48 protein-coding genes, 1 tRNA gene and 1 pseudogene (2 of these 50 only partly in view) are annotated in these 57671 nt (G+C 66.4%); 31 read left to right on the forward strand and 19 right to left on the reverse strand.

Going from position 1 to position 57671, the window contains the following annotated elements:
• From AC3WMA_RS01580 to AC3WMA_RS01635, 12 genes and pseudogenes are all read left to right on the forward strand, one after another.
• Window positions 1-775 carry the 3' portion of a TonB-dependent receptor gene (locus tag AC3WMA_RS01580; protein ID WP_492283663.1) on the forward strand. The gene continues 1496 nt to the left of window position 1, outside the view, so only the last 775 of its 2271 coding nucleotides appear in the window; its start codon lies off the left edge, out of view; it ends in the stop codon at window positions 773-775.
• A gap of 15 nt (window positions 776-790) precedes the next feature.
• Complete coding sequence (locus AC3WMA_RS01585; protein WP_492283664.1) at window positions 791-1168, forward strand: hypothetical protein; 378 nt, start codon at window positions 791-793, stop codon at window positions 1166-1168.
• Window positions 1165-2436, forward strand: a complete 1272-nt coding sequence (locus AC3WMA_RS01590) for an MFS transporter (RefSeq protein WP_492283665.1) — start codon at window positions 1165-1167, stop codon at window positions 2434-2436. Before AC3WMA_RS01585 ends, AC3WMA_RS01590 begins: the two co-directional genes overlap by 4 nt.
• 39 nt (window positions 2437-2475) lie before the next feature.
• The gene (locus AC3WMA_RS01595; RefSeq protein ID WP_492283666.1) at window positions 2476-3921 is read left to right on the forward strand and encodes a phospholipase D-like domain-containing protein; all 1446 of its coding nucleotides are present in this window, start codon (window positions 2476-2478) and stop codon (window positions 3919-3921) included.
• Between the two features lie 88 nt (window positions 3922-4009).
• Window positions 4010-4807: pseudogene (locus AC3WMA_RS01600) on the forward strand (endonuclease/exonuclease/phosphatase family protein); the annotation flags it as partial.
• A 312-nt stretch (window positions 4808-5119) separates the two neighbouring features.
• Window positions 5120-5668: a chromate transporter gene (locus tag AC3WMA_RS01605; RefSeq protein ID WP_492283667.1), complete on the forward strand. Its 549-nt coding sequence runs from the start codon at window positions 5120-5122 to the stop codon at window positions 5666-5668.
• An 8-nt stretch (window positions 5669-5676) separates the two neighbouring features.
• A complete protein-coding gene (locus tag AC3WMA_RS01610; RefSeq protein WP_492283668.1) occupies window positions 5677-6213 on the forward strand; it encodes a chromate transporter in 537 nt (178 codons plus the stop codon).
• Window positions 6214-6454: 241 nt separating this feature from the next.
• Complete coding sequence (locus tag AC3WMA_RS01615) at window positions 6455-8710, forward strand: TonB-dependent hemoglobin/transferrin/lactoferrin family receptor (protein WP_492283669.1); 2256 nt, start codon at window positions 6455-6457, stop codon at window positions 8708-8710.
• Window positions 8711-8800: 90 nt separating this feature from the next.
• Window positions 8801-9553, forward strand: coding sequence for a hypothetical protein (locus tag AC3WMA_RS01620; protein WP_492283670.1), 753 nt, complete (start codon window positions 8801-8803; stop codon window positions 9551-9553).
• Window positions 9537-10430 (forward strand): ChaN family lipoprotein, encoded by an 894-nt coding sequence (locus AC3WMA_RS01625; protein WP_492283671.1) that lies wholly within the window; start codon window positions 9537-9539, stop codon window positions 10428-10430. The genes AC3WMA_RS01620 and AC3WMA_RS01625 overlap by 17 nt, the downstream gene beginning before the upstream one ends.
• Window positions 10427-12169 (forward strand): ABC transporter ATP-binding protein/permease, encoded by a 1743-nt coding sequence (locus AC3WMA_RS01630; protein ID WP_492283672.1) that lies wholly within the window; start codon window positions 10427-10429, stop codon window positions 12167-12169. Before AC3WMA_RS01625 ends, AC3WMA_RS01630 begins: the two co-directional genes overlap by 4 nt.
• Before the next feature lie 38 nt (window positions 12170-12207).
• Window positions 12208-14067: an ABC transporter ATP-binding protein gene (locus AC3WMA_RS01635; protein WP_492283673.1), complete on the forward strand. Its 1860-nt coding sequence runs from the start codon at window positions 12208-12210 to the stop codon at window positions 14065-14067.
• 24 nt (window positions 14068-14091) lie between these two features.
• Here the strand turns inward: AC3WMA_RS01635 and AC3WMA_RS01640 are convergent, their stop codons facing one another.
• The 3 genes from AC3WMA_RS01640 to AC3WMA_RS01650 all read right to left on the reverse strand — a co-directional run bounded on the left by AC3WMA_RS01640 (window position 14092) and on the right by AC3WMA_RS01650 (window position 19012).
• The gene (locus tag AC3WMA_RS01640) at window positions 14092-15369 is read right to left on the reverse strand and encodes an NAD(P)/FAD-dependent oxidoreductase (protein ID WP_492283674.1); all 1278 of its coding nucleotides are present in this window, start codon (window positions 15367-15369) and stop codon (window positions 14092-14094) included.
• A gap of 95 nt (window positions 15370-15464) precedes the next feature.
• Window positions 15465-17813, reverse strand: a complete 2349-nt coding sequence (locus AC3WMA_RS01645; RefSeq protein ID WP_492283675.1) for a molybdopterin guanine dinucleotide-containing S/N-oxide reductase — start codon at window positions 17811-17813, stop codon at window positions 15465-15467.
• Between the two features lie 182 nt (window positions 17814-17995).
• On the reverse strand, window positions 17996-19012 hold the full coding sequence (locus tag AC3WMA_RS01650) for an amino acid ABC transporter substrate-binding protein (RefSeq protein WP_492284723.1): 1017 nt from the start codon (window positions 19010-19012) through the stop codon (window positions 17996-17998).
• A gap of 564 nt (window positions 19013-19576) precedes the next feature.
• On the opposite strand from AC3WMA_RS01650, the gene AC3WMA_RS01655 reads away from it, so the two are divergent.
• The 9 genes from AC3WMA_RS01655 to AC3WMA_RS01695 all read left to right on the forward strand — a co-directional run bounded on the left by AC3WMA_RS01655 (window position 19577) and on the right by AC3WMA_RS01695 (window position 29868).
• Window positions 19577-21430, forward strand: a complete 1854-nt coding sequence (locus AC3WMA_RS01655; protein WP_492283676.1) for an ABC transporter permease — start codon at window positions 19577-19579, stop codon at window positions 21428-21430.
• Window positions 21431-21433: 3 nt separating this feature from the next.
• On the forward strand, window positions 21434-22558 hold the full coding sequence (locus tag AC3WMA_RS01660) for an ABC transporter ATP-binding protein (RefSeq protein WP_492283677.1): 1125 nt from the start codon (window positions 21434-21436) through the stop codon (window positions 22556-22558).
• A 21-nt stretch (window positions 22559-22579) separates the two neighbouring features.
• Window positions 22580-23713, forward strand: a complete 1134-nt coding sequence (locus tag AC3WMA_RS01665) for an ABC transporter substrate-binding protein (RefSeq protein WP_492283678.1) — start codon at window positions 22580-22582, stop codon at window positions 23711-23713.
• A gap of 47 nt (window positions 23714-23760) precedes the next feature.
• Window positions 23761-24903, forward strand: a complete 1143-nt coding sequence (locus AC3WMA_RS01670) for an ABC transporter substrate-binding protein (protein WP_492283679.1) — start codon at window positions 23761-23763, stop codon at window positions 24901-24903.
• Between the two features lie 67 nt (window positions 24904-24970).
• On the forward strand, window positions 24971-25777 hold the full coding sequence (locus AC3WMA_RS01675; RefSeq protein ID WP_492283680.1) for an HAD family hydrolase: 807 nt from the start codon (window positions 24971-24973) through the stop codon (window positions 25775-25777).
• Window positions 25764-26630: an inositol monophosphatase family protein gene (locus AC3WMA_RS01680; protein WP_492283681.1), complete on the forward strand. Its 867-nt coding sequence runs from the start codon at window positions 25764-25766 to the stop codon at window positions 26628-26630. The genes AC3WMA_RS01675 and AC3WMA_RS01680 overlap by 14 nt, the downstream gene beginning before the upstream one ends.
• Before the next feature lie 93 nt (window positions 26631-26723).
• Window positions 26724-27557 carry an inositol monophosphatase family protein gene (locus AC3WMA_RS01685; protein ID WP_492283682.1) on the forward strand — a complete coding sequence of 278 codons (834 nt, stop codon included), beginning with the start codon at window positions 26724-26726 and terminating at the stop codon, window positions 27555-27557.
• Window positions 27557-28192 (forward strand): dual specificity protein phosphatase family protein, encoded by a 636-nt coding sequence (locus AC3WMA_RS01690; protein ID WP_492283683.1) that lies wholly within the window; start codon window positions 27557-27559, stop codon window positions 28190-28192. The genes AC3WMA_RS01685 and AC3WMA_RS01690 overlap by 1 nt, the downstream gene beginning before the upstream one ends.
• The gene (locus AC3WMA_RS01695) at window positions 28189-29868 is read left to right on the forward strand and encodes a metallophosphoesterase family protein (protein ID WP_492283684.1); all 1680 of its coding nucleotides are present in this window, start codon (window positions 28189-28191) and stop codon (window positions 29866-29868) included. Before AC3WMA_RS01690 ends, AC3WMA_RS01695 begins: the two co-directional genes overlap by 4 nt.
• Here AC3WMA_RS01695 and AC3WMA_RS01700 read toward each other — a convergent pair.
• A complete protein-coding gene (locus tag AC3WMA_RS01700; RefSeq protein WP_492283685.1) occupies window positions 29855-30874 on the reverse strand; it encodes a LacI family DNA-binding transcriptional regulator in 1020 nt (339 codons plus the stop codon). The two genes, AC3WMA_RS01695 and AC3WMA_RS01700, sit on opposite strands and share 14 nt — an antisense overlap.
• A 162-nt stretch (window positions 30875-31036) precedes the next feature.
• Window positions 31037-32221 (reverse strand): MalY/PatB family protein, encoded by a 1185-nt coding sequence (locus AC3WMA_RS01705; protein WP_492283686.1) that lies wholly within the window; start codon window positions 32219-32221, stop codon window positions 31037-31039.
• A gap of 555 nt (window positions 32222-32776) precedes the next feature.
• Here AC3WMA_RS01705 and AC3WMA_RS01710 point away from each other — a divergent pair.
• The gene (locus tag AC3WMA_RS01710) at window positions 32777-33436 is read left to right on the forward strand and encodes a Crp/Fnr family transcriptional regulator (protein ID WP_492283687.1); all 660 of its coding nucleotides are present in this window, start codon (window positions 32777-32779) and stop codon (window positions 33434-33436) included.
• A 47-nt stretch (window positions 33437-33483) separates the two neighbouring features.
• Here AC3WMA_RS01710 and AC3WMA_RS01715 read toward each other — a convergent pair whose 3' ends face one another.
• The 4 genes from AC3WMA_RS01715 to AC3WMA_RS01730 all read right to left on the reverse strand — a co-directional run bounded on the left by AC3WMA_RS01715 (window position 33484) and on the right by AC3WMA_RS01730 (window position 38228).
• Window positions 33484-35262, reverse strand: coding sequence for a cache domain-containing protein (locus tag AC3WMA_RS01715; protein WP_492283688.1), 1779 nt, complete (start codon window positions 35260-35262; stop codon window positions 33484-33486).
• A gap of 32 nt (window positions 35263-35294) precedes the next feature.
• Window positions 35295-36305 (reverse strand): ABC transporter substrate-binding protein, encoded by a 1011-nt coding sequence (locus AC3WMA_RS01720; protein WP_492284724.1) that lies wholly within the window; start codon window positions 36303-36305, stop codon window positions 35295-35297.
• Window positions 36306-36591: 286 nt separating this feature from the next.
• On the reverse strand, window positions 36592-37434 hold the full coding sequence (locus tag AC3WMA_RS01725) for a class I SAM-dependent methyltransferase (protein ID WP_492283689.1): 843 nt from the start codon (window positions 37432-37434) through the stop codon (window positions 36592-36594).
• Window positions 37435-37526: 92 nt separating this feature from the next.
• The gene (locus AC3WMA_RS01730) at window positions 37527-38228 is read right to left on the reverse strand and encodes a DUF1127 domain-containing protein (RefSeq protein ID WP_492283690.1); all 702 of its coding nucleotides are present in this window, start codon (window positions 38226-38228) and stop codon (window positions 37527-37529) included.
• A 166-nt stretch (window positions 38229-38394) separates the two neighbouring features.
• Here AC3WMA_RS01730 and AC3WMA_RS01735 point away from each other — a divergent pair, with 166 nt between their 5' ends.
• The 4 genes from AC3WMA_RS01735 (at window position 38395) to AC3WMA_RS01750 (ending at window position 40865) form a co-directional block, all read left to right on the forward strand.
• A complete protein-coding gene (locus tag AC3WMA_RS01735) occupies window positions 38395-38583 on the forward strand; it encodes a hypothetical protein (RefSeq protein ID WP_492283691.1) in 189 nt (62 codons plus the stop codon).
• Window positions 38584-38586: 3 nt separating this feature from the next.
• Window positions 38587-38763, forward strand: a complete 177-nt coding sequence (locus AC3WMA_RS01740) for a hypothetical protein (protein WP_492283692.1) — start codon at window positions 38587-38589, stop codon at window positions 38761-38763.
• Between the two features lie 100 nt (window positions 38764-38863).
• Window positions 38864-40453 carry an ABC transporter substrate-binding protein gene (locus tag AC3WMA_RS01745; RefSeq protein WP_492284725.1) on the forward strand — a complete coding sequence of 530 codons (1590 nt, stop codon included), beginning with the start codon at window positions 38864-38866 and terminating at the stop codon, window positions 40451-40453.
• A gap of 232 nt (window positions 40454-40685) precedes the next feature.
• Window positions 40686-40865, forward strand: a complete 180-nt coding sequence (locus AC3WMA_RS01750; protein WP_206734954.1) for a hypothetical protein — start codon at window positions 40686-40688, stop codon at window positions 40863-40865.
• 194 nt (window positions 40866-41059) lie between these two features.
• Here the strand turns inward: AC3WMA_RS01750 and AC3WMA_RS01755 are convergent, their stop codons facing one another.
• The gene (locus AC3WMA_RS01755; protein WP_492283693.1) at window positions 41060-42463 is read right to left on the reverse strand and encodes an L-lactate permease; all 1404 of its coding nucleotides are present in this window, start codon (window positions 42461-42463) and stop codon (window positions 41060-41062) included.
• A gap of 71 nt (window positions 42464-42534) precedes the next feature.
• Between AC3WMA_RS01755 and AC3WMA_RS01760 the strand changes: the two genes are divergently transcribed.
• Complete coding sequence (locus AC3WMA_RS01760; RefSeq protein WP_492283694.1) at window positions 42535-43089, forward strand: helix-turn-helix domain-containing protein; 555 nt, start codon at window positions 42535-42537, stop codon at window positions 43087-43089.
• A 661-nt stretch (window positions 43090-43750) separates the two neighbouring features.
• Window positions 43751-44203: a hypothetical protein gene (locus AC3WMA_RS01765; RefSeq protein WP_492283695.1), complete on the forward strand. Its 453-nt coding sequence runs from the start codon at window positions 43751-43753 to the stop codon at window positions 44201-44203.
• Between the two features lie 167 nt (window positions 44204-44370).
• On the opposite strand, the gene AC3WMA_RS01770 is transcribed toward AC3WMA_RS01765, so the two are convergent.
• Together AC3WMA_RS01770 and recJ are read right to left on the reverse strand one after the other, a co-directional pair.
• Window positions 44371-44445: transfer RNA gene (locus tag AC3WMA_RS01770), tRNA-Glu, on the reverse strand.
• Window positions 44446-44547: 102 nt separating this feature from the next.
• Entirely contained in the window at window positions 44548-46353 is a 1806-nt protein-coding gene (recJ, locus tag AC3WMA_RS01775; protein ID WP_492283696.1) for a single-stranded-DNA-specific exonuclease RecJ, read from the reverse strand.
• 119 nt (window positions 46354-46472) lie between these two features.
• Between recJ and AC3WMA_RS01780 the strand changes: the two genes are divergently transcribed.
• Entirely contained in the window at window positions 46473-48128 is a 1656-nt protein-coding gene (locus tag AC3WMA_RS01780) for an FAD-binding dehydrogenase (RefSeq protein WP_492283697.1), read from the forward strand.
• A 130-nt stretch (window positions 48129-48258) separates the two neighbouring features.
• On the opposite strand, the gene glpX is transcribed toward AC3WMA_RS01780, so the two are convergent.
• From glpX to AC3WMA_RS01805, 5 genes are all read right to left on the reverse strand, one after another.
• Window positions 48259-49257, reverse strand: a complete 999-nt coding sequence (gene glpX / locus AC3WMA_RS01785) for a class II fructose-bisphosphatase (RefSeq protein ID WP_492283698.1) — start codon at window positions 49255-49257, stop codon at window positions 48259-48261.
• A gap of 41 nt (window positions 49258-49298) precedes the next feature.
• On the reverse strand, window positions 49299-50651 hold the full coding sequence (locus tag AC3WMA_RS01790; protein ID WP_492283699.1) for a homoserine dehydrogenase: 1353 nt from the start codon (window positions 50649-50651) through the stop codon (window positions 49299-49301).
• A 48-nt stretch (window positions 50652-50699) separates the two neighbouring features.
• The gene (locus AC3WMA_RS01795) at window positions 50700-51131 is read right to left on the reverse strand and encodes a hypothetical protein (protein ID WP_492283700.1); all 432 of its coding nucleotides are present in this window, start codon (window positions 51129-51131) and stop codon (window positions 50700-50702) included.
• Window positions 51132-51236: 105 nt separating this feature from the next.
• Window positions 51237-52457: an LL-diaminopimelate aminotransferase gene (locus AC3WMA_RS01800; RefSeq protein ID WP_492283701.1), complete on the reverse strand. Its 1221-nt coding sequence runs from the start codon at window positions 52455-52457 to the stop codon at window positions 51237-51239.
• A 183-nt stretch (window positions 52458-52640) separates the two neighbouring features.
• Entirely contained in the window at window positions 52641-53003 is a 363-nt protein-coding gene (locus AC3WMA_RS01805; RefSeq protein WP_492283702.1) for a hypothetical protein, read from the reverse strand.
• Window positions 53004-53118: 115 nt separating this feature from the next.
• Between AC3WMA_RS01805 and phaC the strand changes: the two genes are divergently transcribed.
• The gene (gene phaC, locus AC3WMA_RS01810) at window positions 53119-54939 is read left to right on the forward strand and encodes a class I poly(R)-hydroxyalkanoic acid synthase (RefSeq protein ID WP_492283703.1); all 1821 of its coding nucleotides are present in this window, start codon (window positions 53119-53121) and stop codon (window positions 54937-54939) included.
• A 24-nt stretch (window positions 54940-54963) separates the two neighbouring features.
• On the opposite strand, the gene aac(6') is transcribed toward phaC, so the two are convergent.
• The gene (gene aac(6'), locus AC3WMA_RS01815) at window positions 54964-55431 is read right to left on the reverse strand and encodes an aminoglycoside 6'-N-acetyltransferase (protein WP_492283704.1); all 468 of its coding nucleotides are present in this window, start codon (window positions 55429-55431) and stop codon (window positions 54964-54966) included.
• A 136-nt stretch (window positions 55432-55567) separates the two neighbouring features.
• Window positions 55568-56905: an OmpP1/FadL family transporter gene (locus tag AC3WMA_RS01820; RefSeq protein WP_492283705.1), complete on the reverse strand. Its 1338-nt coding sequence runs from the start codon at window positions 56903-56905 to the stop codon at window positions 55568-55570.
• Between the two features lie 430 nt (window positions 56906-57335).
• Between AC3WMA_RS01820 and AC3WMA_RS01825 the strand changes: the two genes are divergently transcribed.
• Window positions 57336-57671, forward strand: partial view of a fumarylacetoacetate hydrolase family protein gene (locus AC3WMA_RS01825; protein ID WP_336813352.1) — the beginning only. It continues 513 nt past the right edge of the window; 336 of the gene's 849 nt are visible here — the first part of the coding sequence; it begins with the start codon at window positions 57336-57338; its stop codon lies beyond the right edge, outside the window.

The raw sequence follows: 57671 nt of genomic DNA on the forward strand, positions 1-57671 counted from the left end.
AACGATCAAGTTGTCCGAGACCAGCGAGATCTTCGGCGGCTTCTCGCAGGGCTTCGCCCTGCCGGATGTCGGCGCCTTCACCCGCCGCGCCGGCATTTCGACGCAATATGCCTGCCCCGTGCAATTGCCGAACTGCCTGCCCGCCAACCGGCAGACGATCAGCTATTCGGCGATCGCGCCGAAGGCGCAGATCGTGAACAATTACGAGCTCGGCATCCGTGGCAGCTATGATCGCTTCAAGGGCTCGCTGACCGGCTTCGTCAGCACCTCCGATGACGGCGTCACCTTCGATTCCGTCACCAACACCATGTCGCAGCAGAAGGAGCGGATCTGGGGCGTCGAGGCGACCGGCGATGTCACCATCACCGACGCCTTCACGATGGGCACGGTGCTGTCCTACCGCGAGGGCCGCTACGACACCAATGGCGACGGCAGGCTCGACAGCAACCTGCCGAACAACCGCATCGGCTCGCCCTGGCGCGGTATGCTCTATGGCAGCTACCGCTTCGTGAACGGCATGCAACTGCGCGTCGAAGGCGAGGCCTTCTCGGATCGCGACGTCGCGATCGACCTGCGCGGCACCCGCTACAAGCTGAAGGGCGCCGCGACGATGAACCTCGCGCTCACCGCCCCGGTCTGGGAGGGCGAGGCCTATGTCGCGGTCAACAACCTGTTCGACCGTGCCTACCAGAACCCGACCGCGACCTCGGTGCGCAACCTGCCGAATTATGGCTGGGGCCGCACGGTCACGGTCGGCTTCCGCAAGACCTTCTGAGGCGCATTCAAGGTCATGGTCAGCCTCGAGATCGACGCGGATGCGGTGGTGACGCTGCGCTTCATGCCGCCCTACGAACCTGAGGACGAGCGCGCCTATCTCGACGCGCTCCACCAGATCGGCCAGCGCGAGGGGCCCTATACGTTGCTGACGATCTTCGGCGGCGGGCGGGCGCTCTCGCAGGCGGGCGAGCGCGAGCAGGCGCTCTGGTTCAAGGCGACGCGGGACCGGGTCTCGCGCGCCTGCCTCGCCTGCGCGATCGTACGGCCCGATGCCAGCGAGAAGACCGCCGAGATCTTCCGCCGACTCTGGCCCTTCCCGATCGTCGCGGAGCGCGAGGAGGCGGTTGGACGCGCCTTCCTGCTGAGCCAGTACAGCGGAGCGAACCGATGAGCAGCGCGACGGACCCTGCCCGCATGCCGGCCGCGCTCGCGCCGAACCAGCGCTACCGGCTCTTCGCCGTGCTGGGCGGGCTTTATCTGGCGCAGGCGATCCCGTCCTATCTCTTCGTCGCGGCGCTGCCGCCGATCATGCGCGAGCTCGGCGTCTCCCGCACCGCGATCGGCATGATGAGCATCCTGCTGCTGCCGCTCGTCCTGAAATTCCTCTGGGCGCCCTGGGTCGATCGCATCCGCCCCTTCGCGCGGGCGCATCGGGCCGGCTGGGTCTTCATCACACAGAGCCTGACGATCCTCGCCATCCTCGCGCTGATCATGGTTGGCCCGACGCAGGTCAACGCGATCATCGCGATCGGCTTTGCCGCCTCGCTCCTGATCTCGACGCAGGACATCGCGACCGACGGCTATGCCGCGAAATACCTGCCGGAAGAAGACCGCGCCATCGGCAACGCCATCCAGGGCGGCTCGGTCGCCTTCGGCGTGGTGATCGGCGGCACGCTCGGGCTCGTGCTCTACCACCATATCGGCTGGACCGGGATGCTGGTGACCATCGCCGCGATCTCGCTGCTACCTTTGATCGCCGCCGCGATGATGCGCGAGGACGATCCCGTGCCCGGGCTCGCTCCCGCGCCGCGCCCGTCGATCCGCGCCTTCCTGAAGCGTCCGGAAGCGCGCCAGATCCTCTGGATCGCCCTGACCTATCGGGCGAGCGAGGGCCTCGTGAAGGCGATGGAGGGCTCCTATCTGGTCGATGCCGGCATCCCGCTCGACCAGATCGGCTATCTCTCGGGCCTCTCGGCGACCACGGCGGGGCTTGCGGGTTCCGCCATCGCGGCCTGGATGGTGAAGCGGCAGGGGTTGTCCTTCGTGCTCGCCCTGCTCGGCGGGATGCGGACGGTCTGCTTCGCGCTCTTCGCGGCGCATGCGCTCGGCGCCGTGGTCGGCGTCTGGCCTCTGTTCGGAGCAGCCGGCTTCCAGACCCTGATCCGCTACATGGAGATCGTGGCGCTCTATTCGCTGTTCATGGCGGTGACGACCTCGGAGCAGCCGGGCACGGATTTCACCATCCTCGCCTGCGCGCAATTGCTGGTCTATCTCGCCGGCTCGATGCTGGCCGGCAAGCTCGCCGACGCGATGGGCTACGGCTTCCTGTTCTCGCTGGCGACCGCGATCTCCGCCATCGCCGTGATCGCGACGGTCAGGATGCTCGCGCAGGCGAAGATCATGCAGCCGCCGGGCGCCGGGGCGATCAAAACCGGCTGAGCATGGCGGAGCGCCCGTCCCCACGCTAGCCTCGGCCGCATGTGGGAGATTCTCTCGGCCTATTGGCCGCATATCCTCGCGGTCATCACCGTCGTGACGTCGACCGTCGCCGGCGCGCATGCGGTGATGACGAAGGACGAGGTGCGCGCCGCCATCGGCTGGGTCGGCGTCATCATCCTCTCGCCGATCGTCGGCCCGCTGCTCTACGCCATCGCCGGGGTGAACCGCATCCGGCGCGCCTCGATCCTGGCGCAGCGGCCGGGCCACGGCATGGCTGCCGCCGATTTCCATGTCGAGGACGAGGTGGTAGAGACGCAATTCGGCCGGCGCTTCCTCGCCCTCAAGACGCTCGGCGACCGCGTCGCGCGCCATCCGCTGACCACCGGCAACCGCATCGAGACGCTGGAGACCGGCGACGCGGCCTATGCGGCGATGCTCACCGCGATCGCGGCGGCCGAGCGCAGCATCATCCTGGAAAGCTATATCTTCGATCGCGATCCGCTCGGCCTGCGCATCGCCGACGCGCTGATAGAGGCTCATAAGCGCGGCGTCGCGGTGCGGGTGCTGATCGACGCGGTCGGCGCGCGCTATTCGGTGCCGAGCATCGCCGGGCATCTGCGCGAGGGCGGGGTCGCGGTCGATGTCTTCAACGGCAACATCATCGTGGGCCTGCGGCTGCCCTATGCCAATCTCAGGACGCACCGGAAGATCATCGTCGTCGACGGCACGATCGGCTTCATGGGCGGCATGAACATCCGCGAAGGCTTCACGCGTGAATTCGTGGGCGATGCCTTCGCCCATGACACGCATTTCCGCGTCGAAGGCCCTGTGGTGGCCGATCTCTTCGCGGTCGCGGCCGAGGACTGGTGCTTCGCCACTGGAGAATCGCTCGCCGGCCCGGCCTGGGAGATTCCCGTCATGGCGCGCGGCGGTATGCCGGTGCTGGCGCGCGCGGTGCCCACGGGCCCGGATTCCTATCTGGAAACCAATCACAAGCTCTTGATCGGAGCCCTGTCGGTGGCGCGCGATTCTGTCCGGATCATGTCGCCCTATTTCCTGCCGGACCAGGAACTGATCAGCGCGATCGTCACAGCGGCGCGACGCGGCGTCGCCATCGACATCGTCGTGCCCTCGGTCAACAATCTCGTGCTGGTCGACCGCGCCATGACCGCGCAATTCGACCAGATGCTGAAGAATTACTGCCGGATCTGGCGCTCCACCGGCGCCTTCGACCATTCCAAGCTCCTCGCCATCGACGGCAGCTGGGCCTATGTCGGCTCCTCCAATCTCGATCCCCGCTCGCTGCGCCTGAATTTCGAGATCGACCTCGAGGTTCTCGACCATGGTTTCGCCCGCGCGATCGAGCGCCGGATCGAGACGGTGATGGCCTCTGCGACCCCGGTCACGCTTGCCGGCCTGCGCGCCCGGCCCTATGTCATGCGTCTGATCGACAGGCTGATCTGGCTCGGCTCGCCCTATCTGTGAACCGATGCGGTCATATCCCTGACGCCATGGATGCCTAAGCCGTCACCCGTTCGAGATGAGCGGGTCCGGAGCACGAGCCGGCGGAGCGATGCAGAAGAAGAGCCAAAGCTTGCCCGCCAGCATCATCGCCTCGCTGCGCCAGCGCAAGAACCGCCCCGGCACCGTTCCGACTGGCGAAAACGGTCGCCCCGGCGGCACGCTGGTCGCCTCCTACAATGTCCATAAATGCGTCGGCATCGACGGCCGCTTCGATCCCGGCCGGATCGCGCAGGTCATCCGCGAGATCGCGCCCGATGTCATCGCCCTGCAAGAGGCCGACAAGCGCTTCGGCGCCCGCCACGGCCTGCTCGACCTCGCCCGGCTGAAGGACGAGACCGGCCTCGTCCCGGTTCCCGTCGAGAGCGCCAATGCCGCGGCCCATGGCTGGCACGGCAATGTCGTGCTGTTCCGGCAGGGCCTCGTGCGCGACGTCCATCAGGTCTCGCTGCCCGGGCTGGAGCCGCGCGGCGCATTGGTCGTCGATATCGACCTTGAAAGCGGCGCGGCGCTCAGGATCGTTGCGGCGCATCTCGGCCTGCTCAGGCGCTCGCGCTCGCAGCAGGCCCGCATGATCATCGAACTGATGCGCAGCCGCGACGAGCGCCCCACCCTCCTGCTTGGCGATCTCAACGAATGGCGCCTCGGCGGCCGCTCGGCGCTCAGCGCGCTCGATGCCGCCTTCGGCACGATGCCGGTCCCGGTGCCGAGTTTTCCGGCCGGGCTGCCCCTGCTGGCGCTCGACCGGATCATCGCCAACCGGCCGGAAATCCTGTCGGAGGTCGCGGTCCACGACACGCCGCTGGCGCGCGTCGCTTCAGACCATCTGCCGATCAAGGCCTTCGTCGATCCGGCCATGGCGGCGCTGCCGGTGCGCGTGCCCGAACTCATGCTCATTCCGACCGTGTCGGCGTCCTCCGACGCAATGGCACCGCGGGACAAGGAAGCGCCTCTGCCGCTCCCCGCGATATCGTCCGGCAATGGCCGCCGCGGCAGCAATCGCGAGCTCGTGCGCAAGGCCGGCGACCAGTTGAAGCGCGCCGTCCGGCGCACCTTGCGGCGGCCGGACGCTCCGACGCGCTGAATACTCGTATCCGGCGCTGGCCAATCCCGGCAAAGCCTGCTTTCTGAATTCGTCAGCCGTCTCAGGGCGCAGAATCAGATGCCGGATGCCTTGGCCGAGCGCCCGAGCGCGCTGCAACTCTTCCTGATCTTCGCGCGGATCGGGCTGACCAGCTTCGGCGGCGGCCTGAGCGGCTGGATGCTCCGGGAATTCGTGCAGCGACGGCGCCTGATGAGCGAGGAGGATTTCCTCAACGGGCTCTCGGTCGCGCAGGCCCTGCCCGGCGTGAACGTCACCAACATGGCGATCTGGATCGGCTACAAGCTCGGCGGCCGCAACGGTGCCATCGCCTCCTGGCTCGGCATCGTCGTGCCGGCCGCCTTCGTCATCGTGCTGATCGGCAGTGTCTTCGCCTCGCTCGCCGGCTATGAACTCAGCCATATCGCGCTCAGCGGCGCGGCCTCGGCGGCGATCGGCCTGTCGCTGGCGATGGGCCTGACCGCCGCAAGGCGCGTGCCGCGCCGGGTGTTCCCGCTCGCGATCATGGCCGCGACCTTCGTCGCCGTCGCGATCCTGAAATGGCCATTGCTCTGGACGGTGCTCGGCTTCGGCTCGCTCAGCGTCGCCGTGACCTACCGGGACGGCTGAACGAGCGGATGCAATCCCTGCCCTTCAGCATCCTGCTCGTCTTCCTGCCGCTCTCGCTGGTGACCATCGGCGGTGGGCAGAGCGCCATCGCCGACATGCACCGCCAGATCGTCGATGTGCATCAGTGGATGAGCGCCGCGCAGTTCGTCGATGCCTTCGCCATCGCGCGGCTGGCGCCGGGGCCGGGCTCGCTTCTGGCCACGCTGATCGGCTGGCAGATCGCCGGGTTCTGGGGCGCGGTCGCGGCCACTGCCGGCATCTTCGGGCCGACCGCCTTCCTGATCTACGGGGTCGCCCATATCTGGTCGCGCTATGAGGGCGCCCGGCTGCTGCGCGCGCTCGAAAAGGGCCTGCGACCGGTCGCTGCGGGCATGATCCTCGCCGCCAGCTATGTGCTGATCCAGTCGCTCGACACCGGCTGGCTCGGTCGGGGGATCGCACTCGTCTCGACCGCCCTGCTGTTGCTGACCCCGGTCAACCCGCTGCTGCTGATCGCTGGCGGCGCCGGCTGTTTCGTCGGGCTTCACCTGCTGGCACTGATTTAAGCGCCTTTCGCCGCATCAAAACCTGATCGCGGCAGCGCAAGCGGCGCATATATATCGAACATCAAAACTCAGATATCGTCCACAAATGTCTTTACAAACCTGCATCCTATAATAATTATATTATATCGAACGTTCAGTTTTGAATTATATCAATTATTATATTATCGATTCATAAAGAATCAACTTGCGAATCTTTTCACTAAACTATTAGACGCCCCAGATATGGGACTGGGGTTACGTGATGAATAATAATTCTAAGCTGACTTTCCTCGCGGCATTGCTGTCGACGACCGCCCTTTCGGTGGCTCAGGCGCAGACGCAGACACCGCAAGCCAACCGGAATACCGGCGAGCAGACGATTTCGCTCGACCAGATCACGGTCACTGCGACGCGTGGCGAGAAGCAGGTGCTCGATGTTCCCGGCACCGTCAGCGTGATCACGCGACAGGACATGGAGCAGCGGATCACCCGCGATACGCAGGATCTCGTGCGCTACGAGCCGGGCGTCATCGTCAACCGCCAGACGAGCGGCACCGACCCGTTCGGCAACTACGGCGGCTTCACCATCCGCGGCGTCGGCGGCAACCGCGTGCAGATGCAGGTCGATGGTTCGCGCGTGATCGAGCGCATCACCGACGGCAACCGCGACTTCGTCGATCTGCCCTTCCTCAAGAATGTCGAGATCGTGCGCGGCCCGGGCTCGGTGCTCTGGGGCGCCGATGCGCTGGGCGGCATCGTCGCGTACCGCACGCTCGATCCGCAGGACCTGCTCAAGGGCCGCAAGGACAAGCCCTGGGCGGTCAAGCTCGACACGAGCTATGACAGCTTCGACCGCTCTCTCGTGAAGACGGGCATCGCCGCCTACAGCTTCTCGCCCGCCTTCGAGGCGATCGTCGGCGTCAGCCACCGCACGGCGCAGGAAGGCAAGCTGAGCAAGGCGCGCGCCGATGGCGGGCGCTGGGGCTGCCCGGTTCCGACCCTGCGCTTCCTGGGCTGCAACCAGCTCAACCCGATCGATACCGAGGTCTGGAACGCCTTCGGCAAGCTCGTCTTCAAGCCGTCGGCCGATCACACGATCAAGCTGACCGGCGAGTATTTCGACAACGACACGCGGGCGAACCAGCTCTGGGACTACAATGTCGTCAGCCTCGGCACCCGTAACGGCGCCTATATCCGCGACCAGGCCAAGAGCCGCCAGCGCATCGCGATCGAGCATGAATGGCAGGCCGGACTGAGCTTCCTCGACTCCGTCCGCTGGCAGGCCTCGTTCTCGCCGCAGGAGCGCGAGGTCATCAATAACCGCCTGCAGACGCTATCCAACGGCCAGCAGCGCTTCACGCGCGGCCTGCTCGACTACAAGGAGCGCTTCTCGCAGCTCGACATCCAGGCGAAGTCGAGCTTCGCGCTGGGGCCGACCTTCCACCGGCTGACCTATGGCTTCCAGGGCGACGTCACGCGCACCGACTACAAGCGGCGTGACGATGTCCGGAACCTGACGACCGGCGTGACGACGACGACGATCGCAGGCGGTTTCAACTTCGCCAATGCCACGACGACACGCTACGATTTCTACCTGCAGGACGAGATCGAGCTCCTGAACGGTCGCTGGACGATCACGCCCGGCCTTCGCTACGCCAATTACAACATCGATCCGCGTCTCGGACAGGGCTACGTCATCGTGCCGGACAAGGAGCCGCGCGAGCTGGATTCGCACCGCGTGATCCCGCAGGTCGGCACGCTCTTCAAGCTCGATGAGACCTATTCGCTCTATGCCCGCTATGCCGAGGGCTTCAAGATGCCGACGGCGCAGCAGCTTTACACTTCACTGCCCTTCGGCACCCAGAACCTGATCCCCAATCCGGATCTCCGCCCGGAGAAGGTGAAGTCCTACGAGGCCGGCGTACGCGGCCGCTTCGCCGATGGCTGGTTTTCGGTCGGCGCCTTCCATGCCGACTACAAGGACTTCATCCAGGAGCTCTACGAGGTGCCCGGCACGACCGACATCACCTCGCGCAACCTGTCGCGCGTGAAGATCTCCGGCATCGAGGCCTCGGCCGAATGGCGTTTCCAGGAACGCTGGGTCGGCCATCTCGCCGTCAGCTACCAGTACGGCAAGCAGCGCAAGGAGCAGGGCTCGCCCATCGTTCCCTATAATATCAGCCCGCTCAAGGCTGTCGCCGGCCTGAAATACCTGATGCCGGAATACGGGCTGGAGGCCGAGGTGATCGGCACCTTCGCAGCCGGCGCCACGCGCGCGGACGCTCCGACCACGTTCAAGCCCGGCGGCTATTCGGTGTTCGACGCCTATCTCAACTGGAAGCCGACCAGTTCCATCACCGTGCGCGGCGGCGTGCAGAACATCTTCGACCGGCGCTATTTCGCCGATGTCCTGAACTACGCCAAGACAGCGACCGCTGCGACTGCCGCGACCAATCCGCTGGAGCTTCAGACGGCGCCGGGGCGCACCTTCAAGCTCGCCGCTTCCGTCGAATTCTGATCCTGTTCGAGACGCCGCGCCGCAAGGCCCGGCGGATCAGCGGCGCCCCGGTCGAGACCCCGGGGCGTCGCAACCCTTTTGGAGACCATGATGAGCAACGAGACCAATCCGCGCGAAAAGCTCGTGCAAACGCCGGCCGAAATCCTACAAAGCCTGCCCGGCATGGGCCGCGTCATGCTGAGCACGCGCTCCGGCGGCGCGACCCATGAGCGGATGGGCGCAGTCGACACAGTGACCATCGCCGGCAACGAGGTCCGTTTGTCCGGCGCCTTCCATGACAGCCGCATCGACCTCGCCACGGTCGTGCGCATCGTCGCCGACCGGACCAGCAAGATGCGCGAGCGCGTGCTGCCGCGCCTGGAATGCCAGGACGCGTCCGGCGAGACCCTGTTCAGCCTGATCGGGCTCGACGGGCTGGAGCCCTTCGACAAGGCGCTGAAGCCGTACGGCGCCGGCGAGAAGCTGGAGCCGGTCGAGCGCGAGGCGCCCGGCAGCGGCGGTTCAGCCGATGTGCCGGAGGACGATCTCGGTGCCCGCAGCTTCGCGGCGATCCTGGCGAGCGGCGTGGCGATCGCGATCGATGTCGAGCGCGCCGGCCTGTTCCAGCATTGGCAGGGCGCCCTGCCCGAGCCGAAGCCGGCCATGGGCTTCGTCAACATCATGCAGGGCGACTTCCACCTGCATCTCAAGGCCGGCGCGGTCTCCGGCTGGGCGCGGACGGAAAGCGCGGGGACCGTGGCGCTCGAAGCCCGCGACAGCGAGGGCAAGGGCTTCGGCCTCGTCCTGCGCGGCCCGGCGGCCGCCTTCGCAGAGGTCCAGGACGTCGATGTCGTCAGCGGCTGAACCGGCACCGGCGGGCGCGACCTACGCCCATCCGCGCGCGACATGGCTCTGCCCGGATACGGGCCGGCTGCTGGCGCAGGGCGAGCTGATGCAGGCGATGGCGCGCAAGCGCGTCGTCCTGCTCGGCGAGACACATGACGTCGCCGAGATCCATCGCTGGCAACTGCACGTCACCACCTGCCTGCATCAGCTGCGGCCACAGATGGCGGTGGGCTTCGAGATGTTCCCGCTGCGCATCCAGCCGGTGCTCGACACCTGGGTCGCGGGCGAGATGGGCACCGCGACCTTCCTCGAGCGTAGCGAGTGGGCTGATGTCTGGGGTTTCGACCCCCAACTCTACCTGCCGCTGTTCCATTTCTGCCGGCAGCAGCGGGTGAAGATGCTGGCGCTGAACTGCCACCGCCCGCTGGTCACGCGGGTCGGTCAGGTCGGCTGGGAGGCGATCCCGGTCGCGGAGCGCGACGGGGTCACGCCGTCTGCGCCGGCAACCGATGGCTATCGCGACTATCTGGCCGCGATCACCGGTCGCTTCAGCGGGTCGGCCAAGCCGGAGGCGATGGCGCCGGAGCGCTTCGACCGCTTCGTGCGGGCGCAGCAATGCTGGGACCGCTCCTTCGCCTGCCGCATCGCCGATCACCTCGCTGAGGCGACCGACGATCCGCTGGTCGTCGGCATCCTCGGGCGCGGCCATCTCGAATATGGTCATGGCACGCCATTCCAGCTCCGCGATCTCGGCATCGAGGATATCGCGGTCCTGCTGCCGGCAACCGATGCCGCGCCCGAAGCGGAACCCCTCGCGGGCATCTCCGACGCGCTGTTCCGGCTCGACACACCCGAGCCGCCGCAATCGCGACGGACGCCGCGAGCGGCATCATGAGAGCCGTGCTCTCCCAGATCGTCGGGTTGACCCGGCTCTGCATCGCCGGGCCGGGCGGCAAGATCGGCGCGCTCTATTTCCTGATGATCTTCGGGCTCGGCCTCGCCGGGGTGCAGGTCGGCGTGCGCCTGATCGCCTGGACCGCGGATTTCTACAACGCGTTGCAGAAACTCGATGTCGACGGCGCGCTCAGGCAGATCGCGATCTTCTTCGGGCTGATCGCGATCAGCGTCGGCATCCACCTCGCCAGCGCCTATCTGCGCAAGATGCTGCAGATCCGCTGGCGGCGCGCATTGACCGAGGCCGCGCTCGACCGCTGGCTCGCAGGCAAGGCCTATTGGCACCTGCGCGAGCGCACAGACCACGGGCTCGACAATCCCGACCAGCGCATCGCCGAGGATTGCCGCATCTTCGTCGAGAAGCTCACGATCGAGGGGCTCGAACTCGCCACCAACATCATCGCGCTGGTGACCTATGTCTCGATCCTGTGGTCGCTCTCGACCTTCGCGCTATCGTTCAGCCTGTTCGGCCATCCCGTCGAAATCCCGCGCTACATGGTCTGGGCCGCGCCGCTCTATGTGGCCGTCGCCACCCTCATCACGCATGGACTCGGCCGCCCGCTGAAGGCGCTGACGGTCGAGCAGCAGAAGCGCGAGGCCGATTTCCGCTTCTCGCTGGTGCGCCTGCGCGAGCATGTCGAGGCGGTTGCACTGGCCGATGGCGAGCCGGCGGAGCGGCGTCTCTTCCGCGAGCGCTTCGGCGCGATTGCCGGGAATTGGCAGAAGCTCGCCAATCGCGAACTGATCCTCGGCTTCTTCACGCGGCCCTATTTCCAGACCGTGCTGCGCATCCCGCTGTTCCTTGCACTGCCGGCCTTTCTCGCCGGGCGCGTCACCTTCGGCGGGCTGATGCAGATCGGCTCGGCCTTCCAGAACGTGGTGACGACGCTGTCCTGGTTCGTCTTCTCCTATCGCGACCTGACCGAGCTCGCCGCGGCGGCCAGCCGCCTGTCGCATTTCATGCGGGCAGCCGAGGGCGCGGCCATGCCGGCAAGCGGCCCTGCCATGCATAAAACCGGCAATGCGGAGCTGCGGCTGCGCGACCTCGTCCTCGCAACGCCTGCGGGGCGCCGCCTCCCGCCCGTCCCGGACCTGAAGCTGGAAGCCGGCGGCAGCTATTGGCTCGCGGCCCCCTCCGGCCATGGCAAGAGCACGCTGGCGAAGGCTATCGCCGGGCTCTGGACGCATGGCGAGGGTCGGATCGAGCGGCCGGAGGGGCGCATCCTCGTCCTGCCGCAGCAGCCCTATCTGCCACTCGGGAACCTGCGTTCTGCCCTAGCCTATCCGCAATCGCCGGAGGCCGTCGAGGACGCGACCTTGCGCCGGGCGCTCGCCACTGTCGGGCTGGAGGAACTCTGGTCGCTCGACGAGGACGGCTGGACGGACAAGCGGCGCGGGCTCTCCGGTGGCGAGCAGCAGCGCTTCGCGCTGGCGCGCGCGCTGTTGCAGGCACCGGACTGGCTGGTGCTGGACGAAGCGACGAGCGCGCTCGATGTGGAGTCGGAGGCGCAGTTGCTTTCGGAATTGCGCCGGTCCTTGCCGACGAGCACGCTGGTGCTGATCGCGCATCGCGCCCCTCAGGGCCTCGGCTCGCTGCAGATGATCGAGTTGAGGCAGCAGCCACCACGGCCAGAGGCAGCCCCCGCCACTGCCCTCGCGCAAGCCGCGCCGGTAAGCTGAGCGGAGATGAGTCGCCTCCCCCTTTCGTCTGCTCCCTGATGGCAATTCCCTCGCTTTCCGCAGCTGCCGCCGCCCTGCGTCGGCGTCTCTCCCAATGGCGCGACGTGCCGCGGCTGCTGCGCTCGCTGTGGCAGACCAGCCCGCGGCTCTTCGTGGCGATTGCGGTCTTGCGCCTGCTGCGCGCGCTCCAGCCGCCGGCGATGCTCTTCGTCGGCAAGCTGATCATCGACGAGATCGTCTTGCAGACGCGGACACCGGCGCCCGGCCCTGCCCTGTCGGACTGGCTGGAGAGTGGCCGGGCCTCGGCGCTCGCCGGCTGGATTCTGCTTGAGTTCCTGCTGGTCGCCGGCGGCAACGCGCTCAACCGGCTGGGAACGCTGGCCGAGGGTCTCCTGTCAGAGCGCCACGGCTTCGCGATGGGCGTCCAGCTTGTCGAGCGCGCCGCCGAGCTTGATCTCCGGGATATCGAGGGCAACGCCGCACAGGACAAGCTGCAGCGCGCCAATGCCGCAACGATGCTCGGCTACCAGCTCGTCACCAATCTCCTCACGCAGCTCCAGAATGCGGTGACGCTGCTCGCGCTTCTGGCCGGCCTGGTGTTCTTCGTGCCCTGGCTGATCGTGCTGCTGCTCGCAGCCCTGCTGCCGACCTTGCTGGTCGAGGCGCATTTCAATGCCCGGCAGTACGAAGCGGCGATGGCGTTGATCCCGGAACGGCGGCGCCTCAACTATCTCCAGCATGTCGGCTCCTCCACGCATGCGGCCAAGGAGGTGAAGCTGTTCGGCCTGGGCAGCTACATCGCCGGCCTGCTGCGGGAGGTCGCGGAGCGCATCATTGCCACGAACCGCCGGCTGGCCGTGCGGCGCGCCACCTGGAGCAGCCTGTCAGGCGCCATCGGCTCACTCGCTTATTACGCGGCCTATGCCGTGGTCGCCTGGCGCGCCCTGACAGGCGAGCTCAGCATCGGCGATCTCACCTTCCTCGCCGGCTCGCTGATGCGGCTCAACGGATTGTCCGAAGGGCTGATCGTCGGCCTCTCGCAGATCACGTCGCAGGCCCAGTATCTCGGCGATCTCTATGCCTTCCTCGACATGCGCTCGACCGTGGTGCCTCCGGCGCATCCTCGCGCCTTTCCCGCCCCTCTGCGGCAGGGCGTGACGTTCGAGGATGTCGGTTTCCGCTATCCCGGCAAGCCGGACTGGGCGCTACGTCATCTCAGCTTCGCCCTGCCGGCTGGCGAGACGCTCGCGCTCGTCGGCGAGAACGGCGCCGGCAAGACCACCATCGTCAAGCTGCTGACGCGGCTCTACGAGCCGGACGAAGGCCGCATCCTGATCGACGGCATCGATATCCGCGACATCCCGCTGCCGGCGCTACGCGAGCATGTCGGCGCGATCTTCCAGGATTTCATGCGCTACAACCTGACGGCCTCGGAGAATATCGGTGTCGGCCGGGTGACGCGGATAGGCGAGCGGCCGGCGATCGTCGAGGCGGCGCGCAAGAGCCTGGCCGATCCCGTTATCACCGGCCTGCCAGAGGCTTACGACCAGATGCTCGGACTTGGATTCCAGAGCGGGCTCGATCTCTCGGGAGGGCAGTGGCAGAAGATCGCCATCGCGCGGGCCTATTTCCGCGACGCCGCGATCCTGATCCTCGACGAGCCGACCGCCGCGCTCGACGCCCGCGCCGAGGCCGAGATCTTCGAGCGTTTCCGCCATCTCAGCGCCGGCAAGACGGTGCTGCTCATCTCGCACCGCTTCTCGACGGTGCGCATGGCCGACCGCATCCTCGTGCTGGAAGGCGGCGCCATCCTCGAACAGGGAAGCCATGCCGAACTCATGGCGCAGGACGGACGTTATGCCGAGCTGTTCAAGCTGCAGGCTGCCGGGTTCCAGTAGGCTCGGCAGCTGCTTTCGAGACGCCTATCGCCCGCGGATCAAATCGGCCGCCTGATAGCTCCAATAGGTCAATTGGACCGCAGCCGTGCCGAAGGGGCCGCCGTTCCAGACCAGGCCGAAGGGCGCGAACAGCTTGTAGCGGTCGCTGGCGCCGCGGATCGCCTCGGCGATGACGGTGCCGCCGATCGCGGTGGTGTTCATGCCGTGGCCGCCGAAGGCGGTGCAGTACCAGACGCCCGGACGGTACTGGCCGATCTGCGGCATGAGATGGCGCGCATAGGACATCAGGCCCGACCAGGCGGCTTCGACCTTCAGCTCGGCGAGTTGCGGATAGGTCGTCACCATCTCGTGGCGCAGGATCGCGGCGACGTCGCTGGGCTCGGTCGTGCGCGTGGTGATGCGCCCGCCCCAGAGGATGCGCGAGCCGCCCTCGACAGTGCGGTAATAGTCGCCCGCGCGCCGGTCGTCGCCGACGCCGGTGCCGATGCGGATCGCAGAGCGGATCAGGTCGGGCGCGGCCTCGGTCAGCAGCACATAGGTCGCGATCGGGATATAGGCGCGGCGCAAGGCCGGCAGCACATCACCGGTATAGCCGCCGGTGGTGAACAGCACCTGCTCGGCCTCGATCGTCGCCCTGGCCGTCTTGAGCCGCTTCACCGCGCCGTCGAGCTCGCAGGAGATGACCGGCGAACCCTCGTGGATCCTGCCGCCGAGCCGGACGATCTCGCGGGCCAACGCGCGGGCATAGTTCAGCGGGTGGAAATGGAAGGAATCGTCGGCCGTCAGCGAGGCGTGGTATTTCGGCGAATTGAGCAGGGCGCGGGTCTCGTCGCGGCCGAGATAGCGGAGCTTGCGCCCGAAGCGCTTCTCCTGCGTGTCGCGCACCGCCTGCAGTCCGGCGCCGCCATCATAACGCACGACCTTCATAATGCCCGGCGACGGCGCGGCTTCGGTGATCCCGAGGCTTTCGATGTTGCCGCGGACGATCTCGACGCCTTCCATCGTCAGGCGATAGAGCTCGTCGGCCTGGTCGCGGCCGGTCTGGCGCTCGATCGCGGCGAGCGAGGTCGCATAGCCCGGGCTGACGAAGCCACCATTGCGGCCAGACGCACCCCAGGCGACGCGTTCGGCCTCCAGCAACAGGACTGAGCGGCCGGCACGGGCAAGGTTGAGCGCGGCGGTGAGGCCAGCGAGGCCGCCGCCGACGATGCAGATATCCGTCTTCAGCGTGCCTTCGGCCGGCGCGTAGCTCTCCTCGGTCGCGAGGGTGCGGCGGTAATAGGTGTCGATATAGGAGGACATGCGGTCTCGCGAAGGCGGGCGGCGGGTTGTTTTCGTTGTCGACTCTCGCGATCCGCGACCGGTTTTCCCGGCAGCGGATCGCGGACTTTCAGTGCTTACTCGGCGGCTTCGGCCGTGCGCGAGCCCGGCGGATCGAAAGCCTGGATCGGCGGCAGGTTGCCGTCGAAGCGCGCGACCTGCACCGTCGTGAGCTGCCCGGTGCAGCCCTGCGCCAGCGCCGAGGTGCCGATATCGCGGGTCAGCACGTTCGGATTGCCGTGCACGCAGAGCGGCTTGTCCTCGTTCGGATCGGCAGGATCGTACCAGGCGCCGGTCGGTAGCTGGATCACGCCCTTGCGGATGCCGTCGGTGACATGGACGGCCGCGAGGCAGGCGCCGCGCTCGTTCGAGAGCCGGATGATGTCACCATCGGCGATGCCGCGGAGCGCCGCATCGTCGGGATGCATATGCGCGATCTCGCGGCCGCGATGCTTGGCGTCGTTGCTATGGCCGCCGAAATCGAACTGACTATGCAGCCGGGTCCGGGGCTGGTTGGCGACGAGCACATAGGGGTTGGCGTCATCGGGGACATTGGTCGCGCCGAGCCAGGTCGGATGGCCGGGGCAATCCGCCTCGCCGAAGCCGGCGATGGTCTCCGAGAAGATTTCGAGCTTGCCTGATGGCGTCGACAGCGGCGCAGCGTCGGGGTCGGCGCGGAAAGCGCGCAGCTTGCCGCCATCGTCCGGCTGCTGCGGCAGGTCGAAGCCCTCGCCCGCCCAGAACTCGGCGAAGCTCGGTGCCGGCAGGCCCTTCTCGGCAAGAGCCGTGCGGGTCGGTTCGTAGAGATGCTCCAGCCATTGCCGGGCAGTGCGGCCCTCGGTGAAGGCCTCGCCCGTGCCGAGCCGCTCGGCGAGATCGGCGAAGATCGAATAGTCGTCGCGCGCCTCGCCATAGGGCGCGACCACCGGATGCATCGGCACCAGCAGCGGGTCGTTGGGGTTGCCGCCGATATCCTCGCGCTCCAGCGTCATCGTGCAGGGCAGCACGATATCGGCGTGGCGGGCGGTCGCGGTCCAGGCGAGCTCGTGGACAACAAGCGTGTCGATACGAGCGAAGGCCTCGCGCAGGCGGTTCAGGTCCTGATGATGATGGAACGGGTTGCCGCCGGCCCAGTAGACCAGCTTGATCTCGGGATAGGTCCGGGTCTGGCCGTTATAGCGATAGGTCGTACCCGGGTTGAGCAGCATGTCGGAGATGCGCGCGACCGGGATGTAGTCGCTGATCGGGTTCCTGCCTTGCGAGAAGGTCGGCATCGGCACGGCATTGTAGCGCCGGCCGTAATAGGCGATGGCGCCAAGCCCGTAGCCATAGCCGCCGCCGGGCAGGCCGATCTGGCCGAGCGCCGCTGCGAGCACCATGCCCATCCAGACGGGCTGCTCGCCATGGCTGGCGCGTTGCAGGGCATGGGCCACGACGATGAGTGCACGCTTGCCGTGGAGGCGCTTGGCCAGCGCGACGATCTCCTCGGCCGGCAGGCCGGCGATGGGAGCAGCCCAGTTCGCATCCTTAGGCTGGCCATCGGTCTCGCCCAGCAGATAGCGTTCGAAGACCGGCCAGCCGACCGTATAGCGGTCGAGGAAGGCGCGGTCATGCAGGCCATTGACCACGAGCGTGTGGACCAGGGCCATCATCAGCGCGGTGTCGCTGCCCGGCTTGTTGGCGACCCAGTCGGCGGCGGCTCCGGGGGGCAGATCGCTGCGCAGCGGGCTCACCAGAACGAATTCGCAACCGCGCTCCTGCGCCCGCTCCATCGCGCCGCGCTCGACATGGCGGCTGGTGCCGCCGCCAGCGACCATGCTGTTCTTCAGCGCCATGCCGCCGAAGGCGAGCACGATCTCGCTGTGATCGGCGATCTGCTCCCAGGAGACGTTGCGCTTCACCAGGTCCTCGTAGTCGCCGATGATATGCGGCACGAGGACGGAGGACGCGCCCGAGGAATAGCTGTTGACCGACTTCACATAGCCGCCGGTCGAGGTGTTCAGGAAGCGGTGGATCTGGCTCTGGGCGTGGTGGAAGCGCCCGGCACTGGCCCAGCCATAGGAGCCGCCGAAGATTGCGCCGGGCCCGAAATCGTCGCGCACGCGGCGCAGTTCGCCGGCGAGCTTGTCGAGCACCGCCGACCACGACATCGGCACATATTCGTCGCGGCCGCGGCGGTCGTCGGGACCCGGCCCGTTTTCCAGCCAGCCGCGGCGGACCATGGGCTGGGCGATGCGGGCGCGGTGGCGTAGCGCGGCCGGGAAGTTCTGGATGATCTCGTTGGGATCGGGATCGCCCTCATGCGGACGGACCTCGAGCTGCCCTTCCTTCATGCGGGCCGAGAACACGCCCCAATGCGAGGTATGCGGGCGGAATGCCTCGCTGTCGGTCACAGCTTCGCCTGCCGGAACGATCGGAGCCGCCATCGTCTTCACCCTCGCCTTTTCGGACTGAAACAGCCCTTCCCTCATTCCGCTGGTCCGCGGCCAACCGCAAGGGGTTTTCGCGGATTGCGGACAAGCGCCGCACGCTTGGCCGGATGCTGAAAGGGCCCGGCTGATGGAGCAGCCGGGCCCTTCCTCATGTCAGCGGACGAATGGTCCGATGCTCAGCGGATCGGCGCCGCATATTGCAGGCCGCCATTGCTCCACAGCGCGTTCTGGCCGCGCGCGATCTTGAGCAGCGACTTCTCGCCGAGATTGCGCTCGAACATCTCGCCGTAATTCCCGGCCGCCTTGATGGCGTTATAGGCCCAGTCGTTCTTGAGGCCGAGCGCCTCGCCGAAGGTGCCTTCCTTGCCGAGCAGGCGCTTTATCTCGGGATTGTCCGACTTCGCGCGCAGCTCGTCGACATTCGCCTGGGTCACGCCGAGCTCCTCGGCCGTGATCTGGGCGAAATGGACCCAGGTGACGATATCGAACCACTGGTCGTCACCATGGCGGGTGACGTAGCCCAGCGGCTCCTTCGAGATCGTCTCAGGCAGGACGATGTGATCGGCCGGCGCCTTGAAGCGCATGCGCTCGGAATAGAGGCCGGACGCGTCCGTGGTGAAGGCGTCGCAGCGGCCGCTCTCATAGGCCTCGGTCGCCTCGTTATTGGTGGCGAAGGTCACCGGCTCGAACTTCATGTTGTTCTTGCGGAAATAGTCGGCGGTGTTGAGCTCGGTCGTGGTGCCCTGCTGGATGCAGATCGAGGCACCGCTCAGCTCCTTCGCCGATTTGATGTTCAGCGACTTCTTCACCATGAAGCCCTGGCCGTCATAGTAGTAGGTCGCGCGGAAATTCTGGCCGAGCGTCGTGTCGCGGCTCATGGTCCAGGTCGTGGTAGCGGCGATGAGATCGGTCTCGCCCGACTGAAGCGCGGTGATCCGGTCCTTCGACGGCAGCTGGATGAACTTCACCTTGGCCGGATCGCCGAAGACGGCCGCAGCCAGGGCCCGGCAGTAATCGGCATTGATGCCGGTCAGGACGCCATTCGCGTCGGGAACGGCGAAGCCGGCGAGATTCGCCCCGGTCCCGCAGTTCAGGACGCCGCGCGACTGAATGGTTTTCAGGGTCTGTGCTTCCGCCGACACCGAAACGGTGCAGACGACAGCAGCGGCAAGCGCCAGGGTCAACTTCATAATTCCATCCCCAGATGACAGTAGTGCCGACGATGTTCCACGCGGCCCGGCTCCCGTCAATCGCCAGCACGCGTGGGCACGGCTTCTTCCGTGGCGGAACGATCGCCGGTCAGTCGAGGGACCCGATCGGACGCGCCTCCCCGCAGGCAACCTCCCTGATGTCATGAATTCCATCCAGTCGCCCGCACAGCTGATCGAATCTGCGGCGCGGCAGGGCGGCAATTATGTGTGGTCTGTCGCTTCCCACTGGAATCTACCCGGGTTGCGATGCGCACTTTGCGATTGCACAGCTGTGCGAAATTCTGCCGAAACCCGTTGACATTCGCAGTCCGGCCGTGGACCAATGGGAAGCCGGCTCATCAGAGCACGGCACGAAACCGCCGAGAAACGGCGGAAGCGGGCGGCAAGGGCCACTTCCCTTGACCCGCCCCGACAAGACGAAGCCTGCCGGCCCAGCCGGTGGGCACGGAGGAAACGGAATGGTCGAAGGGCTTATTGTCCGGCGCGGCGCACACGCGTGCATTGCCTTTACCCTGTCACGCCCTGCCAGCAGAGCGGCGTGAAGCGATGAGCAGTTCCCCGATCGCCCGCAGCGCCGGCCCGGTTCCCGCATCGCTCCCGAGCAGCGGCAGCCGGCTGAATGCCCTGCGCTATCGCGCGAAGGTCGCGCTCAACGGGCCGACCACCTTCATCGGCCTGCTGCTTGCCGGCCTCTTCACCTACCTGATCGTCATGCCGGTGCTGTCGATCCTGTTTGATGCCGTGCGGGTGCAGTTCGGCGACGAGCGCCGCCTGCGGGCGAGCGCCGGCGACTTCACCACCTATTATCTCGAGCGCGCCTTCACCTCGCGCGTCGCCCGCGACCTGTTCTGGGGGCCATTGGCCAACACGCTGACGGTGGCGGCCAGCGCCATTGCGCTCGCGATGATCATCGGCGGGGTGCTCGCCTGGCTGCTCAGCCGCACCGACATGTTCGGCCGGCGCTGGTTCGCGACCGCGCTGATCGTGCCCTACATGCTGCCGGCCTGGACCTTCGCGCTGGCCTGGACGACGCTGTTCAAGAACCGCACCGTCGGCGGCCAGCCGGGCTGGCTGGAGGCGATGGGCCTGACGCCGCCGGACTGGCTCGCCTATGGCCGGCTGCCGATCACCATCATCCTGGCGCTGCATTATTCGCCCTTCGTGATCCTGCTGTTCGGCAATGCGCTGCGTCGCTTCGACAGCCAATTGGAGGATTCCGCCCGCATCCTCGGCGCGAACCGGCTCACCGTCGCCCGCCAGATCATCCTGCCGCTGATGCAGCCGGCGCTGCTCTCGGCGATGGTGCTGATCTTCGCGAAATGCCTCGGCGAGTTCGGCGTCGCCTATGTGCTCGGCCTGCCGGTCGATTTCGACGTGCTCGCGACCTCGCTCTATCGCAGCATCTCGTCACGCCAGTCCGGCGTCGCGGCCGTGCTCGCCGGCTCGATCATGCTGATCGGCGTCATCACGCTGATGATCGATGCAAGGCTGCTCAAGGAAGCCCGCCGCTTCGTCACCATCGGCTCCAAGGGCTCGATGAGCCGGCTGAGCCCGCTCGGCATCCTGCGCTGGCCGGCCACGGTCTTCGCGGCCCTGATGTTCGCCTTCAGCGTCGGGCTGCCGCTGCTGACGCTCGCGCTCTCGACCGTGATGCGCCAGCCCGGCAACTTCGCGCCGGCCAATTTTACCCTCGACTACTGGATCGGCCGCGACCTCAACACCGTCGCGATGAAGAGTGGCGTGCTGTTCACCCCCGATCTCTGGCAGGCCGCCTGGAACAGCCTGTCGATCGTCGGCGTCGCCTCGGTGACCTCGGGTGTGCTCGGCCTGCTCGTCGGCTATGTCGTGGCGCGCACGCCGGTCCGGCCGCTCGCAGCCTTCCTGCGCCAGGTCACCTTCATGCCCTATCTGGTGCCGGGCATCGCCTTCGCCGCTGCCTATCTCTCGCTCTTCGCGGTGCCGCGCGGACCGATCCCGGCGCTCTACGGCACGGCGGCGATCCTGATGCTCGCCCTCATCGCCGACCAGATGCCCTATGCCTCGCGGGCCGGCGTCGCGGCGATGATGCAGCTCGGCAAGGACCCGGAGGAAGCGGCGCAGATCGCGGGCGCCGGCTGGTTCCGCCGCCTCATCGCCATCGTGATCCCGATCCAGAAGGGCGCACTGACCACCGGAATCCTGCTGCCCTTCATTTCCGGCATCAAGGGCCTCAGCCTCTTCGTCGTGCTCGCGGTGCCCGGCACCGACGTGCTCACCACCTATTCGCTGCGCCTGATCGACTACCACTACACCCAGGCGGCCAATGCCGTGGTGCTGATCATCGCCGCGATCTCCTATTTCGGCACGCTCGCGGGCCAGAAGCTGACCAAATCCAATCTCGCGCAAGGACTAGGGAACTGAATCATGCCCAGGATCAACCTGCGCGGCGTCGCGAAGAACTACGGGGTTGCGGGGGCGAATGCCGTCTCCGGCCTCGATCTCGAAATCGGCGACGGCGAATTCATGTGCCTGCTGGGGCCGTCCGGCTGCGGCAAGACCACGACGCTTCGCATGATCGCGGGGCTTGAGAACCTCAGCGCCGGCGAGATCCAGGTCGGCGCCCGCATGGTCGACAGCGTCGGCGCCGGCATTTTCGTGCCCCCGGAGAAGCGCGAGATGGGGCTGGTCTTCCAGAGCTACGCGCTCTGGCCGCATCTGACGATCGAGCGCAATACCGATTTCGGCCTGCGGCTGCGCAAGGTGCCCAAGGCCGAGCGCGAGGAACGGGTGCAGCGCGTGATGAGCACGCTCGGCATCGAGAAATACCGCGACCGCTATCCGTCGCAGCTCTCGGGCGGGCAGCAGCAGCGCGTCGCACTCGCCCGCATGCTGGCGGTCAATCCCGAGGTGCTGCTGCTCGACGAGCCGCTCTCCAATCTCGACGCGGCGCTGCGCCTCGAAATGCGCGCCGAGCTCAAGCGCCTGCACCGCGAGTTCAAGACCACCATCGTCTTCGTCACCCATGACCAGTGGGAGGCGATGACGCTGGCGACCACCATCGCCGTGATGAGCGAGGGACACCTGCAGCAGGTCGGCACGCCCAACGACATCTATGACCGGCCGGCCAACCGCTTCGTCGCCCAGTTCGTCGGCAATCCACCGATCAACATCCTGGAACTCGGCGAGGTGCCGACGCCGGTCGCCGCCAGCGCCGGCCAGTGGCTCGCCGCCTATTCCGGCGGGCTTGCGGAAGCAGGCTCCGTCGGCATCCGGCCCGAGGCACTGAAGGTCACGACCGGCACGGCACCCGAAGGCGCCTTTTCCGGGAAGGCGGAGGTCACCGGCATCCTGCCGACAGGCGGGAGCTGGATCGTCGAACTGACCGTGCCGGGCGGCAAGCTCTTCCAGACCACGCATGAGATGCCAGCGATCGACCAGGGCGAGGCCGTGAATTTCTGGGTCGAGCCGCGCGCGCTGCATGTCTTCGACAAGGCGGGCAACCGCTCCACCGCTGCCGATCAGGCGCTGCGCCCTGCCCGCCGCCACTGACACGAACCGAAGGAGATGCCCATGACATCAAGCATTCCCGCCCGGCTCCGCCTCGCGGCTTCGGCCGCCGCCGTAGCGCTGGTGGCCGGCCTGTCGCCGGCCGTCGCGCAGCAGGCGGAACGCTTCGACCTGAATGCGCTGATCGCGGCGGCCAAGACGGAGAAGCCGATCACCGTCTATGCGGTCACCGGCAAGATCGTCGAGACCGCCAAGGCCTTCTCCGAGAAATACGGACTGAAGGCCACGGGCAAGAAGGTCAACGAAGCGACACAGGCCGACCTGCTGGTGCGCGAGGCCCGCGCCAATAACGTGATCGGCGATGTCAGCGTCGCCATCGACGTCTCGACCGCGATGACCGAGCTTCTGCCGCAGGGCATCGTCGAGAGCTGGGTGCCGCCCGATATCGCGCCGGATGTGCCCGCGGCGATGCGCAAGCCGCTCGTCATCGTCACCGACCCGCATGTCTGGACCTACAATACGGCCGCCTACAAGACCTGCCCTGTCACCAATATCTGGCAATTGACCGAGCCCGAGTGGAAGGGCCGGGTCGCGATGCTCGATATCTACGACAAGCCGCTCTACGCCGACTGGTTCAACCAGATGGCGACGCATCACGACGCCGCCATGGCCAAGGCCTACAAGGACCTCTACGGCAAGGAGCTGAAGACGACGGAGGCCAGCGCCACCGCCGCCTGGGTCAAGGCCTATGCCAGGAACGCGCCGATGATGGGCGATAGCGGCACGGTCGCGGAAGCCGCGGGCGCCGCCAACCAAGCCAAGCCGTTCTTCGCGCTGGTCTCGACCGCGAAATATCGCGACAACCTCACCGCCAACCTGAAGCTCGGCATCTGCAGGGATCTCAAGCCCTTCGCCGGCTTCACCTATCCCGGCCTCGGGCTGATCGCGAAAAACACGAAGAGCCCGGCAACCGCCAAGCTCTTCATCCATTACCTGATGACGACCGAGGGCATCGCGCCGCAGATCGTCGACGGGAAGATCCCGACCAACGCCAAGATCGCCATGCCGGCCGACGAGCCCTCGGGCGTCGGCGCGGTGCTCGGCCAGCTCATGACCTTCAACGCCACGACCGCCGGCGACGATGCCGACAAGCGCCAGGACTGGCAGGATTTCTGGCGGCTCAACTACAAGAAATAAGACGGGAAACGGCCCGAGGAGGCCGGGAAACAACCAGGGAGAGCGACATGACACCACATCGTCCATCATCGCGTCCGCGAGCCTTGGCCGGGCTGATCGCCGGCCTGTTGACCGCGACCCTCGCCAGCCCCGCCGCAGCGCAGGGCGTGGCACCCTTCGACGAGGCCGCCGCGCTTGCGGCGGCACGCAACGAGCCGCCGATCACGATCTATGACAGCACCGGCAAGATCGTCGACATGGCCAAGTCGTTCGCGGCCAAATACGGGCTGAAGGCCACCGGCGTGAAGGTCTCCGCCACCAGCCAGCTCGAGATGATCATCCGCGAGGCGCAGGCCAACAACGTCAAGGGCGACGTCGTGCTGCTGACCGACACGCCGGCCGCGCTGGCCCAGCTGCTGCCGGAGAAATTCGTCTACAGCTTCCTGCCGGAGGACAAGGCGGCCAAGATTCCGGAACTCTACCGCAATCCCCTCGCGATCAGCATCAACGCCACGGTCTGGGCCTATAACACGGAGGTCTACAAGACCTGCCCGGTCACCAACATGTGGCAATTGACCGAGCCGCAGTGGAAGCGCCGGGTCGCCTATTTCGACCCGCTCTCACGCAGCAATTTCAACGACTTCATCAACCAGATGGCGACGCATCACGACGCCGCCGTGGCCAAGGCCTACAAGGACCTCTACGGCAAGGAGTTGAAGACCAGCGAGGAGAGCGCCACCGCCGCCTGGGTCAAGGCCTTCGCCGCCAACGCGCCGCTCGTTTCCGACACGGACGAACGCATCTCGGAAGCGGTCGGCGCGCCCGGCCAGAAGGAGCCGTTCTTCGGCTTCATGTCCTCGGCCAAGTTCCGCGACAACAAGGACAAGGGCTACAAGCTCGGGCTGTGCGAGAGCTTCTCACCCTGGCCGGCCTGGTCCTACACCAAGCTCGCGATGATCGCGACGAAGACCAAGAGCCCCAACGCCGCCAAGCTCTTCATCAACTACATCCTGACGCCTGAAGGCATCATGCCGCAGGTCGTCGACGGCAAGGTGCCGACCAATCCGGAGATCAAACTGCCGGATGACGAGCCGTCGGGCCTCTCCGCCGTGCTCGACCGCCTGCTGCCCTTCAATGCCAAGACCGGCCTCGACGACTGGGACCGGCGGCAGGATTGGCAGGACCTCTGGCGCTCCGCCTACAAGAAATGAGCCCTCTGGAGAGGGCGCCCAGGAGCGCCCTCTCCTTTCCCCACTGCCCGGACACATGAAGACCGCCATGACTGCACCTGCCACCTTGCGGCGCCCGCGCGCGCTCCTGCTCGATTTCGGCGGCGTCATCGTCGAGACCGCCAAGGTACCGGGCTGGGAGACCGCTCTCGCGGCGCGTGTCGCTGAAGTCCTCGCAGAGGCCGGGGCCCCGGCGCTGCGGCCGGCGCGGATCGTGGCCGACATCGCCGCCGGCAGCCTTGCCGACAAGCATTGGAAGAACGCGATGTCGCGGCTCTTCTCCCCGCGCGAGCTGGATCAGGAGGAGTTCTGGAGCGATTTCGTCGCGGCCGACTGGCCGATCGCGGCGCGCGTCGCCGTCACGCGCCGGGCGCGCGAACTCTGCGAGGCGATGGGCCATCTGCGCAGCAAGCGCACGCTGCGCCGGGGCCTGATCCAGCTGCTCGACGCCTGCGACCGCGAGACGATACCGGTCGGCATCGTCAGCAATGCGCTGGCGGGCCAGGTCCATCTCGATTTCCTCGAGGAGAAGGGCTTGCGCCAGCGCTTCGCCGTCGAGATCCACAGCGATGCCGTCAGGATCCGCAAGCCCAACCCCGAGATGATCTGGCTCGCGACCCGCGCGCTCGGGATCGAGCCGGCCGAGGCTTGGTATGTCGGCGACAATTTCGACCGCGACGTGCTCTGCGGCCGCCGCGCGGGCGTTGGTGGCGCCATCCTCATGGAAGCCGGCGGCACCTACGACAAGCCCTACGCGCTCGAAGGTCTCACGCCGGATGCGGTCGTCGCCGATCCCGCCGGCCTCCTCACCCTGTTCGAGAGCGCCTGCGCCGGAGTAGCCGATGATGCCGCCTGATCAATCCGCGAAGCTGCGCGATATCGCCGAGCGCGCCACGCGACTGGTGCAGCCTGCCTTGCTCGCCGCCTTCCGCTCGACCATGGCGGTCGATTTCAAGGTCGATCGCCATGATGTGGTGACGCGGCATGACCGCGAGAGCGAGGCGGCGATCCGCGCCTTCCTGCTGGCCGAGGTGCCGGATTCCGAGGTCGTCGGCGAGGAAGCCGGCGCCAGCGGCTCCGGCCGGGTCAAATGGTATGTCGATCCGATCGACGGCACCGCCAATTTCGCGCGCGGCCTCGCCTTCTGGTGCGTCTCGGTCGGCGCCGTCGTGGATGGCGAGATCGTCGCGGGCGCGATCCTCGACCCCGTCGCGGACACGCTGTTTTCCGCCGATATCTCGGGCGCCTGGTGCAATGGCGAGCCCATGCGCTCGAACGCCGTGCCCGACGAGCAGCATGCCACGCTGATCACCGGCTACCCGGTCGCACGCGATTTCCGGCTCGACGGGCGCGAGGTCGCGCTCGACCGCTTCGCGCAGCTGACCGAGACGTTCTCGACCCTGCGCCGGCCGGGCAGCGCCGCGCTCAGCATCGCCCATGTCGCGGCCGGTTGGGTCGATGCCGCCGCGGGCTTCGGCGTCAATGCCTGGGATGTGGCGGCGGCGATCCTGATCCTGCGCCAGTCCGGTGGGCACTATCGCGGCTTCACGCTCGGCAAGGCAGGCGCTGATGCTTCGGAATTGTTCTGCCCCGGCTATGTCGCGACCGGCGCGGGCGCGGACTATCCGACCCTTCAGGGCGTCGCCGAGGCGATCTCGACCACGCGCATCGCCAAGGCTTCGGTTCAGCCCCGCGCCGCAGTCGCTTGAAGATGACTGCGAGCGACGAATGTTGACGTTTTCTGCACAGCTGTGCAAATCACCTCGGCCCGATCGGGCCCTACGCCTTCGGGAAATCCGGCCATGACGTCCAGCTCCGCCCTGCTCGCCCCTGCCGCCGCGCTCGATCTCGACGCCCGCGCCGCCTTTTGCGTGGCGCTGGCCCGATCGGCCGGCGAGATCGCCCGCGAGGGCTTTGCCGCCCGCGCCGCCGCCGAGCCGGATGCCGGGATCGGCATGAAAGGGCCGCAGGATTTCCTGACCGAGACCGATACGGCGGTCGAGCGCCATATCAAGGCGCGCCTGGCCGAGAGCTTCCCCGAGGACGGCTTTCTCGGCGAGGAAACCGGCGGCACCGTCGAGGGCCATGTCTGGGTCGTCGACCCCATCGACGGCACGGCCAATTTCGCCCGCGCGATCCCGCATTTCTGCATCTCGATCGCCTTCGTCACTGACGGCGAGATCGAGATCGGCGCGATCTACAATCCCGCGCTCGACGAGTTGCATTTCGCCCGCCGTGGCCATGGCGCGACCCTGAACGACCGCCCGATCCGGGTTTCCCGCACCAACGCTTATACGGCGGCCTGCGTCGAGCTTGGCTGGTCGAACCGCCTGCCCAACGCGACCTATCTCGCCGTACTCTCGGATCTGCTGGAGCGCGGCACGAATGTCCGGCGCGCGGCCTCGGGCGCGCTCGGCCTCGCTTATGTCGCCGACGGTCGCTCGGACGGCTATGCCGAATTGCACATGAACCCGTGGGACTGCCTCGCCGGGCTCTTGCTCGTTCGCGAGGCCGGCGGCCGGGTCGGTCCCTTCCTCACGCTCGACGGGCTGGCCAAGGGTGGCGGCGTTCTCGCCGCCGCGCCCGGCATCGCCAGCGGCATGAGCGGGGCGACCGGCATCCCGCTCGAACCGTGATGACAGGCTACCCCCCGATGCATGACGACAGCCCGCGCTACGAGCGCCCACCGCTGAGCCTGATCGAGCCGAATGTCACGCCCTATGGCGTCGAGCTCTATATCGGCGGCATGGAAGCGGCCGGCGATGTCGACCTGCTGAAGCGCCACGGCATCACGACCGTCGTCAACTGCGCCGTCAATCTCGACATCAACTATGCCGTGAAGCCGTTCCCGGATACGCCGCCCGGCAGCCTCTATGGCGGCGGGGCACTGCGCTACTACAAGATCGGCCTCGTCGATGGCGACGGCAATCCCGAGACCATGATGCTCGGCGGGTTCTATGTGCTGCGCGGCGCCTTCGCGCAGGTTCTGCCGAACCGGCCGACCTATCCGCTGCGCGAGCGCGGCAACGTGCTCGTCAATTGCCGCGCCGGCCGCAGCCGCTCGGTCGCGCTGGTCGGCCTGTTCCTGCATGTCGAGATGCCGGAGGTCTATCCGACGCTCGAAGCAGCCTATGCCCATGTCCGGGAGAAGCGCGAACTCCGGCCCGACGAGTGGCACGAGACGCCGAAGCCGATGCTGGCCGCCGCCGCGGCCCGCGCCGCCGACTGGATTCGCCGGATCGACGCAGCTCAGGAACATGTGCCGGCATGACCCGCATCGCCGTCATCGCCGATCCGCATTTCCACGACGTGACCTATCGGGCAGGCCAGCCGCATGCGCCGCTCGCGGCCGTGCGCAGCCTTGCCGACACCGTCGCCTCCACGCGGGTGTTCAACGAGAGCTACCCGGCGCTCCCTGCCCTGCTCGACGATATCGTGGCGCGCGGCATCGAGCTGGTCATCCTCGTCGGCGATCTCACCGATGACGGCCAGCACTCGACGATGGCGGCTGCGACCGCCGTGCTGCAGGACTACAGCGCCCGCCACGGCCTGCGCTTCCTCGCCACGCCCGGCAATCACGATCTCTACGCCATTCATGGCCGGCACCAGTCGAAGCGCTTCCTCGATGCCGACGGCAGCCATGTTCTGGTGACGAGCGATCCCGAGGCCGACGCGGGGGATTCAACCGCGCGCATCGTCAGCCCGGACATGCATTGCGGCGGCTATGACAGCGCGATCCCCGCCATGGCCGAGCTCGGCTTTTTCCGGCGTCCCTGGCACCTGCATTGGGAAAGCCCGTTCGGGCCGGACGATGCGCTGACGGCCCGCAGCTTCGAGATCCGCTCGGCCGATGGCGGTACCGTGCGGCGCATGGTCGACAGCTCCTACCTGGTCGAACCGGTCGATGGCCTCTGGGTGCTCTCGATCGACGCCAATGTCTTCGAGCCGCGTGACGGCGATCGCGATCCGGCGCTGGAGAAAAGCTATATCGACAGCACCGATGCCGGCTGGAACGCGATGCCGCGCAACAAGCCCTTCGTGCTGGCCTGGATGCGCGATGTGGCGGCGCGCGCGAAGGCGCTCGGCAAGACGCTGCTGGCCTTCTCGCATTATCCGGTGCTCGACCCGCTGAACGGCACCACCGCAGACGAGGTGCGCCTGCTCGGCGACACCTCCTTCGTCCGCCGGGCCCCCACCGCCGCCACGGCGGAGGCCGCCGCCGCAACCGGCGTGCGTATCCATTTCAGCGGCCACCTGCATATCAACGACACGGCGCGGGTTTCGAGCGGCGACGACTGGCTGATCAATATCGCGGTTCCCTCGATGGTCGGCTTCCCGCCAGCCTACAAGATCGCGACCGTGGCGGAGGGGCGTCTCGACGTGGAGACCGTGGTGCTGGCCGAGGTGCCGGGCTTCGATCTCGCCTTTGATCTCTACAAGGCCGAGGCGAGGCTGACCGGCGAGGACGATGGCGGCATCGCCTCCACCACGAGCCACGGCGCCTTCCTCAGCACGCATCTCGCCGAGATGGTGCGCCGCCGCTACCTGCCGAAGGAATGGCCGGCCGATCTCGCCGCGCTGGTGCCGCGCCTGACGCTGGCCGATCTCGACCGGCTGGCAGGGATCGCCGCGCCGCTCGCGCCCGCCGACGTGGTGCCGCAGGCCGCCGACGCGGAAGCCCTGCCCTTCTTCGAGCTGGTGGTGGACTGGTACAGACTGCGCAAGGGCCGGCATGTCGCGCTCGATTTCATCGCGCCAGCGCGGCTCGATGCCTATCGTGCACTGGCTGCGCGCTACCGGGCGGGCCACTGGCCGGCGACGAGTGTGCAGGCGCGTATCGCAAGCTTCCTCGCCATCCTCGAAAGCTATCTCGCGAGCCAGCCCTCGCGGGATTTTTCGATCGACCTCGCGACCGGCGCGGTCGCGGATCGCTTCACTTCGGCCTGACCGTCCGGCGCCAGACCGGCGTGACCGGGAACGTCGTGACCGTCGGGGCGCTGACGCCCGGCTCCCCGGCCGCGAGCTTCGCGATGATGTGGTCGGCCATCAGGTCGATCGGCTGGCGGAAGGTCGTGAGCCCGTAGGAGGCCCAGCCGGCCTGCTCGATATCGTCGAAGCCGACGACGCAGAGCTCGTCCGGCACCGCCATGCCAAACTCGGTACGTGCGCCATCGAGAAAGCCGCAAGCCAGCAGATCGGTGACGCAGAAGGCCGCATCCGGCCGGTCGGAGCGCGCGAGCAACTGGCGCGCGGCCTCGTAGCCGGAGGCATAGGCCGTCGGCCCGGTCCGCGCGACTGTGACCTCGAAGCCCTCCGCAGCGGCAGCCTGTCGAAAGGCCTCCTCGCGCCCGACGATGCTGGGCGTGCCGGCGAGCGAGGACACCACGGCGATGCGCGAGCAACCGGCCCGGCGCAGCATGTGGAAGGCCTCGTTCGCCGCGGCGACATTGTCGACGACGATGTTCTCGGGGCCGGTCACGGGATCATCGCGGTTGATCAGGATGACATGCTGGCCGCTGGCGACGCAGGTCTCGATCAGGGAAGCGGGCGGCGCGCCCGAGAGCACGATCGTCGCTTGGGCGCGATAGTTCAGCGTCTGGCGCAAGGCCTTGGCGACGCTCTCGCCATCGCCCGAGGTATTGATCAGCATGGCGACCTGATTGATCGCCTGCAGGCGGCGCGAAATCGCGTCGAGCATGCGCGACTGGTAGGGCGTGCCGACATCGCCAGCGATCAGGCAGACGATGCCGCTGGATTCGTTGATCAGGCCGCGCGCCAGATGGTTGACGTGGTAGCCGAGCGTCTGCGCAGCCTCCAGCACCCGCTCGCGCGTCGCCTCGGAGACGCTGGCGCCATCCGTGAAGGTACGCGAGACCGCCGAGCGCGAAACGCCCGCAAGTTCTGCGACCTGCTGCGCGCTGACGAAAGACCGGCCCCGCTTCGCTCCCGTCATCGTCCCTCCACGGCCATGCACGGAATGTGCATCAGAGCACAAACGTGCAAATGCCCCTTCGGAAAGGTCTTAGGAGAGTAGCGGCTGCCTTGCAATTGCGGATGTCCCGCGCGTGCAAGGGCGCGCCTTTCGCCTATGCCGGCCGGACTGAACCCGCCCGCCTTATTGCAGGTCGGCGAAGGCGAGCTTCAGACGATCGACCGCTTCCACGACCACCGCGCGCGGCGTCGCCAGATTGAAGCGCAGGAAGCTCTCGCCGCCCTTGCCGAAGGTCGGGCCGTGATTGATCGCGATCCTAGCCTGTTTCTCGACGCGTGCGGTGAATTCGGCCGGTTCCATGCCCGTCCCCGAAAAATCCGCCCAGGCGAGATAGGTCGATTCCAATGGCATCGAGCGCACGCCGGGAATCGTATCGATGCCGGCATCGAAGAGGCGGCGATTGCCGTCGAGATAGAGATTCAGCGCATCGACCCAGGCGGCGCCTTCAGGGCTGTAGGCAGCGGTCGCCATGGCCATGCCGAAGGAGTTCGGGGAGATGCCGAGCGCATCCATGCGCCCGCGGAACAGGTCGCGCAGCCGGACGTCCGGAATGATGACGTTGCCGATATGGGCGCCGGCGATGTTGAAGGTCTTGGTGGTGGCGGTCATCATGACCAGCCGGTCCATGATCTCGGGCGCCGCGACCGGCATCACCGTATGCTTCTGGCCGGGCATGACGAGGTCGTGGTGGATCTCGTCGGAAACCAGGATGAGGTCGTGGCGCTTGCAGAAATCGGCGATCGCGCGCAACTCGTCGCGAGTCCAGACCCGCCCACCCGGATTATGCGGCGAGCACAGGATCAGCATGCGCTCCTTGCCAGTCATCGCAGCATCCCAGGCGGGGATATCGAGGACATAGCGGCCCTCTTCCAGCGCGAGCGGGCATTCGACGACCCGGCGGCCGGAAGACGCGACGATGCGCGCGAAGGCGTGATAGACCGGCGTCATCAGCACGACGCCATCGCCTGGCTTCGTATAGGCCTCGACGCAGAGCGCGGTGCCGTTCACCAGGCCATGCGTGGTGAAGATGGAGTCGGGCGAGACCTCCCAGCCATGCCGGTTCAACATCCACCAGCGGATCGCGGCGAGATAGGCGCGGTCATCGCCGAAATAGCCGTAGATGCCATGGGCGTTCATGCCCTCCAGGGCGCCCTGCACGCAGGCCGGCGGGCGGAAGTCCATGTCCGCCACCCACATCGCAATGCCACCATCGGCCGGCACGCCATAGACGGTCTCCATCTTGTCCCATTTGGCCGAGTGGGTGCCGCGGCGATCGATCCGCTCGTCGAAATTGGGGAGAAGCTGCATGTGGCCCTGCCGACTAAGACGGAGAATATCCTTCCCCTAGCAGGTCTCACGGGAGAACACAGCATCTGCCGGGCGCAATGCTGGCGCACGACGAATGCATCCGTCGCAGCCGCCGACGGCGCGAGATCGGATGCCGAAGATCTGCGCGCGGGCGGGAGCGCGGGGCCACGGACTGACTGCCATCGCGGGTTGTCGCCCGCAGGCATGAGCCGCGCTGCGGCATTCCTCATTGTGGCGCCATCGTTCAATTCGAGGGATGCCGGGCGTGCTAGCCCGTCGCTTCCGGGCCGCGCGAATGATGCGCGCCAGAAACGGGCATTTCTCACGCGGTGCGTGCAGGGTCCGGCAGCGGTTTGGGACCTAATAGCCGCGCGAAAGTGATGTGACAGACCAAGCCATTCGGCATTGTCTGGCTTCGCTGGCGATCCGCCACTCTGGTCGCAAGCGGAGGTGGTGGCCTATCGCCTTGGCTTCTGCGCCGTCCCAGCCTGCTGAAGCTGCGGTGGTCTGGTCCAAATTCTGAGGCTTCCGATGAATGATGTCTCTCATCGCATCGTGAGCATTCTGACCGCGAACCCGTTCTTTGCGGGCTTCGAGCGGGATGCGCTTGAGAAGATTGCGGCCGTCTGCCGGCAACGGCATCTGGCCGCGCGGGAGGTCCTGTTCCTCAAGGGCGATCCGGGCGACGGTCTCTATGCGATCCGGCGCGGCCTGATCCGCATCGGAACCGTGGATGATCTCGGGCAGCAGATGACGATCAACGTCCTGGGCGGCGGCGACGTCTTCGGTGAGATCACCTTGCTCGACGGCCAGTCCCGCACCGCCGACGCGGTCGCGATGGAGGACACCCACACCTTCTTCCTGCCGCGGCAGGACTTCCTGGGCCTGCTCAAGCGCGAGCCGCCGATCGCGCTGCACCTGATCGAGCTTCTCTGCGCGCGGCTGCGCGATGTCATCGGCCGCCTGGAAGAGACCACGTTTCTTCCGTCGGCCATTCGGCTCGCGCGGCGCATCCTCGTGCTCGCCGCCGACTACGGCACGGATGTCCGCGCGTCCCAGGAGGAATTGGCGTCCCTCACCGGTGTGACGCGCGAAACGGTCAACCGCCACCTCCAGTCCTGGAAGCGCACCGGTGTCATTTCGCTGGGGCGAGGACGGCTGTTGATCCAGGATATCGACGACCTCAGGCGTTTGGCGAAGATCGACGCTGCCTAGAGGCTGCTGCCGGTTCCCGTGAAGCAACGACGGCGGAGCAAAATGATCTAGCGGCGCCGATCGATGCCGTCGCTGCTGATCTCTGGCGCTGCGCCGGCCACTGCCTCGCCTGCCGCGAAAACGCGGACGGGCTGGTCGAAACCCTTCAGGACACGTGCATCCAGTTCGACGAGAGGCACGCGCCCCTCGACCGCATCCGCGGCAACCGTGTCGATCAGCACCTCGGTATTGCGCGCGCTGGCACAGAGGCGCGCTGCGAGATTCACGACGCTTCCGATCGCCGTGTATTCGAGCCGGCCCTTGGAACCGATCCGCCCGACCGTCGCGGGACCCATCGCGAGCCCGATCCCGAAACCAAGCCGGAGGTCCGGGGTCTGTCGAGCCTGTAGAAGCGACTGGACGCTCTTCTGCATGTCCTGCGCCATCCTGATCGCGCACAAGGCCGGGTCCGGGCGGGGCACGGGCGCGTTGATCAGCACCATCATTCCGTCGCCGGAAAAATGCGTCAGCGTGGCGCCATGATCGATCACGACCCTGTCCAGGGCATCGTAATAGTCGCTCAGGAGACGCATCACGACGTCGGGCTCCGTGCGCGCGGAAAAGGCGGTGAAGCCCCGCAGATCGCCAAAGACGACCACCACCTCGATGCGCCGTCCGTCGAGCACGCTGTCGTCGCCCGACTGGTCGATCAGCTCGGCCACCTGCGGCGCGAGAAATCGCTTGAGCCGGCCGATTCGCTCGGAGCGTTCCTGCGACACCGCCAGATCGCCGGCCATCGCGTTGAAGCGCGTCGCCAGCCGCTCGAATTCATCGCCGGTGGGGATATCGATCCGGTGGTCGAACTGGCCGGCTCCGATCCGCGCCACGCCGTCTTCCAGGATGCGGATCGGCTCGATCATGCGCTGGGTGAGCCAGTAGGCCAGCGCCGCGGCGAGCCCGGAACCGACGACGAGGACGGCACCCGCCCGCCACAGGGCCGCGTAGATCGGCGCGAAGGCCTCGGCGACCGGTTGCTTGACGACGACGCTCCAGTCGACCCCGGGTATCGGCGCCATTGCGGCGAGAACCGTATGGCCGTCGAGATCGCGCCCCGCGGTCGCCTGGCCGCGTTGCGCCGCAATGCGCGCTCTTAGGATCTGGAGCGGCCGTATCGCGGCCTGATCGGCCCTGAGAACCAGGCTGATGTCGGGATGGGCGATCAGGCGCCCCGGCTGGTCCAGAACGAACGCTTCCCCGGTCCGCCCGACCCGGATCGCCGATATGACATCCCAGATGAGCTTGAGATTGACCTCTGCGACCGCCATGCCGACGGCGGAGCGGTTGCCGGCTACGGCAATGGTCAGAAAGGGCTCCGAGCCGGCATGGAAGGTCACCGGTCCATACCAGGCGCCGCCGGGACTGATCGCCTTGAGCGCCGGGTTGACCGAGTGGCCGGCGCCGCTCTCGACCATGTTGAGACCCATGCGGGAGACGAAGACGCGCTCGCGGCCGGTGGCATCAACAAGGGTCAGGTTCACCACGGCGGGCACTTGACGCAAAAGCCGGAACGCGTCGAGCCGGCGCCTTTCGTCGGCGCTGTCGGACCATGGCAGCTGAACCGTCCATGCCAGCTGATCGCGGATTCCGTCCAGGAAATCCTGGATTTTCGCAGCCGCTGATCGGGCCTCCGCTTCGAGAAGGTCGTTCAGCCTGGCCTTCTGGTCGCGATGGCCGAACCAGGCTTCGCTGCCGCCGGCGACAAGCAGGGGCACGACGACGGCCGCGAACAACGCGAGGAAATACTTCGCGAAAAGAGAACTACGGGGGGCGGGTGGCGATTGTGTCACCGTGACAGCTCATGCGCCGGCATTCCGGCGGGTTACTCGATCACCACGTCCGCGCTGCTCAGGATCGAAGGCGGCATGGTCAGGCCGAGCTGCCCGGCCGCCTTCAGATTGACGAACAGCTCGACCTTCGTCACGCGCTGGACCGGCAGGTCGGAGGGCTTCTCCCCCTTGATGATCCGGCCGGCATAGATCCCGGTATGGCGGTGCGATTGCCGGAAGTCGCCGCCATAGCTCATCAGGCCGCCTGCGTTCGGGAAATCCCGGGCCTGGGTGATGGCCGGCAGCGCGTGACGCATGGCGAGTTCGGCAAGGCGGCGGCTTCGGTAGGCGAAATAGGGATCGGAGGTGAAGACCAGCCCGGGCAGCTTCATCTCGGAGGCGGCTGCGAACAGCCTCTCCAGTTCCGGCTCGCTGCTGGCATTGAGCAGGCGCAGCTCCAGCCCGAGGCTGCTTGCGGCAGCCTGCAGGTTGCGCGACTGCGAGCCCGAGGTCGGGCTTGCCGGGTTGACGGCGACGGCGAAGGTCCTGGCGGCCGGGAACAGCTCGCTCATGAATTCCAGCCGTTTCAGCGAGACTTCCACGCTCAGGCTGCTCACGCCGGTGAGGTTTCCGCCGGGCCGGGACAGGCTGGCGACCATGCCCAGGGCGACCGGATCGCCACCCATCTCGAAGACGATCGGGATCGTCTTGCTCGCCGAGCGCGCGGCGAGCGCGACCTCCGCGCCTCCTGGCGCGACCATGACGGTGACCTGGCGCTCCGCCAGATCTATCGCGAGCGCCGGAAGCCGGCTGTACTGGCCCTCGGCCCAGCGAAAATCGATCGTGACATTGCGGCCGTCGACATAGCCTGCCTCGGCCAGGCCCTCGGCAAAGGCGGCGAGGCGGCTGCCATAGGGCTCAGGGGATTCCGAGCCGAGGTAACCGATGACCGGCATGGTTTTCGGCTGCGCCCGCGCGGCGACGGTCGATGCCGCCATGGCACCGAGCAGCGCTATCGTCTCGCGCCGCGTCGTCGGGACGGATCGGCGCAAGGAGCAGGGCATGAGACGCACGGCCGTTCCCCTTCCGACCGAGAGTGGCGCAGCCCGGAAAGTGCCGAACCCGCACCGATGCCCTTATATCATGCCGGTCGAGCTGTGTCGCGAAACGGATCCGTGGTTGGTCTGGTCGAGGCGAGGGACGCGCCGACGCGTGAAAACGGGCGCGCTGCAGCGGGCCGGGGCCTGTTGCAGCGCAGGGGCAACGTGGTCACGGGTTGCCGTTCGAGCGGGTGGGCAGCCCAGTGCGCGGTGGGGAGCCGGGCACCGGAGCGAGCCGGCTTGATCGAACTCAGTTCAGCCCGCGCGTCACGACGATCTCGAGATAGCTGCTCGGCACGGCGACGGTCGCATCGCCCGATCGATTGAACTGATCGACCAGCGCCATCAGGTCCTTGGTCAATGCCGCTCCGGCCGGCTGGTCCAGCGCGGCGAAGACCTTGAGCACCGGTCCGTAATAGCTGCGGAAGACCTGGAGCCAGTGATCCGACGAGCGATAGCGAAAGACGAAATCGCGTCGCCGCGTCTGGATCGAGGTGCCTGCCGAGCCGAACAGCTCGATCAGGCGCTCCTGCGTGCCCCAAAGCGCGGGCGATCGCAGCCCGGCAGCCGGCGGGACGTATGTCCCGATCGTCTTGAAGAGTTGGCCGATGAAGCCGTCTGGCGTCCAGTTGGCCATGCCTATCTTGCCGCCATGCCTGCAGACCCGCAGCAGCTCGGCCGCGGCGCGCTCCTGATCAGGCGTGAACATCACCCCGAAGGTCGACAGGACCGCGTCGAATTGCCCGTCCGCGAAAGGCAGGGCCTCGGCATCGGCTTCGCGGAAGGAGATATCGAGTCGCTCGGCCGCCGCACGTTCGCGGCCACGCTCGAGCAAGGCGGCGACATAGTCCGTGCTGGTGACGTCGCACCAGCGGCGCGCCGCGGCGAGGCTGGCATTGCCGTTGCCGGCGGCGACATCGAGCACGGCCTGGCCGCTGCGCAGATCGAGCGCCTCGCACAGGCGTTCGCCGACGATCTGCAGGGTCGTTCCGACGACGGCGTAGTCGCCGGACGACCAGGCGCCGTGCTGCCGGAGCTTGATCACTTCATGGTCGACCTTCTGCGTGGCATTGCCTTGAAACATGGTGGACATGAGACATTCTTCCTTTGAGGTTCGCTTGGCAGGCTCTGGTGAAGGGGGTGGGGCACGGCGCGTCGGGAGGCTACGCGCCGTGCCGCGACCGGTCACGGCCGCGGATGAGGGCGCCGAACGGCGAACTCGATCTCCGAACGGGTGATGCCGATATCCTTCAGCATCCTGTCGTCGAGTTCCGACAGCGCCTTGGCAGCCTGGCGCAGCTCCGCCTTGTCGCGCACCCTGCGCAGCCGCTCCGAAAGCGCCTCGATCAGCCTCGTCGTCAGAGGGCGCCGCGCGGGCTTCTGGTGAGGCGGGAGGAAGGGGCCGTGAACCTCGTAGAGGAACTGATCGCCGAAGATCTGCCCGACTGCCATGCGCCCGATCAGCCGATCGAGCACCGACTTGGCGCGAGGCCGCAGCATGTCGGTCAGGTCGTCGATATCGTGAAAGAAGTCGCTTCTCAGCGCATGCATCGTGCCGCTCCATTGCTGTGTCCGCCGCCTCTTCGGGCGGTGTGGCAGCGTTATGGCGGCTCTGGGGGCACGTCGTCTGTGAGGTGCCGCACACAGTCGATTCAGTCGATTCAGTTGGGGCGAGGCCGATTGTGGAACCGTGGTCGATCGGAAAGCCTGCAGAAGGCGATAGGTCAGGCCTTGAATGATCCGGCGGTTTCGCGGACGTGCCGTAACAGGTTTGTCTTTCAGCTTCGGCGGATCCTCAAGCGCCCTCAGCTTCCCGCTTGCGCCGATCACCACCCGGTCGAGGCCGCGATATTCTGTGCGCGGGCCAGCTGCCTGGATCAAACCCATCGAAGCTGCTCGATCGAAATAGTGCAGCGCGGCGGGGATCAGCGAGCGGGATATCGCACCGCTCCATTCTCATTCCGGCAATGGATCGTTCCATAGTTTGAAATAGACGGCAATGCTCCGCTGCCGCAGAGTCAAGTGGAGATCGCCGAGGGACCAGGAGCGAAACGTGGCCCAGCGGGTGAAGTTCTTCCTGGCTGCCGACAACGGCCAACTCGCGCAATCCGGTCTCGACCTGCATTTCACCAAAGAGGATTCGCTCGCCTGCGCGGTCACGATCCTGGCGCAGCGCGCATCCGATGCCGCCTCTGGCGAGATGAAATCGGTCGATCCGGCTTCGCAGCCACTCGCCGCCTGAGTCATGCACAACCGCTCGCCCGACACGATCGCCGTCGATGCGAATGGGCCGATCAGGAGGCCGGCGGACCTCGTTGGCCACAAGCTGTTTTCCCATCCGGAGGACGCCTCGTGGAAGCTCTTTCCCGAGCACTGCGCCGCGACCGGTTTGAACATGGCGGCGGTCAGCGACCGGATTTGACCGCACGGGGGAAGCAAGCGCGGCAAAGCGTTGTGGTTCCACTTGGAAGCAAACAACTCCGGATCAGCCGGAGCGGATAAACGGGGGACTAATCGTGTTGTTGAAGAAATTTGCCTGTGCCACTGCGCTGACGCTGGCGGCCTTTACGGTATCGGCACAAGCGCAAGAGCCGCGCCGGGGCGGAACGATCCGCTTCACGGCGCCTTATGGCGCGTCCTTCGTCAGCAATGACAGCCATGTCTCGCTGGGGGTTCAGGACGAGATATTCAGCTATGCGCTGCACAGCATGCTCTACAAATGGGATGCCAAGAACAGCAAGCCGGAACTCGACCTCGCCAAGAGCGTTGCCGTCTCGAACGACGGCAAGACCTATACCTACAAGCTGCGTGACGACGCCTTCTTCCATAACGGCCGCAAGATGACGGCCAACGACGTGATCTGGTCCTATACGCGGATCATGGATGGCGCGAAGAACTATCCCGGCGCGCGCTACATCGCCCGCATCGCCGGCGCGACCGAGGTGCAGAAGGGCCAGGCCAAGGAGATTTCCGGCCTCAAGACGATCGATGACTTCTCCATCGAGATGACGCTGACGGACAGGGCCGATCCCGGCTACTTCCTGTTCCAGGGGCAGACGGCCATCATGCCGGCCAAAGAAGCGCAAGCCGCCGACTTCTTCAACAAGCCGATCGGCCTCGGCCCGTTCAAGTTCGTCGAGCACGTTCCTGGCTCGCGCATGGCCTTCGAGCGCTGGGAGAAATACCATCAGCCCGGCAAGCCCTATGCCGACAGGCTGGTGATCTCGCCGATGGGCGAGGCAGCCGCGCGCGACGTCGCCTTTCGCAACAAGGAGATCGACGCCTCGATCCTCGGCTCGGCCCAGTATGTCGCCTACAAGGCCGACCCGAACCTCTCGAAGGGCCTCCTGGAGGTTGCGGAGGTCTTCACCCGCAACATGGCCATGAACCCATCCTTCAAGCCCTTCTCGGACAAGCGGGTGCGCCAGGCGATCAACCACGCCATCGACAGCGATCTGATCATCAAGCGCCTCGTTCGTGACAAGGCCTATCGCGCGGTGGGCTGGTTGCCGCTCTCCTCGCCAGCTTTCGACAAGGACGCCAAGCCCTACGCCTATGACCCGGAGAAGGCCAAGAAGCTGCTCGCCGAGGCCGGCTATCCCGACGGCTTCGAGTTCGAATGGACCGCGACGCCGAACGAGAGCTGGGGCATCCCGATCGCCGAAGCGACGATTCCCATGCTCGCCAAGGTCGGCATCAAGGTGAAGGTCAAGCCGGTCGAGACCTCCGCGGTCGGCGGCGTCGTCACCAGCGGCGGTTTCCAGGCCGCGATGTGGTCGAACCCGTCCGGCCCGGATTCCCTGACGGCGTTGAAGTGCTTCCACTCCTCGACGTTGCGCACGTCGTGCAACTACAACACCTTCAAGAACGCAGCCTATGACAAGCTGATCGACGACGCCTCGGCGGAGACCTATGCGGCCAAGCAGCTCGAGCTGTTGAAGAAGGCGAACAACTTTCTCCAGGAAGAAGCTCCGGTCTGGTTCTTCAACTACAACAAGGCGGTCATGGCCTATCAACCCTGGCTGCACGGCCTCCAGCCCAACGCGACCGAGCTTGGGCTGCAGCGCTACGAGAATCTCTGGGTCGATGCTTCCTCGCCCGCGGCGAAGTAAGCCGTCCTGAGTTCACGCCGCCGCGCGACAGCGTGGCGGCGTGGGGTTGTCCGCATTCGAGCGTCGGCGCCGACGCCCCGCGCAGCGGCTTGTCGACGTCCACTTTCGGGCAAGGCGCCAAGGTCAGCTTGTGGCGCTTGCCGGTCGTTGACCGCGGTACAAGTCGGTCACATTCATGGCATTGCTGCTATAGATCAGATCCTCAAGTATCAGCACGCTGCAGGAGTGGATTGTGACTGAGCGATTTGAACGGCATCGCCAACCCTGGACCTCTGAGGAGCTTCAGAAGCTGAAATTGCTCGCTGGAAAGGGCATGGCCCTGAAGGCGATTGCGAAAGCAATGACCCGTAGCGAAGAGTCCATAAAGGATCGCGCAAAGCTCGACGGCATCGGCATCGCCAAACTCCGCTAGACTAGGGGGCTCCGGAGTCGACATCAACGTGAGCGCGCCTGGTCGGGCGAGCACGTTTCTGAATGCCCAGGCTCGCTCCCTGCCGACGCTCGTGCGTGCTTCGCCGCACTATTACAACACCGAGGAGGACCTCTCCGACTTGGTCTCGACATGTCGCCGGATCATGGGCTGACAAGCCGGTCCGGATGCCTCGCTCAGCGTGAACCAAGCATGATGTTCAACGCCGCTAGCCCCGTGACCACCATGACAGCCACGGCCAGCACCGCCAGCTGAATCCAGCGACGGTACTCGGCCGCTCCGGCGGGGGACAGTTGCACGGCCATCTCGATCTTGCCGGGCGAGGCCATGAGCAGGAACGCCGCCGCGACGTTGTGGATCGCCATGAGCCACAGCACGTCCACGCCGAGCGAGCGGGCGATCTCGGCTTGAGTGGTTGCGAACATCGCGTTCGCTCCGCTGTTGGAGCCCGTCACGAAGCCACCCACCGCGCCAACGAAGGGAGCCGCCGCCAGATAGGCGGTGCCGGTCCCGGCCAATGTCCGCGCCAGATGCGCGGCCATGCCGGACACCGCCATCAGGATGCCGAGCAGGATGAACAGGCCCGTGACCGGCGCCACCTGGAGCCATGAGGCCCATGCCTTGCGGATGGCTCGAGGCTGCGGCCAGCCGCGCGCGAACCAGGCAGCAGCCACGAACAGCCAAAGCGCGGGCGAGGCGACATAGCGCCAGCTTTCCGACAATCCAGCCGCCCGCACGATCCAGCCGGCAACCAGCACCCCGCCGAGCAGGACCGCATAGCTCCACAGCGCCCGGCGCCCGTCGGTTTCCAGCGGGTTCGTGTTCCGGCCTCGATGCCCAAGCAGCAGATGCAGTGCGATCACGACCAATGCGCCGAGCGCGCCTGCCGGAGCCGTTCCGAATGCGGCATTGGTCGCGGTGACGGTGGCCGTTAGAACGATGCCGGATAGTGCGCCTTGCAGGATAGCGCCGCTTCGACTTCCAGGCATAGCGGCGAGCCAAGCCGCTACGATCCCGGTTACGGTGAACGGAATGATGCTGACAATGGCTGATATGACGCCCAGGCCCTGAAACGGCAGCCCGGACATGGTGGCGGCGATCAAGGTTCCCGGCCCCATCGATCCCCATGGCACTGCGCACAGGCCCAGGAGGCCGATCACCGCCACCTTGCGCGCCGGCAGTCCGAAATGCGCGAGCAGCGGAATACCGATGGTAACGCCGATGCCGAAGCCGGTCAGGGATTCCGCGAACGGCGTGATGCCGTGCACAACGAGAAGGACCGCGCCGACGCCGCGGCCGGCCCGGCCACGAATCCAGCTCGCCAGCGCCGACTGGCCACCCGCCTCGCGCAACACTTCGGAGAGTAGCAGCCCGCCGGCGACGATCAGCAGGACTTCCAGCAGGATCGGGCTCCATCGCAGCGCGGCAGGCGCTATGCTGTCCGCCGGGAGCGGGAAGGCCAGCAGGATGGCAAGCATGGCCGAGCCCGTTCCCAGGAGCGCGGCGTGGAGTGAACGTGCTCCCAAAGCGAGGGCCAGGATAGTGGACAGGACGGGGAGCGCGCTGAGGAAGGCGGGCATGGATTATTCTCTGTTTGCAGATCAGAAATTATTTTTGCTAATATGCAAATTGTCAAGGGGAGAGGTGTGACTTGGACACAGAGCCTGAAGATCAGGATGCCCGGTTCGGTAAAGCAGTTCGTACGCGCCGGACGCAGCTGGGCGTAACCCTCGACCAGCTCGCTGAGACGAGTGGGGTGTCCGCGGCCGCGTTATCGCGTGTCGAACGGGGCTTGCTCAGCCCGACGCTGCGCAACGCCATCGCCATCGCCCGCGGCTTGGGGATGGAGCTCGCCGAGCTCGTTGAGCGTGACAATGCCGAGATCACTCGCACGGGCGAGAATCTGCGCTTTTTCGACGAGGCGACGGGCATCGAGCGGCTGGCGCTGGCGCGACCTAGCCCGAATGTGGAACTATTATCGTACGGTGTCCCGCCCGGGGCGTCGTCCAGCCGCTTCGCCGCCCACAAGCCGGGAACCCGCGAGATTTTTCACATCCTCGCCGGCCGCATCGAGGTCCACACCGGACAGGAAACGCTCATCCTGGACGCTGGCGATACCGCAACGGTGCTCGTGGACACGGAGCATTGGTTCAGGAATGTCGGCGAGCAACCCGCCCGCATCATCCTCACGGTTCTCGGCCCTTGAAACTCCGCCCCGATGGCCCTCGAGACTGTTAGCTTTCGGTCCTCACGCCAATGTCGGAAATTGACGCATCCTGCCCGCCTCGACAAATTGGAGTACTATATATCCCCTTGAAAAGCCGGGTTCTCACGTCCCATGGCCTGAAAGCGCCCTGCCCCTGAAAGCCGACGCTAGGGCCAGACCTACACGCTTCTATGGCTCAACAACTCCGCCAGAGACTTCACGCACTCCTCGAAAAGGATCATCAGCCGCGACCACGAGTTGGATACGCCGATTATCTGATGCCATGCCGCGTTATCCTGGGATGAGCGAAGGTCCGCCTAGGGTCGGGAGCGGACGATGCCAAGTTGCGATAATATCGCTTGAAATTTCGCGGCAGGTTGAAGCTGATGCGCCAAATTCTCGAGAATCCTATCTGGGCTGGCCTGTTCGTCATCACCGTCATAGGCATCCTCTTCTTTGCGAGCTACCTTTGCGATGCCGCTTGGCGCATATGGAATCGGATGCTTGGCATAGCGGACGATTAAGCTTCACAAGTCGGCTTAGGGCCGCTTACAGCCGTTCGAAGTGTTCTCTAAGCTCGACGAAATAGCGCCATCTCCAGGGGGACATTCTGCCTCGGACTCTCATCAAATGGACGATTGCTGGGCTCGCGCTCGTTGCCATGGCGTCAACCGCCGACACGATGATCAATCGTAGCTTGCAAAGAGGCGCAGTGCCTCAAAAGCTTCAAACCGGTTGGTTCTATACCGAAGGAAGCTGCTCACGCTTTCTCAGCCATCAAGGTGCGTTCGCGTTCGGCCTGAGTGATCAGACTGTCGCGGCGATCAAATCTCAAGGCATCGGCTTCTTCGCCGACATAGGCAGTCCGGCCAACCAAGCGGCCAGTCCTTATTTCCATGGCGAGTGGAAGGAGACGCCTGTCCCTGCATCGTTCTTTTCAGACGGGCTGCCGCCGAATCTCCATTGTGGTCAGGAGCACTCGTGGGCTTGGCCGCGCGGCATATCCGAGGCTCTGAAGAGGCCGGGGAGCTTCTATCAAACGTCCGGCACGATACGGCGCCTTTTCGTCCTGCCGGAGCTTGGATTGGTCGTCGGAAGCTCATCCGATCGATAGGCCGGATAACCAAATGCGCCCGGTCGATAGGTAGCCGCTGCGAAGTTCCGCAATGGGTCGAAAGCAGCCCTTACGACGCAAGAACGTGACTATCGAACGTCGATAGCTCGCAGAAAGTTCGCCAAATTATCGCCTATTTTCAATTGCTTAGGCCACTCAAGAAAAAGTGGCGCGGTCTACGGGAATCGAACCCGTCTTCCCAGCGTGAAAGGCTGGTGTCCTAACCGATAGACGAAGACCGCTTTGCCGCAAACCGCTGGGGTTCGTGCCGAAGCGGGGCGAGGTATAGTGGCAGGCTTCCCGCTCCGCAAGCACCCGTTCACAAGAAAATAGCCGGCGACGTCTCAGACCGGACGGGCGAGGTCGAGGATGCGCAATTCTGCCGTTTCCCGGCCGCCCCAGCGGTTCAGCGAGAGCGTTGCCGCGAGATGCACCATCTCGCCGCGAGCAGCGAAGAGGGCCTGGCCCAGCGGCTCCTGCGCCGCGCGGAAGGCGATTCCACCGATGCTGGCGCCGTCGCCTGAGCGCAGCTTGATGCGGACATGGCCGCCACTGCCGATCTCGATCGCGTCGGTCAGGCGATGCGCCGGGAAGACGAAGACGGGCTCCGGGCTTCCCGAGCCAAAGGGGCCGGCCTTGTCGATCTCGGCAAGAAGACGAGGCGTGGCGCCGCCCGCACTGAGCGCAGCATCGATCAGCAGCGCCTCGGCATCGCCGGCTGCATCAACCTCACGCTGAAGATGTTCATTGAGAAAAGCGTGGAAGCCGCTGGCCTGGCCGGACGCCAGCGTCACGCCCGCCGCCATGGCGTGCCCCCCGCCCTTGACCGCGTGGCCGGCCTCGACGGCGGCGCGCACGGCACGGCCGAGATCGACGCCGGCGATCGAGCGGCCGGAGCCGGTCGCCCCGCCCTCCCCGTTCAGCGCCAGCGCGAAAGCGGGACGGCGGAAGCGCTCCTTCAAGCGGGCCGCGACGAGGCCGACGATGCCGGGATGCCAGTCGGCGCTACCAGCGAGCAGGACAGGCAGCTCAGCCATGCCGGCGAGTTCGTGCTCGGCCTGCGAGACAGCCTCCAGCACGGCGAGGCGCTCGATCTCCTGCCGCTCCTGATTGAGGCGGTTGAGCTCGGTCGCGATGGTGCGCGCCTCGACCTCGTCATCGGTCAGGAGCAGGCGCGCGCCGAGCGCGGCATCGCCGATGCGGCCGCCGGCATTGATGCGCGGGCCAAGCAGGAAGCCGAGATGCCAAGGCTGGATCGGCCCGTCGAGGCCAGAGGCATCCATGAGGGCAGCGAGACCCGGCCGGGCGCGGCTGCGCATCATCGCCAGCCCCTGCCGCACAAAGGCGCGGTTGAGCCCCTGCAACGGCACGACGTCGGCAACCGTCGCCAGCGCGACGAGATCGAGCATCGCCAGCAGATCGGGCTCGCCGCCGCGTGCGGCCCAGTGACCTTGCCGGCGCAAGGCCCGGCTGGTCGCGACCAGCGACAGGAAGACGACGCCGGCCGCGCAGAGATGGCCGAGGCCCGAGAGATCATCCTGCCGGTTCGGATTGACCAGCGCCTCGACGGCAGGCAGCCGCTCCGGCGCCTGATGGTGATCGAGCACGACGACATCGAGCCCGAGCCGGCGCGCTTCGGCGAGCGGCTCCTCGCTGGTGGTGCCGCAATCGACCGTGACGAGCAGGGTCGCGCCCTCGCCCGCCAGCATGCGGATCGCCTCGCTGTTGGGGCCATAGCCCTCGATCAAGCGGTCGGGGATGTGGATGCGCGGGCGGGCGCCGGCTTGGGTCAGAAAGCCCGCGAGCAAGGCAGAGGAGCAGGCGCCGTCGACATCGTAATCGCCGAAGATCGCGACGCGCTCGCCCTTGATGCCGGCCTGCGCCAATCGGGCAGCGGCGGCTTCCATATCGGTCAGGATGGCCGGGTCCGGGAGCAGGTCGCGCAGCTTCGGCTCGAGGAAGAGCGTGGCCTCGGCCGGCTCGACGCCGCGCGAGGCGAGCAGGCGCGAGAGGATGTCGGACAATCCCTCACGCTGGGACAGCGCCTCGGCCCTGCCGAGGCCTGCCGTATCGAGCCGATCGCGCCAGGGACGGCCAAGGGCCGAACGGGTCACGCCGAGGAAAACACGGGACTGCTGCACCAGACTCATCGTGCCAACGGCGTCGCCTATAGCGGGCGCAAGGTCAACCAGCGTCGAACTTGGCCGGACCCGGCAGCCCCGCCATAGTGGGCGCAAGCCATCGGCAAAAGCGGCGTCGCGGGGAGATCATGCAGCACGAAACCGATGTGGCGATCGTCGGCGCGGGGCTCTCCGGCCTCGTCGCCGCCTGCGAGATCGCGGAAGCCGGGCGCAAGGTCGTGCTGCTCGACCAGGAGCCGGAGCAGTCGCTGGGCGGGCAGGCTTTCTGGTCGCTGGGCGGGTTGTTCTTCATCGACAGCCCCGAGCAGCGGCGCCTGCGCATCCGCGATTCGCGTGAGCTGGCCAACGATGACTGGTTCGGCTCAGCCGGGTTCGACCGGCCTGAAGATGAGTGGCCGCGGCGCTGGGCCGAAGCCTATCTCGACTTCGCCGCGGGCGAGAAGCGCAGCTGGCTGCATGCGATGGGCATGCGCTGGTTCCCGGTCGTCGGCTGGGCCGAGCGCGGCGGCTATCTCGCGACGGGTCATGGCAACTCGGTGCCGCGCTTCCATGTGACCTGGGGCACGGGGCCGGGCGTGCTGGAGCCCTTCCTGCGCCGGGCAAAGGAAGCACAGGCGAAAGGCTTGCTCTCCTTCCGCTTCCGCCATCGCGTCACCGGCATCAGCAAAAGCGGTGGGGCGATCGATGGCGTGGAGGGCGAGGTGCTGGAGCCGAGCAGCGTCGGGCGGGGCGAGAAGAGCGGCCGCGGCGTCGCGGGCTCGTTCAGCCTGAAGGCACAGGCCGTCATCGTCACTTCGGGCGGCATCGGCGGCAATCACGAGCTGGTGCGGGCCAACTGGCCGGCGCGTCTTGGCAAGGCCCCTGCCCGGCTGCTCTCGGGCGTGCCGGATCATGTCGACGGTGCGATGCTCGGTGTGGCGCAGGCTGCGGGCGGGCGCCTGATCAATGGCGACCGGATGTGGCACTATGTCGAGGGCATCGCCAACTGGGCGCCGATCTGGCCGAGGCATGCCATCCGCATCCTGCCCGGCCCCTCCTCGCTCTGGTTCGATGCGTGCGGCAACCGCCTGCCGGTGCCGCTCTTCCCCGGCTTCGACACGCTGGGCACGCTCGAGCACATCATGAAGACCGGCTACGATTACTCATGGTTCGTGCTGAACCGCAGCATCATCGCCAAGGAATTCGCGCTGTCGGGCTCGGAGCAGAACCCCGACCTAACGGGGAAAAGCTGGCGGCAGGTGCTGGGCCGCGCCGGCGGCGGCGTGCCGGCGCCGGTGCAGGCCTTCATGGACAAGGGCGCGGATTTCATCGTCGAGCACGATTTCAGCCGCCTCGTCGCCCGCATGAACGATCTCGCCGGGGAACACCTGATCGACGAGGCGCATCTGCGCGGACAGATCGAGGCGCGCGACCGGGCTCTGGCCAATCCGTTCGGCAAGGACCTGCAGGTCACGGCCTTGCGCGGCGCCCGGAACTATCTCGGCGACAAACTGATCCGCACGGCCAAACCGCACCGCATCCTCGATCCCGCGCATGGGCCACTGATCGCGGTCAGGCTCAACATCCTGACGCGAAAATCGCTGGGCGGGTTGATGACAGACCTATCGTCGCGCGTGCTGGACGATGGCGGCGTGCCGGTGCCGGGGCTCTATGCGGCCGGAGAAGCCGCCGGCTTCGGCGGCGGGGGCGTGCATGGCTACCGGGCGCTGGAAGGCACCTTCCTCGGCGGCTGCATCTTCTCGGGCCGCGCCGCCGGGCGAGCGGCGGCGGGCGCTGTTGGGTAGGGCGGCCCGTAAAGGGCCGTCATGCTCGGGCTTGACCCGAGCATCTCGCGACAATGGAGGCTCCTGCGCGTCTTTCAGCTTGAGATTCTCGGGTCAAGCCCGAGAATGACGTCGCGTCGACGCGTTCAGCTCAATCGAGCTGGAACTTCGAGAGCTCGCGGTGCTCGCCATAGATGCGGCGGACCGTGCCGGTGATCGAGCGATAGACCAGCGTCTCGGTCTCGATGAAATCCTTGCCGAAGCGTACGCCGGAAAGCATGCCACCATCGGTGACGCCGGTCGCGCAGACGATGACGTCGCCCGAGGCCATTTCCGACATGTCGTATTTCTTGTTGGGATCGAGCACGCCCATGCCGTGCGCACGCACACGCTTCTCCTCGGTGTCGAGGATGAGCCGGCCCTGCATCTGGCCGCCGACGCAGCGGAGTGCCGCCGCAGCGAGGACGCCTTCCGGCGCGCCGCCAATGCCGAGATAGAGGTCGATGCCGGTCTTCTCGGGCTGGGTGCAGAAGATCACGCCGGCGACGTCGCCATCGGTGATCAGGCGGATCGAGCAGCCGGTCTTGCGGACCTCCTCGATCAGCTTGGCATGGCGCGGGCGGTCCATGATCAGCGTGGAGATCTCGTTCGGCTTGACGCCCTTGGCCTTGGCCAGCGCGTTGATGTTGTCGGCCGGAGAGGCGTCGAGGTCGATCACGCCCTTGGCGTAGCCCGGGCCGCAAGCGATCTTGTCCATGTAGACGTCGGGGGCATAGAGCAGGCTGCCGGCGCCGGCCATCGCCATCACGGCGATCGAGCCGGGCATATCCTTGGCGCAGAGCGTGGTGCCCTCGAGCGGGTCGACCGCGATATGCACTTTCGGGCCCTGCTTGTTGCCGACCTTCTCGCCGATGAAGAGCATCGGCGCCTCGTCGCGCTCGCCCTCGCCGATGACGATCTCGCCATCGATCGGCAGGCGGTTCAGCTCACGGCGCATCGCGTCAACCGCGGCCTGGTCGGCCGCCTTCTCGTTGCCGTGGCCACGCAGGCGGGCCGCTGCGACGGCGGCGCGCTCGGTGACGCGCACGAGTTCCATCGAGAGATAGCGCTCGATGATCTGGTCGGGGGAGATGCGGAGATCGACGGACATGAAAAGAGTCCCCTTGCAATGAGTTTGGCAGGTATGGCCGGTCAGGCCTGTTCCCGCTCTATGCGGATGACTTGCGGCGGTTCCGCGACATGACCGTCGGCGGTGACCTTTTCCAGCGCGGCGCGGATCGTGGTCTCGCTGGTGGCATAGGTGATGAGCACGACCGGCACCGGTGCGCCCGAGCGGCCACCCGGATCGCGATTGGCAGCCTCGGGCGAGCGGCGCTGGACGATGCTCTCCAGCGAGATGTCGGCCTCGGCCATGCGGGTCGCGATGGCCGCGGCGGCGCCCGGACGGTCGGCAACGGCAAGGCGAACATAATAGCCGCCCTCATGGCGCTGCATCGGGGCGCGCTTCGCCTCTTCCAGGCGGGCGACCGGCAGGCCGAAGGGCAGGCCGGCAGTGCCGCGCGCGACATCGGCGATATCGGCGACGACGGCGGAAGCCGTCGGATCGCCGCCGGCGCCGGGGCCGACCAGCGTGATCTCGCGGACCGCGTCGGCATCGACGCTGACGGCGTTGAGCACGCCCATCACCTGCGCGATCGGGGATGATTTCGGCACCATGGTCGGATGCACGCGCTGCTCGATGCCGGTCTTGGTGCGCTCGGCGACGCCGAGCAGCTTGATGCGGTAGCCGAGATCGTCGGCCATCTTCAGGTCGAGCGGCGTGATCGCCGAAATGCCTTCGACATGAATCGCTTCGGCGTCGATCTTCGTACCGAAGGCGAGGCTGGTCAGGATCGCGAGCTTATGGGCGGTGTCGAAGCCCTCGACGTCGAAGGTCGGGTCCGCTTCGGCATAGCCGAGGCGCTGCGCGTCCTTCAGACAGGCCTCGAAGGTCAGGCCCTCCTGCTCCATGCGGGAGAGGATGTAGTTGCAGGTTCCGTTGAGAATGCCGGAGATGCGGCTGACATTGTTGCCGGCCAGCGCCTCGCGCAGGGTCTTCACCACCGGGATGCCACCGGCCGAAGAGGCCTCGAAGGCGAGCGCCACGCCCTTGCTCTCGGCAAGGTCGGCGAGCGCGACGCCATGCGCGGCGAGCAGCGCCTTGTTGGCGGTGACGACATGCTTGCCGGCCGACAAAGCCGCCTCGACGGCGGCCTTGGCCGGGCCGTCCGAGCCGCCGATCAGTTCGACCAGGCAGTCGATATCATCCGAATTCGCCAGCGCGACCGGATCGTCGAACCAGGCGAGCCCGCCGAGATCGATGCCGCGATCGCGGTTGCGGTCGCGCGCCGAGACTGCGGTGACGCGGATCGTCCGGCCGCAGCGCGCCGCCAAAGCGTTCTCCTGCCGGCGCAGGATGCGCAAGGTGGAGGCGCCGACCGTGCCGAGGCCGGCAAGTCCGATGCGCAGGGGCTGGGAGGCAGGCGAAAGAGGCACGCTGGTCATGCGCGCGGCGTCGCATGAGGTGCGGCGCGAGTCAACGTGGAAGCCGCTTCAGCCGAAATGGCAGACGACCTCGGCGGCAACCCGTTTCACCTTGCCGTCCTCGAAACCGAGATAGATGCGCAGCAGGTTGGTGCCGAAGGCGGTCGCCTTGATGGTGTGCAGCGCCTCGATCGTCGCCCCTTGCGAAACGGTGCTGTTCTCGACAGCGGGGGTCCAGAACCAGGGCTTGGGCGGATCGATCGTGACCTCCGAGAGGACGCGCTCTGCATCGGCCCGTCCGGCTCCGACCGGGATGTAGCGCATGACGATCTCGGTGGCGTCACGCGCGCATTCGCGGCCATTGGTGACTGCCAGCACATCCGAGACCAGGGCCGAGCGCGTCTGCGGAATGCGGCCCCGGGAATAGTCGTAGGTCGCGACGAGGCAGATCAGCGCGAAGACGGCGAAAGCGACGCCGAGCAGACGGCCTTTGCGTGACATGGAAGCGAGCCCCGGGCGCGATGCGGATCGATCCGTCCGCATCGCATCGGTTCCCATGTTTTGCGGGCGCGGTCCAGAGGCATGCAATGCCGCAGCCGCCCCGCCCTACCCCGCCTTCGGCATCTGGATGACGTTGTGCAGCGTCGTGTCGGCGCCCTTGAGGAAGCGGCCGATATTGCGCGCCGCCTGACGAATGCGCTGCTCATTTTCAACGATGGCGATGCGGACATAGTCGTCGCCATGCTCACCAAAACCGATGCCCGGCGCGACCGCGACCTCCGCCTTCTCGATCAGGAGCTTCGAGAATTCCAGCGAGCCGAGATGGCGGAATTTCTCGGGGATCGCGACCCAGGCGAACATCGAGGCCTCCGGCGCGGGGAAATCCCAGCCGGCCTTGCCGAAGCTCTCGACCAGCGCGTCCCGGCGCTTGCGATAGATATCGCGCATCTCGCGGATGCAATCGTCCGGGCCGTTGAGGGCGGCGGCCGCCGCAACCTGGATCGGCGTATAGGCGCCGTAGTCGAGATAGGACTTCACGCGCGCCAGCGCCGCGAGCAGGCGTTCGTTGCCGACGGCAAAGCCCATGCGCCAGCCGGCCATGGAGAAGGTCTTCGACATCGAGGTGAACTCGACCGCGACATCGATCGCGCCCGGCACCTGCAGCATCGAGGGCGGCGGGTTCTTCTCGTCGAAATAGACCTCGGCATAGGCAAGGTCGGAGAGCAGGATCAGGTCGTGCTTCTTCGCGAAGGCGACGAGGTCCCGGTAGAAATCGAGCGAGGCGACATAGGCGGTCGGATTGGCCGGGTAGCAGGTGACGAGCGCGATCGGCTTCGGCACCGAATGCATCATCGCCCGCTCCAGCGCCGGGAACATCGCCGGCGTCGGCTCGGCCGGGACGGAGCGAATCACGCCGCCCGCCATCAGGAAGCCGAAGGCGTGGATCGGGTAGCTCGGATTCGGCACCAGCACGACATCGCCCGGCCCGGTGATGGCCTGCGCCATGTTGGCGAAGCCTTCCTTGGAGCCCAGCGTCGCGACGACCTGCGTGTCGGGGTTCAGCTTCACGCCAAAGCGGCGCTCGTAATAGTTTGCCTGGGCACGGCGCAAGCCCCCGATGCCCTTCGAGGCGGAATAGCGGTCGGTGCGCGGCTTGCCGGCAGTTTCGACCAGTTTCTCGATGACGTGCTTCGGAGCCGGCAGGTCGGGATTACCCATGCCGAGATCGATGATGTCGACGCCTTTGGCGCGCTCGGCGGCCTTGATCTTGTTGACCTGTTCGAAAACGTAAGGCGGCAGGCGCTTGATACGATGGAAATCGGTCATCTCGAACAGGTCCTCGGCCGCCGACGGGCGGTGTCATGATTACGCCGGGATTACATCCTTGCGTCGAGGGTGCTTAGCACCGCATCTTTCGTCATGACAGAGCAAAATACGCAAGTTCTTGCGATTCGCAGTGTGCGCGAAGGCGCCCGCCCGAGCGATCCAGCGCTTCGGCCGGGCCTGTTCTCAGTTCCGGGGGATTTTTGCCGGCTCCGGCGGCGGCGTCGTGCCGAGCGCCTTGGCGGTGTTCCCGGCAGCCTCGTTGGACTTCTGCTTGGCCTCGAGCGCGGCCTCGATCTTCTTGTAGTCATCGACCGGCTTGCGCGGCGCGGCGCGCGTCACACTCGACCCCACAGGGACGTATTCGAGATCGGCCGGGCGGGTTTCACGCACGAAGGCCTTGGATTCCTGCGGCGTGGTCGCCAGGCCCGCAGCCTCGGCCACACCCTTGAAGCCCTCGTCGCTGCCGCAGCCGGCGAGCGCCACGCCCACCGCAACCAAGGTTGCCGGAATCAGGAGCGGCTTCTTCGCGGAGATTTCAGTCGGCATCGGGACATCCAGAGGTTGTCGATTTTGCTTGGTAAAGCACAGCGGCTGCGTCCTTAATAGGACCAAAATGGAGCGCGATGCGCTATCCTATAACGACCGGGGGAAAGGGCAGGCCATGAGCGGGAAAAGCGACAGGGCGAAGGACACCACCGGCCCGGCTGAGGCCGCTGCCCCGGACTTCGACCAGTTCGCGCAGAATATGGGCCGGCTCGTCGAGGAATACGGCAAGGTCACCGCCGCCTATCTGAAGCCGATCGAGCGCGGCGAGGCCAAGACCGGCCAGGCCGACGAGGCCAGCGACATGGTCAAGACGCTGGGCCGGGTCGCCGAGCGCTGGGTCAACGACCCCTCCAAGATCATCGAGGCGCAGGCTTCGCTGACCGGCGACTTCATGAATCTCTGGAGCACCGCCCTGAAGCGCGCCAGCGGCGAGGAGGTCGCGCCCGTGGCCGAGCCGGACAAGCGCGACGGCCGCTTCAAGGATCCCGACTGGACCAACCACCCGACCTTCGACTTCATCAAGCAGGCCTATCTGATCGGCTCGCGCTGGGCCGAGACGATGGTCGACAAGGCCGACGATCTCGACCCGCATACGCGCGAGAAGGCCCGCTTCTACATCAAGCAGATCGCAGGCGCCCTCTCGCCCACCAATTTCGTCGCGACCAACCCCGAACTGCTGCGCGAGACGCTGCAGCAGAATGGCGAGAACCTCGTGCGCGGCATGAAGATGTATGCCGAGGATGTCGAGGCCGGCGGCGGCGAGCTCAAGATCCGCCAGTCGGATGCCTCCTCCTTCGAGGTCGGCGTCAATATCGCGACGACGCCGGGCAAGGTCATCTTCCGCAACGAGATCATCGAGCTGATCCAGTATGCGCCATCGACGCCGCAGGTGCTGAAGCGGCCGCTGCTGATCGTGCCGCCCTGGATCAACAAGTTCTACATCCTCGACCTCAACCCGGAAAAGAGCTTCATCCGCTGGTGCGTCGAGCAGGGGCTGACGGTCTTCTGCATCTCCTGGGTCAATCCGGACGCGCGCCACGCCGCCAAGGATTTCGAGAGCTACATGCGCGAAGGCATCTTCGCCGCGCTCGACACGATCGAGGAAGCGACGGGCGAGAAGAAGGTCTCGTCGATCGGTTACTGCGTCGGCGGCACGCTGCTCGGCGTGACGCTGGCCTATATGGCCGCCGTGCGCGACAAGCGCATCGAGAGCGCGACCTTCTTCACGACCCAGGTCGATTTCTCGCAGGCCGGCGAGCTCTCGGTCTTCGTCGACGAGGAGCAGATCCGCGCGATCGAGGAGCAGATGGCCCGGACCGGCTATCTCGACGGCTCGCGCATGTCCGGCGCCTTCAACATGCTCAGGCCGAACGACCTGATCTGGTCCTACGCCGTCAACAACTACCTCAAGGGCAAGGCGCCGACGCCGTTCGACCTGCTCTACTGGAACTCGGATTCGACGCGGATGCCGGCGGCGAACCACTCGTTCTATCTGCGCAACTGCTATCTCGACAACAAGCTCTCCAAGGGCGAGATGCGCATCGGCGGCAAGGCGCTCGACCTCAAGCAGGTGACGATCCCGATCTATAATCTCGCGGCGCGCGAGGACCATATCGCCCCCGCGCAGTCGGTCTTCAACGGCTCGCAATGCTTCGGCGGGCCGGTCGAGCATGTCGTTGCCGGTTCCGGCCATATCGCCGGCGTCGTCAACCCGCCGGCCAAGGTGAAGTATCAGTACTGGACCAGCGGACCGCCGAAGGGGCGCTATGCCGACTGGCTGGCCAAGGCCGACGAGCATCCCGGCTCCTGGTGGCCGCACTGGTTCGAGTGGCTGGAGGCCCAGGCGCCGAAGAAGGTCGCGGCCCGCGAGCCGGGCGGGGGCAAGCTCAAGGCGCTCGCCGATGCTCCCGGAACCTATGTGAAAGCGAAGGCCTGAGGACTTCCTCTTCCCCCTCCCCGGTCAGGCACCACTCGCGCCGACGGCCTTGCGGAAATACACCACGCGCTCGGTCTCGACGAAACCGAGCGCGCGGTGGAGCGCAAGGCTCCCGGCATTGTCGATCGCAGCGTCGGAGGCGAATTCCGAGCAGCCCCGCGCGCGGCCCCAATCCTCGACCGCGCGGCAGAGTCTCCGGGCGATCCCGGAACGGCGGTGCGCCTCAGCGACGAAGATGCCTTCGAGGAAGACGACCGGCGACGTCTCGCAGCCATTGACGTAATCGGTCCGCAGGGCGGCTTCGGCGAAACCGACGCACACGCCCTCCGCGGTCAGGGCGACACAGGCGAAATCGCGATCGCTGCCGGCGGATAGCGTATCGGCCAACTCGTCTCGATGCTGTTCGGCTCCCTCATCAGGCCAGAGTTCGGCCCTCAGGGCCGCCCATGCGGAGAGATGCTGTCTCCCGGCACGCTCGATCGTGATCGACATTCCCTGCTCCAAGCCGCCGTGGCGCAAATTGCGACCGCACGGCGCAGGTGCCAGCATCCCGGAAAAGCCGGCAGCAAAACGGCAACAAAAAAGCCGGCCCAGAGGCCGGCTTTCTCGTGATGCGGTCGGGCGCCGCTCAGTACTTGCGGACCACCGGCTGAACCGGGATCGTCTCGGCGGGGTTGTCCCAGCGATAGGTCAAGCCAGCCGAAAGAATGTGGATATAGGGCTTGGCTTCGGCGCTGTAGAAGACCGGGCCCTGCTGCGGGTGGGCACCCGTGTAGTTCACAGCAGCCTTGTTCACGTGGATGTAGGTGTAGCCGAGGTCCAGCTTCAGCTTGTCGGTCACCTGATAGCTCGCGCCGGCCGACAGCCAGAGGCGGTCGTTGTCCGAGATGAACACCGTCCGGTTGGTATCGTTGACCGCCGAAAGCTCGTAGGCCACGCCGGCTCGCAGGGTCAGGTCCCGGTTGTACTTGTATTCGACGGCGCCGCTGAAGAACCAGCTGTCGTCATAGACGAAGTTCAGACCCGAAACCGGACGGCCGGAAATCTGGCTGACGATCGGGATCCGACGGAAGCGGCTCCAGTTCGTCCACTCCACGCCGAGATGGGCCTGCCACTGCTCGTTGATGACCTGCGAGATACCGAAGACGACCGAGTCCGGCAGGTTCAGGTTGGCCTTGATCGGCACGACGCCGGCCAGGGTGCCGAGGTCGCCTTCCAGCGTCTGCCGGATCGACGAGCGATAAGCGATACCGATCGTGGTGCCCTGGAACGGCGTCAGGGTCGCGCCGAAGCGGAAACCGTAATCGACCGTGTCACCGTCCAGAATCTGGTTCGGAGCCGTCGGGCCGATGGCCTGACCGATATTCGCGCCGGTCGCAGTCTTCAGGTTGGCCTTCAGGTACTGGATCTGGAAAGCCGCACCGATCGAGAGCCAGTCATTGACCTGGTAGCCGATGGTCGGAGAGACGTTGATCGAGCGCACCTTGGCAGAGCGGCCATAGACCTGGCCCGCATGCACCTGATTGTCGGCCTTGGAACGCAGCCCGTAAGGCGCACCGGTCGTCAGGCCGATCCAGAACCGGTCCGTCAGCTGCCAGGCGGAGTAGGACGCGGGAATGAAGGCGCCGTCACCACCGATATTGCCCGTGCCGCCCTGGATCGGGCTGGCGGGGCCGACCGGCGAGCCGAGGCGCGTCACCGAGTTCGGCTGATAATCGCCATTGGCATAGAGATAGGTGAAGTTCCACTGGCTGTTGCGGCCGGGGAACATGGTGATGGTCGCCGGGTTCCAGGCCATCGAACCCAGGCCGATGCCGCCCGAGGCCGCGCCGGCATAAGCCATGCCGAGGCCTTCGGCGCTCTGGCCGCTGCGGATGGCGAAAGAGCTGGCCGAGGCCGCTCCAGCCGCAAGGAGAGCAGCGAGCGAAACCGTGGCGGCTGCGGCGGTACGAACAAGGCCCTTCATCGAATCCATCCCGGTTTAGGTTCTTCGAGGCCAGACACCTCGCTTGATTCGAAGCATGACCCGAGCCGTTTCCCGCCGCAATCCCGCTTTAAGCGCCCAGAAATTGCCACATGATCCCCTCATTTGCCCTCAGCATCATCGAAAACGGCCCAAAAACGACGATTTTCGAGCACACGCCGGCAAGATTGTTCAGAAAGATATCGTTTATATAAGAACTATTGCTGGTTTTCGGGTCTTTCGGCTCCGACGCGTTGACGGCCGCTCCCGTAGCGGCATCTGTCGCTTTGAGAAGCCCCGTTGCATTCGCGCCACAATCCAGCCGCCTGCTGATCGCGGATGCCCCATGCGCGATGACGGGCTTGTGTTTCCGGCCAGCATCCGATCAGAATCCCTCCCACCCATTTAGATCGTTTGAAACGGGGGAAACACCTTGAAACTGCTCCGCTACGGCGCACCGGGCCAGGAAAAGCCGGCCCTCCTCGATGCCAAGGGCGGGTTGCGCGACCTGTCCGGCGTCATTCCCGACCTCGGCGGCAAGGCGCTGACCTCTGCCTCGCTCGCCAAGATCAAGGCGCTGGCGCCGGAATCCCTTCCGCTCGTCTCGGGCTCGCCGCGCATCGGCGCCTGCGTCGCGGACGTCCGCAACTTCATCGCCGTCGGCCTCAACTTCGCCGATCACGCCGCCGAGACCGGCGCCGAGATCCCGAAGGAGCCGATCCTGTTCAACAAGGCCCCGAACTGCATCGTCGGCCCGAATGACGACGTG

The organism is Allobosea sp. FW305-C-101, from assembly GCF_058783685.1.

Bases quoted from the DNA above. Each gene is read 5' to 3' on its own strand.
- AC3WMA_RS01585 (WP_492283664.1), top strand. From the start codon at position 791: ATGGTCAGCCTCGAGATCGACGCGGATGCGGTGGTGACGCTGCGCTTC.
- AC3WMA_RS01590 (WP_492283665.1), top strand. From the start codon at position 1,165: ATGAGCAGCGCGACGGACCCTGCCCGCATGCCGGCCGCGCTCGCGCCG.
- AC3WMA_RS01595 (WP_492283666.1), top strand. From the start codon at position 2,476: ATGTGGGAGATTCTCTCGGCCTATTGGCCGCATATCCTCGCGGTCATC.
- AC3WMA_RS01605 (WP_492283667.1), top strand. From the start codon at position 5,120: ATGCCGGATGCCTTGGCCGAGCGCCCGAGCGCGCTGCAACTCTTCCTG.
- AC3WMA_RS01610 (WP_492283668.1), top strand. From the start codon at position 5,677: ATGCAATCCCTGCCCTTCAGCATCCTGCTCGTCTTCCTGCCGCTCTCG.
- AC3WMA_RS01615 (WP_492283669.1), top strand. From the start codon at position 6,455: ATGAATAATAATTCTAAGCTGACTTTCCTCGCGGCATTGCTGTCGACG.
- AC3WMA_RS01620 (WP_492283670.1), top strand. From the start codon at position 8,801: ATGAGCAACGAGACCAATCCGCGCGAAAAGCTCGTGCAAACGCCGGCC.
- AC3WMA_RS01625 (WP_492283671.1), top strand. From the start codon at position 9,537: ATGTCGTCAGCGGCTGAACCGGCACCGGCGGGCGCGACCTACGCCCAT.
- AC3WMA_RS01630 (WP_492283672.1), top strand. From the start codon at position 10,427: ATGAGAGCCGTGCTCTCCCAGATCGTCGGGTTGACCCGGCTCTGCATC.
- AC3WMA_RS01635 (WP_492283673.1), top strand. From the start codon at position 12,208: ATGGCAATTCCCTCGCTTTCCGCAGCTGCCGCCGCCCTGCGTCGGCGT.
- AC3WMA_RS01640 (WP_492283674.1), bottom strand. From the start codon at position 15,369: ATGTCCTCCTATATCGACACCTATTACCGCCGCACCCTCGCGACCGAG.
- AC3WMA_RS01645 (WP_492283675.1), bottom strand. From the start codon at position 17,813: ATGGCGGCTCCGATCGTTCCGGCAGGCGAAGCTGTGACCGACAGCGAG.
- AC3WMA_RS01655 (WP_492283676.1), top strand. From the start codon at position 19,577: ATGAGCAGTTCCCCGATCGCCCGCAGCGCCGGCCCGGTTCCCGCATCG.
- AC3WMA_RS01660 (WP_492283677.1), top strand. From the start codon at position 21,434: ATGCCCAGGATCAACCTGCGCGGCGTCGCGAAGAACTACGGGGTTGCG.
- AC3WMA_RS01665 (WP_492283678.1), top strand. From the start codon at position 22,580: ATGACATCAAGCATTCCCGCCCGGCTCCGCCTCGCGGCTTCGGCCGCC.
- AC3WMA_RS01670 (WP_492283679.1), top strand. From the start codon at position 23,761: ATGACACCACATCGTCCATCATCGCGTCCGCGAGCCTTGGCCGGGCTG.
- AC3WMA_RS01675 (WP_492283680.1), top strand. From the start codon at position 24,971: ATGACTGCACCTGCCACCTTGCGGCGCCCGCGCGCGCTCCTGCTCGAT.
- AC3WMA_RS01680 (WP_492283681.1), top strand. From the start codon at position 25,764: ATGATGCCGCCTGATCAATCCGCGAAGCTGCGCGATATCGCCGAGCGC.
- AC3WMA_RS01685 (WP_492283682.1), top strand. From the start codon at position 26,724: ATGACGTCCAGCTCCGCCCTGCTCGCCCCTGCCGCCGCGCTCGATCTC.
- AC3WMA_RS01690 (WP_492283683.1), top strand. From the start codon at position 27,557: ATGACAGGCTACCCCCCGATGCATGACGACAGCCCGCGCTACGAGCGC.
- AC3WMA_RS01695 (WP_492283684.1), top strand. From the start codon at position 28,189: ATGACCCGCATCGCCGTCATCGCCGATCCGCATTTCCACGACGTGACC.
- AC3WMA_RS01700 (WP_492283685.1), bottom strand. From the start codon at position 30,874: ATGACGGGAGCGAAGCGGGGCCGGTCTTTCGTCAGCGCGCAGCAGGTC.
- AC3WMA_RS01705 (WP_492283686.1), bottom strand. From the start codon at position 32,221: ATGCAGCTTCTCCCCAATTTCGACGAGCGGATCGATCGCCGCGGCACC.
- AC3WMA_RS01720 (WP_492284724.1), bottom strand. From the start codon at position 36,305: ATGCCCTGCTCCTTGCGCCGATCCGTCCCGACGACGCGGCGCGAGACG.
- AC3WMA_RS01725 (WP_492283689.1), bottom strand. From the start codon at position 37,434: ATGTCCACCATGTTTCAAGGCAATGCCACGCAGAAGGTCGACCATGAA.
- AC3WMA_RS01730 (WP_492283690.1), bottom strand. From the start codon at position 38,228: ATGGGTTTGATCCAGGCAGCTGGCCCGCGCACAGAATATCGCGGCCTC.
- AC3WMA_RS01740 (WP_492283692.1), top strand. From the start codon at position 38,587: ATGCACAACCGCTCGCCCGACACGATCGCCGTCGATGCGAATGGGCCG.
- AC3WMA_RS01755 (WP_492283693.1), bottom strand. From the start codon at position 42,463: ATGCCCGCCTTCCTCAGCGCGCTCCCCGTCCTGTCCACTATCCTGGCC.
- AC3WMA_RS01765 (WP_492283695.1), top strand. From the start codon at position 43,751: ATGGCGTCAACCGCCGACACGATGATCAATCGTAGCTTGCAAAGAGGC.
- recJ (WP_492283696.1), bottom strand. From the start codon at position 46,353: ATGAGTCTGGTGCAGCAGTCCCGTGTTTTCCTCGGCGTGACCCGTTCG.
- AC3WMA_RS01780 (WP_492283697.1), top strand. From the start codon at position 46,473: ATGCAGCACGAAACCGATGTGGCGATCGTCGGCGCGGGGCTCTCCGGC.
- glpX (WP_492283698.1), bottom strand. From the start codon at position 49,257: ATGTCCGTCGATCTCCGCATCTCCCCCGACCAGATCATCGAGCGCTAT.
- AC3WMA_RS01790 (WP_492283699.1), bottom strand. From the start codon at position 50,651: ATGACCAGCGTGCCTCTTTCGCCTGCCTCCCAGCCCCTGCGCATCGGA.
- AC3WMA_RS01795 (WP_492283700.1), bottom strand. From the start codon at position 51,131: ATGTCACGCAAAGGCCGTCTGCTCGGCGTCGCTTTCGCCGTCTTCGCG.
- AC3WMA_RS01800 (WP_492283701.1), bottom strand. From the start codon at position 52,457: ATGACCGATTTCCATCGTATCAAGCGCCTGCCGCCTTACGTTTTCGAA.
- AC3WMA_RS01805 (WP_492283702.1), bottom strand. From the start codon at position 53,003: ATGCCGACTGAAATCTCCGCGAAGAAGCCGCTCCTGATTCCGGCAACC.
- phaC (WP_492283703.1), top strand. From the start codon at position 53,119: ATGAGCGGGAAAAGCGACAGGGCGAAGGACACCACCGGCCCGGCTGAG.
- AC3WMA_RS01820 (WP_492283705.1), bottom strand. From the start codon at position 56,905: ATGAAGGGCCTTGTTCGTACCGCCGCAGCCGCCACGGTTTCGCTCGCT.